Source organism: Roseomonas aerilata DSM 19363 (genome assembly GCF_000711725.1).
Taxonomy (GTDB): domain Bacteria; phylum Pseudomonadota; class Alphaproteobacteria; order Acetobacterales; family Acetobacteraceae; genus Roseomonas; species Roseomonas aerilata.
Window position 1 is genome coordinate 1 of the sequence record NZ_JONP01000005.1, and the last position, 55,462, is coordinate 55,462.

54 protein-coding genes (1 of these 54 cut by a window edge) are annotated in these 55,462 nt (G+C 71.4%); 30 read left to right on the forward strand and 24 right to left on the reverse strand.

What is annotated here, in order from left to right; all coding sequences use genetic code 11:
* The coding region (gene asnB, locus BO39_RS07140) for an asparagine synthase (glutamine-hydrolyzing) (RefSeq protein WP_156963561.1) at positions 1–1,951 on the reverse strand (1,951 nt) is incomplete at its 3' end.
* Positions 1,952–2,462: 511 nt separating this feature from the next.
* Here asnB and BO39_RS07145 point away from each other — a divergent pair.
* The gene (locus BO39_RS07145) at positions 2,463–3,944 is read left to right on the forward strand and encodes a glycosyltransferase family 39 protein (protein WP_169742736.1); all 1,482 of its coding nucleotides are present in this window, start codon (positions 2,463–2,465) and stop codon (positions 3,942–3,944) included.
* A 12-nt stretch (positions 3,945–3,956) separates the two neighbouring features.
* Here the strand turns inward: BO39_RS07145 and BO39_RS07150 are convergent, their stop codons facing one another.
* Both BO39_RS07150 and BO39_RS07155 read right to left on the reverse strand, forming a co-directional pair.
* Entirely contained in the window at positions 3,957–5,153 is a 1,197-nt protein-coding gene (locus tag BO39_RS07150; protein WP_043831538.1) for a glycosyltransferase family 2 protein, read from the reverse strand.
* Between the two features lie 33 nt (positions 5,154–5,186).
* Positions 5,187–6,767, reverse strand: a complete 1,581-nt coding sequence (locus BO39_RS07155) for an oligosaccharide flippase family protein (RefSeq protein WP_084697919.1) — start codon at positions 6,765–6,767, stop codon at positions 5,187–5,189.
* A gap of 411 nt (positions 6,768–7,178) precedes the next feature.
* On the opposite strand from BO39_RS07155, the gene BO39_RS07160 reads away from it, so the two are divergent.
* The 6 genes from BO39_RS07160 (at position 7,179) to BO39_RS07185 (ending at position 13,493) form a co-directional block, all read left to right on the forward strand.
* Positions 7,179–8,915: a hypothetical protein gene (locus BO39_RS07160; protein ID WP_156963563.1), complete on the forward strand. Its 1,737-nt coding sequence runs from the start codon at positions 7,179–7,181 to the stop codon at positions 8,913–8,915.
* A gap of 73 nt (positions 8,916–8,988) precedes the next feature.
* Positions 8,989–9,756, forward strand: coding sequence for an NTP transferase domain-containing protein (locus BO39_RS07165; protein WP_043831541.1), 768 nt, complete (start codon positions 8,989–8,991; stop codon positions 9,754–9,756).
* Between the two features lie 12 nt (positions 9,757–9,768).
* Positions 9,769–11,691, forward strand: a complete 1,923-nt coding sequence (locus tag BO39_RS07170) for a lysylphosphatidylglycerol synthase transmembrane domain-containing protein (RefSeq protein ID WP_043831542.1) — start codon at positions 9,769–9,771, stop codon at positions 11,689–11,691.
* Entirely contained in the window at positions 11,685–12,248 is a 564-nt protein-coding gene (locus BO39_RS29715; protein ID WP_052401729.1) for an HAD family hydrolase, read from the forward strand. Before BO39_RS07170 ends, BO39_RS29715 begins: the two co-directional genes overlap by 7 nt.
* The gene (locus BO39_RS07180; protein WP_043831543.1) at positions 12,245–12,703 is read left to right on the forward strand and encodes a GtrA family protein; all 459 of its coding nucleotides are present in this window, start codon (positions 12,245–12,247) and stop codon (positions 12,701–12,703) included. The genes BO39_RS29715 and BO39_RS07180 overlap by 4 nt, the downstream gene beginning before the upstream one ends.
* Positions 12,696–13,493: a glycosyltransferase family 2 protein gene (locus BO39_RS07185; protein ID WP_043831544.1), complete on the forward strand. Its 798-nt coding sequence runs from the start codon at positions 12,696–12,698 to the stop codon at positions 13,491–13,493. The genes BO39_RS07180 and BO39_RS07185 overlap by 8 nt, the downstream gene beginning before the upstream one ends.
* 12 nt (positions 13,494–13,505) lie before the next feature.
* Here the strand turns inward: BO39_RS07185 and BO39_RS07190 are convergent, their stop codons facing one another.
* Positions 13,506–14,252 (reverse strand): SGNH/GDSL hydrolase family protein, encoded by a 747-nt coding sequence (locus BO39_RS07190; protein WP_156963565.1) that lies wholly within the window; start codon positions 14,250–14,252, stop codon positions 13,506–13,508.
* Positions 14,249–15,442 carry an OpgC family protein gene (locus BO39_RS07195; RefSeq protein ID WP_052401730.1) on the reverse strand — a complete coding sequence of 398 codons (1,194 nt, stop codon included), beginning with the start codon at positions 15,440–15,442 and terminating at the stop codon, positions 14,249–14,251. Before BO39_RS07195 ends, BO39_RS07190 begins: the two co-directional genes overlap by 4 nt.
* Before the next feature lie 126 nt (positions 15,443–15,568).
* Between BO39_RS07195 and BO39_RS07200 the strand changes: the two genes are divergently transcribed.
* From BO39_RS07200 to BO39_RS07215, 4 genes are read left to right on the forward strand one after another with little or no spacing between them, the layout of a single operon-like run.
* Entirely contained in the window at positions 15,569–16,318 is a 750-nt protein-coding gene (locus tag BO39_RS07200; RefSeq protein WP_052401804.1) for an SGNH/GDSL hydrolase family protein, read from the forward strand.
* A gap of 20 nt (positions 16,319–16,338) precedes the next feature.
* Positions 16,339–17,193, forward strand: a complete 855-nt coding sequence (locus BO39_RS07205; RefSeq protein ID WP_420493635.1) for an ABC transporter permease — start codon at positions 16,339–16,341, stop codon at positions 17,191–17,193.
* Positions 17,194–17,237: 44 nt separating this feature from the next.
* A complete protein-coding gene (locus BO39_RS07210) occupies positions 17,238–17,903 on the forward strand; it encodes a histidine phosphatase family protein (RefSeq protein ID WP_043831546.1) in 666 nt (221 codons plus the stop codon).
* Positions 17,904–17,939: 36 nt separating this feature from the next.
* Positions 17,940–18,734, forward strand: coding sequence for a lipid-binding SYLF domain-containing protein (locus tag BO39_RS07215; RefSeq protein ID WP_043831548.1), 795 nt, complete (start codon positions 17,940–17,942; stop codon positions 18,732–18,734).
* Between the two features lie 296 nt (positions 18,735–19,030).
* Here BO39_RS07215 and BO39_RS07220 read toward each other — a convergent pair whose 3' ends face one another.
* Positions 19,031–19,987: a Bug family tripartite tricarboxylate transporter substrate binding protein gene (locus BO39_RS07220; protein ID WP_052401731.1), complete on the reverse strand. Its 957-nt coding sequence runs from the start codon at positions 19,985–19,987 to the stop codon at positions 19,031–19,033.
* A gap of 31 nt (positions 19,988–20,018) precedes the next feature.
* On the opposite strand from BO39_RS07220, the gene BO39_RS07225 reads away from it, so the two are divergent.
* Both BO39_RS07225 and BO39_RS07230 read left to right on the forward strand, forming a co-directional pair.
* Positions 20,019–20,720 carry a class II aldolase/adducin family protein gene (locus tag BO39_RS07225; RefSeq protein ID WP_043831551.1) on the forward strand — a complete coding sequence of 234 codons (702 nt, stop codon included), beginning with the start codon at positions 20,019–20,021 and terminating at the stop codon, positions 20,718–20,720.
* Between the two features lie 97 nt (positions 20,721–20,817).
* Complete coding sequence (locus tag BO39_RS07230) at positions 20,818–21,585, forward strand: SDR family NAD(P)-dependent oxidoreductase (protein WP_420493636.1); 768 nt, start codon at positions 20,818–20,820, stop codon at positions 21,583–21,585.
* 22 nt (positions 21,586–21,607) lie between these two features.
* Here BO39_RS07230 and BO39_RS07235 read toward each other — a convergent pair whose 3' ends face one another.
* Together BO39_RS07235 and BO39_RS07240 are read right to left on the reverse strand one after the other, a co-directional pair.
* Entirely contained in the window at positions 21,608–22,456 is an 849-nt protein-coding gene (locus BO39_RS07235; protein WP_043831553.1) for an SDR family NAD(P)-dependent oxidoreductase, read from the reverse strand.
* 31 nt (positions 22,457–22,487) lie between these two features.
* Positions 22,488–23,333 (reverse strand): NUDIX hydrolase, encoded by an 846-nt coding sequence (locus BO39_RS07240; RefSeq protein WP_043831555.1) that lies wholly within the window; start codon positions 23,331–23,333, stop codon positions 22,488–22,490.
* Between the two features lie 215 nt (positions 23,334–23,548).
* Between BO39_RS07240 and BO39_RS07245 the strand changes: the two genes are divergently transcribed.
* The 5 genes from BO39_RS07245 (at position 23,549) to BO39_RS07265 (ending at position 27,877) form a co-directional block, all read left to right on the forward strand.
* Positions 23,549–25,510, forward strand: coding sequence for an ABCB family ABC transporter ATP-binding protein/permease (locus BO39_RS07245; RefSeq protein ID WP_084697922.1), 1,962 nt, complete (start codon positions 23,549–23,551; stop codon positions 25,508–25,510).
* 43 nt (positions 25,511–25,553) lie between these two features.
* The gene (locus tag BO39_RS07250; protein WP_043831557.1) at positions 25,554–25,820 is read left to right on the forward strand and encodes a hypothetical protein; all 267 of its coding nucleotides are present in this window, start codon (positions 25,554–25,556) and stop codon (positions 25,818–25,820) included.
* Positions 25,821–25,860: 40 nt separating this feature from the next.
* Entirely contained in the window at positions 25,861–26,592 is a 732-nt protein-coding gene (locus BO39_RS07255) for a class I SAM-dependent methyltransferase (RefSeq protein WP_043831559.1), read from the forward strand.
* 99 nt (positions 26,593–26,691) lie between these two features.
* The gene (rpmB, locus tag BO39_RS07260) at positions 26,692–26,988 is read left to right on the forward strand and encodes a 50S ribosomal protein L28 (RefSeq protein ID WP_043831561.1); all 297 of its coding nucleotides are present in this window, start codon (positions 26,692–26,694) and stop codon (positions 26,986–26,988) included.
* A gap of 121 nt (positions 26,989–27,109) precedes the next feature.
* The gene (locus BO39_RS07265; protein ID WP_043831563.1) at positions 27,110–27,877 is read left to right on the forward strand and encodes a sensor histidine kinase; all 768 of its coding nucleotides are present in this window, start codon (positions 27,110–27,112) and stop codon (positions 27,875–27,877) included.
* Here the strand turns inward: BO39_RS07265 and BO39_RS29720 are convergent.
* The 5 genes from BO39_RS29720 to BO39_RS07290 form a co-directional block, all read right to left on the reverse strand.
* Positions 27,874–28,809 (reverse strand): esterase-like activity of phytase family protein, encoded by a 936-nt coding sequence (locus BO39_RS29720; protein WP_052401733.1) that lies wholly within the window; start codon positions 28,807–28,809, stop codon positions 27,874–27,876. The genes BO39_RS07265 and BO39_RS29720 overlap by 4 nt on opposite strands.
* 62 nt (positions 28,810–28,871) lie before the next feature.
* Positions 28,872–30,749, reverse strand: a complete 1,878-nt coding sequence (cobT, locus tag BO39_RS07275; RefSeq protein WP_043831564.1) for a cobaltochelatase subunit CobT — start codon at positions 30,747–30,749, stop codon at positions 28,872–28,874.
* Entirely contained in the window at positions 30,746–31,381 is a 636-nt protein-coding gene (locus BO39_RS07280; RefSeq protein WP_043831566.1) for a glutathione S-transferase family protein, read from the reverse strand. The genes cobT and BO39_RS07280 overlap by 4 nt, the downstream gene beginning before the upstream one ends.
* Positions 31,382–31,389: 8 nt before the next feature.
* The gene (gene cobS / locus BO39_RS07285) at positions 31,390–32,406 is read right to left on the reverse strand and encodes a cobaltochelatase subunit CobS (protein WP_043831568.1); all 1,017 of its coding nucleotides are present in this window, start codon (positions 32,404–32,406) and stop codon (positions 31,390–31,392) included.
* Between the two features lie 49 nt (positions 32,407–32,455).
* Positions 32,456–33,046: a J domain-containing protein gene (locus BO39_RS07290; RefSeq protein ID WP_043831570.1), complete on the reverse strand. Its 591-nt coding sequence runs from the start codon at positions 33,044–33,046 to the stop codon at positions 32,456–32,458.
* 109 nt (positions 33,047–33,155) lie between these two features.
* Here BO39_RS07290 and BO39_RS07295 point away from each other — a divergent pair, with 109 nt between their 5' ends.
* Complete coding sequence (locus BO39_RS07295; RefSeq protein WP_043831572.1) at positions 33,156–33,443, forward strand: BolA family protein; 288 nt, start codon at positions 33,156–33,158, stop codon at positions 33,441–33,443.
* Positions 33,444–33,450: 7 nt separating this feature from the next.
* Here BO39_RS07295 and BO39_RS07300 read toward each other — a convergent pair whose 3' ends face one another.
* Both BO39_RS07300 and aroB read right to left on the reverse strand, forming a co-directional pair.
* A complete protein-coding gene (locus BO39_RS07300) occupies positions 33,451–34,005 on the reverse strand; it encodes a DUF2889 domain-containing protein (protein WP_043831574.1) in 555 nt (184 codons plus the stop codon).
* Between the two features lie 53 nt (positions 34,006–34,058).
* Positions 34,059–35,696, reverse strand: a complete 1,638-nt coding sequence (gene aroB / locus BO39_RS07305) for a 3-dehydroquinate synthase (protein WP_043831576.1) — start codon at positions 35,694–35,696, stop codon at positions 34,059–34,061.
* 227 nt (positions 35,697–35,923) lie between these two features.
* On the opposite strand from aroB, the gene BO39_RS33585 reads away from it, so the two are divergent.
* Both BO39_RS33585 and BO39_RS07310 read left to right on the forward strand, forming a co-directional pair.
* Positions 35,924–36,070 carry a hypothetical protein gene (locus tag BO39_RS33585; protein ID WP_169742737.1) on the forward strand — a complete coding sequence of 49 codons (147 nt, stop codon included), beginning with the start codon at positions 35,924–35,926 and terminating at the stop codon, positions 36,068–36,070.
* 41 nt (positions 36,071–36,111) lie between these two features.
* Positions 36,112–37,002, forward strand: coding sequence for a tyrosine recombinase (locus BO39_RS07310; RefSeq protein WP_043831578.1), 891 nt, complete (start codon positions 36,112–36,114; stop codon positions 37,000–37,002).
* A 12-nt stretch (positions 37,003–37,014) separates the two neighbouring features.
* Here the strand turns inward: BO39_RS07310 and BO39_RS07315 are convergent, their stop codons facing one another.
* A complete protein-coding gene (locus tag BO39_RS07315; protein ID WP_043831580.1) occupies positions 37,015–37,932 on the reverse strand; it encodes a LysR family transcriptional regulator in 918 nt (305 codons plus the stop codon).
* 112 nt (positions 37,933–38,044) lie between these two features.
* Here BO39_RS07315 and BO39_RS07320 point away from each other — a divergent pair, with 112 nt between their 5' ends.
* Positions 38,045–39,070, forward strand: coding sequence for a zinc-binding alcohol dehydrogenase family protein (locus BO39_RS07320; protein ID WP_043831582.1), 1,026 nt, complete (start codon positions 38,045–38,047; stop codon positions 39,068–39,070).
* 22 nt (positions 39,071–39,092) lie between these two features.
* Here BO39_RS07320 and BO39_RS07325 read toward each other — a convergent pair whose 3' ends face one another.
* Entirely contained in the window at positions 39,093–39,839 is a 747-nt protein-coding gene (locus tag BO39_RS07325) for an SDR family oxidoreductase (RefSeq protein ID WP_043831584.1), read from the reverse strand.
* 5 nt (positions 39,840–39,844) lie between these two features.
* Positions 39,845–40,846 carry a Bug family tripartite tricarboxylate transporter substrate binding protein gene (locus tag BO39_RS07330; RefSeq protein WP_043831586.1) on the reverse strand — a complete coding sequence of 334 codons (1,002 nt, stop codon included), beginning with the start codon at positions 40,844–40,846 and terminating at the stop codon, positions 39,845–39,847.
* A gap of 201 nt (positions 40,847–41,047) precedes the next feature.
* Between BO39_RS07330 and BO39_RS07335 the strand changes: the two genes are divergently transcribed.
* Positions 41,048–42,004, forward strand: coding sequence for an acetyl-CoA carboxylase carboxyltransferase subunit alpha (locus tag BO39_RS07335; protein WP_043831588.1), 957 nt, complete (start codon positions 41,048–41,050; stop codon positions 42,002–42,004).
* Between the two features lie 24 nt (positions 42,005–42,028).
* On the opposite strand, the gene BO39_RS07340 is transcribed toward BO39_RS07335, so the two are convergent.
* The 6 genes from BO39_RS07340 to BO39_RS07365 all read right to left on the reverse strand — a co-directional run bounded on the left by BO39_RS07340 (position 42,029) and on the right by BO39_RS07365 (position 48,127).
* Positions 42,029–42,403, reverse strand: a complete 375-nt coding sequence (locus BO39_RS07340) for a hypothetical protein (RefSeq protein ID WP_043831590.1) — start codon at positions 42,401–42,403, stop codon at positions 42,029–42,031.
* A gap of 104 nt (positions 42,404–42,507) precedes the next feature.
* Positions 42,508–44,229: a hypothetical protein gene (locus BO39_RS07345; protein ID WP_043831591.1), complete on the reverse strand. Its 1,722-nt coding sequence runs from the start codon at positions 44,227–44,229 to the stop codon at positions 42,508–42,510.
* A 21-nt stretch (positions 44,230–44,250) separates the two neighbouring features.
* A complete protein-coding gene (locus BO39_RS07350; RefSeq protein ID WP_043831593.1) occupies positions 44,251–45,357 on the reverse strand; it encodes a CgeB family protein in 1,107 nt (368 codons plus the stop codon).
* Entirely contained in the window at positions 45,354–46,451 is a 1,098-nt protein-coding gene (locus tag BO39_RS07355; protein WP_043831595.1) for a CgeB family protein, read from the reverse strand. The genes BO39_RS07350 and BO39_RS07355 overlap by 4 nt, the downstream gene beginning before the upstream one ends.
* Entirely contained in the window at positions 46,448–47,047 is a 600-nt protein-coding gene (locus BO39_RS07360; protein WP_043831597.1) for a histidine phosphatase family protein, read from the reverse strand. The genes BO39_RS07355 and BO39_RS07360 overlap by 4 nt, the downstream gene beginning before the upstream one ends.
* 6 nt (positions 47,048–47,053) lie before the next feature.
* Positions 47,054–48,127: an inositol-3-phosphate synthase gene (locus tag BO39_RS07365; RefSeq protein WP_043831599.1), complete on the reverse strand. Its 1,074-nt coding sequence runs from the start codon at positions 48,125–48,127 to the stop codon at positions 47,054–47,056.
* Between the two features lie 343 nt (positions 48,128–48,470).
* On the opposite strand from BO39_RS07365, the gene BO39_RS07370 reads away from it, so the two are divergent.
* The 7 genes in view from BO39_RS07370 to BO39_RS07400 are tightly spaced (at most 19 nt apart) and all read left to right on the forward strand, a layout consistent with a single transcriptional unit that may run on beyond the window.
* Positions 48,471–49,586 (forward strand): NAD-dependent epimerase/dehydratase family protein, encoded by a 1,116-nt coding sequence (locus BO39_RS07370; protein WP_043831601.1) that lies wholly within the window; start codon positions 48,471–48,473, stop codon positions 49,584–49,586.
* Positions 49,583–50,674, forward strand: coding sequence for an NAD-dependent epimerase/dehydratase family protein (locus BO39_RS07375; protein WP_245615023.1), 1,092 nt, complete (start codon positions 49,583–49,585; stop codon positions 50,672–50,674). Before BO39_RS07370 ends, BO39_RS07375 begins: the two co-directional genes overlap by 4 nt.
* Positions 50,671–51,795 (forward strand): glycosyltransferase family 4 protein, encoded by a 1,125-nt coding sequence (locus tag BO39_RS07380; protein ID WP_043831603.1) that lies wholly within the window; start codon positions 50,671–50,673, stop codon positions 51,793–51,795. Before BO39_RS07375 ends, BO39_RS07380 begins: the two co-directional genes overlap by 4 nt.
* A complete protein-coding gene (locus tag BO39_RS07385; protein WP_043831605.1) occupies positions 51,792–52,931 on the forward strand; it encodes a CgeB family protein in 1,140 nt (379 codons plus the stop codon). Before BO39_RS07380 ends, BO39_RS07385 begins: the two co-directional genes overlap by 4 nt.
* Positions 52,928–53,713: a TIGR04290 family methyltransferase gene (locus tag BO39_RS07390; RefSeq protein WP_043831606.1), complete on the forward strand. Its 786-nt coding sequence runs from the start codon at positions 52,928–52,930 to the stop codon at positions 53,711–53,713. Before BO39_RS07385 ends, BO39_RS07390 begins: the two co-directional genes overlap by 4 nt.
* Entirely contained in the window at positions 53,710–54,618 is a 909-nt protein-coding gene (locus tag BO39_RS07395; RefSeq protein WP_043831608.1) for a glycoside hydrolase 5 family protein, read from the forward strand. Before BO39_RS07390 ends, BO39_RS07395 begins: the two co-directional genes overlap by 4 nt.
* A 19-nt stretch (positions 54,619–54,637) precedes the next feature.
* Positions 54,638–55,462, forward strand: the 5' portion of a protein-coding gene (locus BO39_RS07400) for an MDR/zinc-dependent alcohol dehydrogenase-like family protein (protein WP_043831610.1). 144 nt of this gene lie beyond the right edge of the window; 825 of the gene's 969 nt are visible here — the first part of the coding sequence; it begins with the start codon at positions 54,638–54,640; its stop codon lies off the right edge, out of view.

Genomic DNA, 55,462 nt, shown 5'->3' on the forward strand with positions numbered 1-55,462 from the left:
GCCCGCTGAAGGGCTCCGGCCGCGCGTGGTCGAGCGATGCGTGCCAGGCCTGGAACATGAGCAGGTTCCAGATGACGCGGTTGAAGGAGTGGTTCCGGTAGAGGAAATCCTCCCAGAGCTTGCGGCAGGCGCGCACGTCGAGCAGGCCGTGGCGGGCCAGGGCCGCCGGGCTCATCAGCGCCTCCGCCCAGTCGCGCAACTCGGACCGCAACCAGACCTCCACAGGCGCCCCGAAGCCGCGCTTCGGCCGGTCCACCAACGCGCGCGGCACGTGCCGGTAGAGTAATTGCCGAAGCGGAAGCTTGCCCTCCCCGGCTGCGTATTTCTCGGCCGTCGGGAAGCGCCAGGACATCTCGATCACGCGGTAGTCGAGCAGGGGGCAGCGCACCTCGAGCGAGGTGGACATGCTCGCCCGGTCCACCTTCGCCAGGATATCGTCCGTGAGGTAGGTCGCGAGGTCGGTGAAGCCCATGCGGTCGATCGGGGTCGAGCGGCCGAGGAGGTAGCGCGGATCCTCCAGCGGGTTCGGCAGCCCGGCGGGGCTGGCGAGAAGCGAATCCGCCTCGAGCGTCTGCGAGACGAGCATCCGGTGGACCTCGTCCGGGTCGCCCGAACCCATCAGGCAGTCGAGCAGCCGCAGCCGGCGCGCCATGCGCATCTGCCCCAGCCGCTCGGCCGCCGGCGCCAGCCCTCCCGAGACGAGACCGGCCAGGGCCCGCACGGGCCGCGGCAGGCCACGCCGCCGCTCCAGCCACTCGTTCACCGCGGCGTAGCGGGCATAGCCGCCCAGCAGCTCGTCGCCGCCATCGCCCGAGAGCGCGACGGTCACCTGGCGGCGCGCCAGCCGGCACAGCAGGGTCGTGGGCACGATCGAGTCGTCGGCCAGGGGCTCGTCGCAGACCTCGGCGATGTCGCGGATCATGTCCTGGATGTCGGCGGCGCCGAGATAGGCCTCCTCGTGCTGCGTCCCGAGATGCTCGGCCACGGCGCGCGCGTGCGGCGCCTCGTCCCACTCGCGCACGTTGAAGCCGATGGCGAAGCTGTGGACCGCGCCGGCCGAGCCCTTGGCCATGAGCGCCGTGACAAGGCTCGAGTCGATGCCGCCCGAGAGGAAGGAGCCCACGGGCACGTCGGCGACCATGCGGAGCGCGACCGAGTCCCGCAGCAGCGCCTCGAACTCCTCCTGCCGGGCCAGGCGTCCGGCGGCCTGGGCGTCCAGCCCGGCCTCCGCCACGCCCCGGAGATCCCAGTAGGGGCTGGGCTCAGGGGATTCCCGGCGCCCCGCCGCCCGGGCGTCGAGGCGCAGGATATGGCCACCGGGCAGCTTGGAGAGGCCCGCGAAGATCGTCTGACGCCCGACGACGTAGCCGATCTGGAGGAAGCCCGAGAGCGCCTCGGTCGAGAGGCGGCCGTCGAAGGCGGGATGGGCCCGCAGGGCCTTCAACTCGGAGCCGAAGAGGAAATGGCCGCCCATCCAGCCGTAATACATGGGCTTCTTGCCGATCCGGTCGCGCGCGAGGAGGAGGGAGTTCTCCCGCCGGTCCCAGACGGCGATCGCGAACATGCCGTTGGCGCGCCCCAGCGCGCGCTCGAGTCCCCATTCGTCGATGGCCTCGACCAGCACCTCGGTGTCGGAGTGCCCGCGCCAGGGATGCCCGCCGCGCGCCGCGTCGATCTCGGCGCGAAGTTCGGCGAAGTTGTAGATCTCGCCGTTCATCATAGCGACGAAGCGCCCGTCCGCGGAGGCCATCGGCTGATGGCCGGCGGGAGAGAGGTCGATGATGGAGAGGCGGCGGAAGCCGAAGGCAATGCCGCTCTCCGCATCGATCCAGGTGCCGTGATCGTCGGGCCCGCGATGCGTGAGGCGGTCGCGCATCGCTTCGACGATCCCGCGGGCCACGGCCTCGCTGCCGAAGTGTGCCGGCGACCAGAAGCCGGTCAGTCCGCACATTCAGCCCGTCTCCTCGCGATCGACCGTCCTGCGGCCCGTTGATGGCAGCCTATGGGCAGGCATTCGCCGCGACCATCCCGGTCACGATCAAGCCGTCCGGAACTGGCCTGCGGCAAGCCTTGCACCGTCGTCACCCCGGATGCGCCGCCGGCCGTTGGCGGCGTCGGCAAGGGGGCGAGCCGGGGAGGCATCCCGGCCTGCCGTTTCCAGGCCGCCAGCCTTCCTGCCTCTCGCCAGTTCTTTCGGTCACGTCGCGGCTCAACCTCCCGATGGCAACCTGCGCACTTCTCATAGAAAGGGATTAGCAACCAAACCTTATCGTAAAGACAGTGTGCGTTGTAACTTCTCAGCGATAAACGGCTCGGAGCGGCTTGCCCAACCGCTTCCAATCACGACAGCGTCGATTCATTCCCGCTTCGGTCATCCGGTATAGATGCCCGGGCGCCGGACGACCTACAGCAAGCCTTGCGCGCCGCGCAGAGCGGGAAGCGGCAGAGCAGAGGGATTCTCCTTGGCAATAGCGAGCAGGGCACGCCGGCACGACACCGGCCTCGGAGGGGCGCGCCTTCTTCTCGTCGGCATCGTCCTCGTCGCGCTGGGCGTCCGGTTCTGGCACCTTACATCTTCGTCACTTTGGGTGGACGAGGGCTTCAGCGTTCAGGTCGCGGTGCTCGACCGGGTGCGCGCCATGGAGCTGATCATGGCGGACACCCATCCCCCCCTCTACTATCTGGCGCTGCTCGCCTGGACCTCGGTCTTCGGGGCCGGGGAGTTCGCCCTGCGCTCGCTCAGCGTTCTTTTCGGCGTGCTGACGATCCCCGTGCTGTTCTCGATCGGCCGGATGCTGGTAGGGCTCCGAGTCGGGCTGCTCGCGGCCGCGCTGCTCGCCACCTCCGCCCTGCATGTGCAGTACAGCACGGAGGTGCGGATGTACTCGCTGCTGCCGCTCCTCGCCTCGGTTGCCCTCTGGGGCGCCGTGCGGTTCGCGACGGCGCCCGGGGAGCGAGGGGCGCGGCTCAAGGGCGCCTTCGCCTTCGTGCTCGGCTCCGCCCTCGCGCTCTGGACGCAGATGGCCGGCCTTTTCGTCATCCCCTCGGCGTCGCTGATCATGCTGGTGGGCTGGTGGCTCGGCGGGCGCGGGCGGGCGGCGGGCCTCACCTGGCTCGTCGCCAATATCGTGCTCCTCGGCATCCTCGCGGCCTCGGTCCCCGTCCTCTCGGTGCTGATGGCGAACGCGAAGGGGCTCGTCGCCTGGCTGCCGCCGCCCACCCCGCGCGCCGTCGCGGAGACGATCGGGCCGATGCTGGCGCAGAAGCTGAACGCTATCCTCTCCGTCCGCCTCACCACGGTAGTGGCGGCGGGCTTCGCCCTCGTCGCGGCGCTCGGGCTCTGGGCCGCGCGGCGGAACCCGCGCTTCCTTGCCTTCGCGATCCTCGCGGGCGTGCTGCCCTTCGTGCTGACCATCGCCGTCAGCTTCGCCGTGGCGCCGATCTTCGTGACGAGGATCCACCTCTGGTCGCTGCTGCCGCTCTACCTCCTGATCGCCGCGGCGATGGTGGCCTATGGCGGGCGGATGGCAGGCTTCGCGCTCGTCGGCTTCGTCATGGCCACTCAGGCGGCCGGCCTCTATGCCTATCACGCCGAGTGGAGCCGGCCGGACTGGCGGAGCGCCGTCGCGCTTATCGCGGCCTCGGCCGGGCCGGGAGACGTGATCGTCACGCCACCGCCGCCTGGCGTCGATGCCGTCATCGGCTACTACGCCGCCCCGCTGCGCCGCCTTGTCAGGCCGGTCGGGGAGAGGGAGCAACTGCCGGATCTCGTGGCGGCCGCGGAGGGAAGGCGCGTCTGGGCCGTGTCGAGCCCCTGGCACGACCGGGTCGAGCCCGCGGCGCTGGCGCAGGCCCTCGGGCAGGGGCACCGCGCGGACGCGGCCGTCTCCTTCCCGCTCGTCACCGTCCAGCTCTGGCATCCCCCGCGCGCGGAGCGGCGCTGAGGGGCCGCGCCGTCAGGCCGCGCTGCCGCGCCGGCCCCCTGCCAGGGGCCGAAGCCGGCCACCCGCGCGGCGGAGGCGCTGAAGCCGGGTCTGCAAGGTGATTCCCGCCACGCGGCGAACGGTCCGCACGAAGGCGGCGCGGGGCAGCAGCATCGTCAGCTCCCGCAGGCGGCGGTGGTAGAACATCCGGGTGCCCACCGTGACGAGCTTCTCCTCCATCTCCGCCGCCTCTTCCGGGCTGAGCCGGTGCCAGTTGGCCGTCAGCGTGGTGCGGATGAAGTGGCAGTCGGCGCCCTCCAGCAGGTAGGGTCGGTAGCTCGCGGACTCCAGCAGCTTGGCGGCAACGGCGACCTCGAGATAGGCGCGCTCCTCCGGCGTGAGGTCGGAGGAGGCCATCCGGAGAAGGTCGGTGACGCCTGCCGCCGCCCGGTACTGCGCCAGCCGCTCGCGCGGGAAGTCGAGGTCGGGCCGCCCGGTCCGGCGGCGCACCGCCGAGATGGCGGCGAGCTGCGAGGCGAGCGCGCCGATGCGCCCGTTATGGACGGACCCGCTGGTGATGCTGCCCATGTGGAACCGGTAGTCGCCGAGCAGGTCCGGCGGGTTGTGGAGGCGACCGCGCTCCTGCAGCCGCCAGTAGAGGTCCGTATCCTCGGCATGCATGACGTAGCGATAGCCCCCCACCGCCACCAGCGCGTCGCGCCGAACCATCAGGAAGGGGTGCATGAGATAGGGCTCGCGCGAGGGGAAGCTGCGCGGGTCCGCCAGCTCCGGCGGCGGCGGGCGGGCAAAGCTGCCATGCGCGGCGGTATGGTTGCCCCACTCGTCCACGTGGCGCGCCACCGCGCCGACCGCGATGAGGTCCGGGTCCGCTTCCAGGTAGGCGAGCTGCACCTCGAAGCGGTTGGGGTAGGCGAGGTCGTCGGCGTCGTGCCGCGCGACATAGGGCGCGGTGCAGCGGGCAAGGCCGATGTTCAGCGTGTCCACGATGCCGCTGTTGCCGGGCTTCTGGATGTGCTCGACCCGCGGGTCCGCCGCCGCGATGGCCGCGACGATCTCCGAGGTTCTGTCGCTGGAGCCGTCATCGATGACGAGGATGCGGATCGACCGGACCGTCTGGTTCTGGATGGATCGCACGGAGGATTCGATCGTGCCCTCGCTGTTGTAGGCGGGAATCAGGACGTCGATCAGGGCCTGGCCGTCTGCGGGCATCGTCAATTCCTTCACTTGGCCTTTAACTCGGCCTCAGGCCTGGGGCGCCACGACGGCGGCGCGCGGCCGGCGCAGCAGCTTCGAGAGAAGGCGGGCGCCCTCCTCGAAGAGGGGGTGGCGCAGCGCCCAGAGGAGGGCGACCCAGGCCAGGCCGCCGGCCGCCACGCCCGCGATGACCACCGGCAGTGGCGCCTGGGGCGACCATCCATAGAACTGCATGACAAGGGCGGCCGGCAGCACGGCGGCGGCCACCAGCAGGAGGCTGCGGCCGTAGATCGGCACGTAGTCCGCCCATCGCGTCTCTGTCATGCGCTCGAGATGCGGGCGGTAGACGAGGTACATGATCACCGCCTCCACCACCTTCGTCGCCGCCGCGGCCTCGAGGCTGACGAGGCAGCCGAGGGCAAAAAGCGCGAGCGAGGCGGGGGCGCGGAGCATCTCCAGCCGCGTCTGGCGCGCGGTCTCGTTGGAGATGACGAAGATGTCATAGGCCACCATGATCGGCACGAAGAGGGCGGCCGAGAGCGAGAGGATGCTCAGCGGCATGACCGCGTCGAGCCACTTCTCGCCGAAGAGGGCGAGGACCAGGGGTCCGGAAACCACGCCGATGCCGACGAAGACCGGCCAGAGGAAGCCGGTCAGCACCTGCGTAAGCCGCAGGTAGCTGTGGCGCAGCGAGATCCCCTGTCGCTTCTGCTCCGCGAAGTCCACGAAGAGCACGCGCAGGACGATGATCTGGATGTTCTCCCAAAGCACGCCCGTCAGGCTCGTCGCGCGGGAATAGATGCCGAAGGCGGCGAGGCCGAGGAACTTCGCGAGCACGAGGTCCGCCATCCTGCCCTGCAGCCCGTTGATGGCGGAGATGGCGAGCACCTGCGTTCCGAAGCGGACCACATCCCGCCAGCCCTGCAACCCCAGCGAGAGGACGATGGAATCCCGGGCGAAGAGGTTGTTCAGGACGGCCGCGGCAAGGGCGCTGATCACCTGCCCGTAGGCGAGGCTCATGTAGCCATGACCCGCATAGGCGAAGGCAAGCGTCGCCGCATTCGACAGCGAGTAGCGAAAAACATTGACGATCGCGACGAGCCGGAACTCCCCGCGCCGCTCGATGGAGGCGGAGGGGATGAAGTCGAAGATCCCGATCAGCGGCAGGACCGCCATGACGCGCAGAAGGTCCTCCACGCCCGGTTCCTTCAGCAGCGCGCCGCCGAGGAGGCTGAGGAGGAGGATGGCGAGCGATACCACGACGGCGAGAGCGCCATTAATGGTGAACAGCGTGCGCTTCAGAGGCTGAGTCAGCTCCGCCGCGCGAATAAGATAGGAGCCGAGCCCGAAGGAGCGGACGATCGAGAGCAGGCCCACGATCGAGAGCGCGATGGCGAAGATGCCCATCTCGTAGGGGCCGAGTAGCCGCGCGATGAGGATCGAGACGACGAACTGGAGGACGAACAGGCTGCCCTGCGCCATCGTCATCCACGCAAAGCCTTGTCTTATCGACGCCACGCGCTGGTTCCTTGCGAGCCGATCGCTCTCGTCATGCGGTTGGCCATGCGGCGGCCGTTCTGGCGTCCCTGCTCCGGCATTTCTGGCGGATATGCCGATAACGAACGCCATCGCAACGGTCGCGTCACGGTGACCACCCGGCTTTGCTCGGAAACGTGATCGGCACGCGATCACGAGCCGGCGGTGCGGTCGTTTACCGCAAACCCGCAGGCGCTCAAAGTTTGTGCTGCACACAGGATCATGATCGCCCGGCCTCGTCGGCACGGCCGAAGAAGCCCATGTATCAGGGCGGATACGCGGCAAGGCCTCGCCGGAAATCGTGGCCGTGCAGGAGCGATGACGGTGATGTGAGCGCGACGCCCGTGCGGGGCACGTGCAAAGCCGCTCGCCATCGGCGATGTGACCTGCCGCGGCGTTTGCGGCGCAGCGAACGCTTGCTAATGTAAAACGAAGGGCCGCCTGCCACCCGGTAGTCGAGGTGCATTCTGTCTCGTTCCGCGGCCCAGCAGACAGGATTCGCCGGTGGGTAGATCGTCTACAGCCTTACGCCCGCTCGCCATGGTCGCCAGCCTCGTGGTGCTGGCGTGGTTCATCCTCCCGGTCCTGCACGCCACCTATACGGAAGGCTTCGAGCCGAGCATCGGCATCAACGCCCTCGGCCTCCGCTCGGGGAGGGTGCAGGACATCGATCTTCTCTATCCCTTCAGCGGTCGCTTCTTCCTCGTCACGCGGCTGGGTAGCACGGCGGTGATCGCGGGGCTCGGCGCGCTCGACCATCTCCCCACGCTTGTGAACTTCCGGCTGGTGATGCTCGCGTCGCTGGTGCTGCTCGTCGGCGCCGTCGTCTATCTTCTCGCGCGGGTCTATCGCGTCCCGCCGGCCTTCGGCGCGCTCGCCTGCCTGCTCTTCCCGCCGATCTTCGAATCCGCCTACCTCTTCAACGACAACGTCCTCTCGGCGGGCCTGACCACCCTCGCCGTCGCGGTGTTCTGGACGCGGCTGTCGCTTCCCGCCACGGCGGTGGCGGCCGTGCTGATGGGGCTCGCCGCAGCGACGCGGCCGGACGCGCTCTTCGTCCTTCCGGCCTTCGCGGTGCTCATGTGGTTCGAGCTGCCGAGCTGGCGGGCCCGCTTCGCGCACGCCCTTCTCGCAGCGCCGCTGATCGCCCTCATCCCCCTCGGGGTCTACGCCGCCTTCGGCCTCAACTATCTCGAGATCTTCTCCGTGGCCTCGCGCGCCATCGCGCTCTGGGACCGGCAGGAGGGCTTCGTCTCGCTGCTGCGGCACGCGGTCTATGGCCTGGCCTTGCCCGGGATAATCCTCCTGCCGCTCGGCCTCGCCTCCTTCCTCGCCCAGCGGCGCTGGCGGGAGGTGCTGCTCTGCATCCTCGTCCCGCTCGTCTATCTCGCGGCCTATGGGCGCTCCCTCTACGAGCTGCGCTACCTCCTTCCGCTCGCGCCCTTCATCACCATCGCCATCGTTGAGGGAGGGCGCGCGGTGCTGCGCGCCCGCGGCCTGCCCCGCGTGGTGCTCTCCGGGGCGCTCGTGATCGCCGTCCTCGGCCTCCTCGCGCCACCGGTCCGGGTACCCTCCTGGCAGATCGCGCGGCTGGGCGTGGACAATGACGGGCCGCGGCCACTCATCGGCAGGATCTGGTCGCCGCTCATCTGGACGCGCTGGCTCGACGACCTCAATGGCGGGATCGCCGCCACCGAAGAGGCCATCGAGCGCGACGCGCGGGGGGGGCAGCCCCGGGTCTTCGTCTCCACCTACTGGAACTCCGACCGGCTGCTGGACCTGCTGCTGCTCGAACACGGCTTCACGCCGCGGCACGAGGGATTGCCCGAGGCCTGCCGCAGCGTCGCCGAGGTTTTCGCGCGCGGGGAGACGACGGTGATGCACGTGCGCACACATCTCCCCTTCGTGCCGGGCCAGCGCGAGGCCGTGAACTGGCAGGAAGGCGGGCTGCCCTGCCTGCGCGACGCCGGCCTCGCCGATGCCACGGCGCTTGTGCTCGGTTGGCGCCCAGCCGCCTATTCCCCCGCTGGCACCGGCCGCGAGGAGGGCGTAACGGAGGTCTTCCGGCCGCCCGGCGAGATCGTGCCGGACTGGGCGGACCCCGCGCTGCGGCGCCAGGTCTACCTCATCGCGCAGGCGCCGGTGGCGGCGGTTGCGAAATACCTCAACGCGCCGGTGACACCGGCCGAGAGGAAGGTGGCTGAGGACCTGTTCCTCGCGCGCACCCGGTTGCTGCAGTAGCCGTGCCCCCGTCGATGAAGGGCAGGGCGCGCGGCGGCCGGTGCGTTGGATCGAGTGCGAGGAGCATCGAGAGATGACGCCAGGGACGCGCGTGAACCTGGTCATGCCGATGGCGGGGCGTGGCAGCCGCTTCGGCCGGGCGGGATTCGACCTGCCCAAGCCGCTTCTCCTGCTGGATGGCGAGCCCTTCTTCTGGTGGGCGACGGAGGCGCTGCGGCGCTGCTTCGACCTCCAGTCGATGAGCTTCGTCGTGCTGGCCGAGCACATCGAGGCGCACGCGATCGACCGGCGGATCCTCGAGCGCTACCCGCAGGCCTCGATCATCGCCCTGCCAGAGGTGACCTCCGGCGCGCTGGAAACCGCGATGCTCGGCTGCGAGGGCGTGCCGGAGGATGGCTGGCTGGTGGTGAACGACTGCGACCACACCTTCCGCGCCGATCGCCTGGCCGCGGCCCTGCCCGCCATGCCGCCCGAGACCGCGGGTTTCCTCTGCCACTTCCACGCGACCGCCCCCGCCTATTCCTACGCGGCCTATGACGAGCGGGGCGATCTTCTTCGCACCGTGGAGAAGGAGGCGATCAGCGACCTCGCCATCGCCGGCGCCTATGGCTTCCGGAACCGCGAGACCTTCCTCCACCACGCCAGCGCCTACGCCGCGGACTGCCCTTACCCCGAGCTGTTCGTCAGCGGGATCTACAACACGATGGTGGCGGCGGGGGAGAAGGTGCGCGGCGTGCTGCTCGACGAGCACCTCTCCTTCGGCACGCCCGTGGAGTACGAGGCGGCCCTCGCTCGGATCGGGAGCTTCGGTTCCTGGCGCGGCGCCGAGGTGCGGGGCTAGACGGGGGTGGCGATGAACCCCGAATGGGTCTCGGCCCTGGGTCTCGTGGCGGCGCTCGCGCTGCTCGTGCTCGGCCATCTCGTCCGCGTGCTCCGCTGGTCGCTGCTGCTGCGCCAGATCGGCACGCCGCGCTCCAGCACCGGCTTCCTCGCGCTCTCCCTCGCCTATGTGCTCAACGCCTTCCTGCCGCTGCGGCTCGGTGAGATCGCGCGCGGGGTCTACTATGCCTCCCGCACGCGCAGCGACCTTGCCTACGTGCTCGCCACGATCGTGGTCGAGCGCGCCTTCGACCTGCTGGCCGTCTGGGTGCTCGTCCTCGTCTTCACCGCCGCCGGCGTGTTCTCGGACGTCGATGTTTGGGCCTGGACCGCGGGCGCGGTGCTGGTGGTCGGCGGCGTGTTCCTCTCGGCCGTGCTGGTCGAGCGCTCCGCCCGGTTTCGCTACTTGGTCTGGCTCGCGGCCTCGATCTTCAATCCGCGCATCCGCTTGGTGATCCTCGACGGTGCCTGGTCGCTGCCCGAGGTGCTGTCCGAGGCCAGCGCGCAATGGGTGCGCATCGTCGCGCAGGGCGCGGCCATGTGGGCGCTCTACCTGCTCTCCTACCTCATGCTGTCGCGGGCAGTGGGAGTGGACTTCCAGCGCCTCTTCATCGTCATCCACGGCGCGCCGCTCGAGCCTGCCTTCCTCTCCCTCCTGCAGGAGGGGACGGGGCAGGCTCTGGTGCTGCTTCTCTACACCGTCGCGCCCTTCGCCCTCGTCCTCGGCTACGGCATCTTCAGGGAACGCATCGGCGTCACGCTGCGCGGGGCCATCAGCTGGGTCTCGGACCCGATGCTTTACGTCCACCGCCTGCCACGCTCGCGCAACCGCTTCTCGGAGGCCGAGCAGTATAGTGGCTTCCTGATGCGCCGCTTCAGCGGGGCCTCCGACCTCGTCTCCGACTTCGAGGCGAACGCGATCGGGGACGCGGTGGTGCAGCGCATGTTCCGCGGTGGCTCCGACGCGCTGACCGCCATGGTGCAGGTCGGCAACGAGCTTCGCATTCGCAAATACGCGCTCGGCAGTGCCGCCGGGAAGCTGCACGACCAGTGCCGGTGGCTGGAGACGCACGGCACCGACCTGCCCCTCGTGCGGATTACGGACCAATCCCGCATCGGCTCGCGCTTCCTCTACGACATGGAGTATTCCCCAACCTCGCGCGACCTGTTCGACATCATCCATTCCTCGGACATCGAATCCTCCTGGCGCATCCTCGAGGACGTGCTGAACGCGATGCGGGCACTGCACGAGCGTACCCGCGGCGCGCCCGCCGGTCCGGAGGTCATCGAGCGCTACGCCAAGGAGAAGGTCGCGGGCAACCTGCGGAACATCCAGGACGCCTTCCCGCTGTTCTTCGACGGGGACACGGTGCTGGTGAACGGAGTGAGGGTGGATATCGGGCTGCTGGAGCGCTTTGCCGCCCCGGATTTCGTCACCAGCCGCATCCACCGGCGGGAGACGGCCACGATCCACGGTGACCTCACCATCGAGAACATCCTGGCCGATCCGGTGCGCGCCTCGCACTGGTTCCTGATCGACCCCAACGTCGGCAACATCTTCGAGTCCCCGCTGCTCGACTACGCGAAGCTGCTGCAGTCGCTGCATCTCGGCTACGAATCCCTCAACCGCGATATTTCCTGCTCCTACGGGGATGGCGTGCTCACCTTCCCCATCGCGCGCACGGCCCAGTACGCCGTGCTGCACGAGCGGGCGACGGCCTGGATGCGCGAGAACCTCGGAGAGGACGGGCTGCGCGAGGTGCGGCTGCACGAGGTCGTGCACTATTTCCGCCTGACACCCTACAAGTTCCGCAAGGGTGCCTATGCGGGGCTGGTTTTCCTCGGATGCCTCTGCCTGCTGGTGCAGCGCTACTTCGACGAGTACGAAGATTGCTGAGGGCCGTTCTCGTCGATTTCGACGGCACCCTCGTCGAGAGTGAGCACGCGAACGCCGCCGCCTATGCCGCGGCGCTCGGCGAGCACGGCGTGATGGTGGAGGCGGACGCGATCCTTCCGCGCATCACCGGCCGCGCCTGGGGCGATTTCCTGCCGGAACTTCTGGCCGATGCCCCCGGCACGGAGCCGGCGGCGGTCGCCCGGCGCAAGCGGGCGATCTACCCCGATTTCTTCGGCCTGATCCGCCCGAACGAGGCGCTGGCCGACCTGTTGCGGGCAACGCGCCTCGGCTCGCTCGCGACCGGGCTCGTCACCACCGCGGCCGCCGGCAGCACGGAGGCGATCCTTGATCGCTTCGCGCTGCGCGGCCTCTTCGACATCCTCGTCTGCGGCGATCATGTTTCCCGCGCCAAGCCGGACCCGGAGGGTTATCACCTGGCCGCGCGGCAGCTCGGGATACGCCCGGACGAGTGCATGGTTATCGAGGATTCCGAGACCGGCCTCGCCGCCGCCCGCGCCTTCGGCGGCCATGTGCTGCGCTGGACAGGTGGCGCATGAGGAACCTGCCGCCCTGGCTGATCAACTTCCTCAAATTCGGCGGGCTCTCCGGCCTCGGCTGGATCGCCGATACCTGCATCCTTCTCCTGCTCGTCCGGCTGGCCGGCATGGCGCCCTTCGCGGCCAACATCATCAGCTCCAGCATCGCGGCGCTCTCGGTCTTCCTCCTGTCGCGCGAGAAGGTCTTCAACAAGGCCGCCGGGGGGATGGGGCTGCGCGTCGCCGGCTATCTCGTTTACACGCTGATGGTCATCCTCATCGCCTCCGCCGGCGTCGGGGCGATCACCGCCTGGCTGGGCGGGCTGGCCAGGGCGGAGGGCGTCGCGCTCTCGGCCACGGCCCTGGCGGCGGTCGCCAAGGTGCTCGTCACGCCGCCGCAGCTGATCCTCAACTTCCTTGTATCCCGTTTCATCATCGAACGTGACCTGAAGGGTGGCGGATCCGTCCATGGCTGACCGAATTCTCGTCTTCGTCCCCGCCTACAACTGCGCCCCGCAGATCGGCCGCGTGCTCGCGCAGCTTGCTGCGGTGCCGTCCGGCACCTTCACTGAGGTCCTCGTGCTGGACAACGGCAGCCGCGACGGCACGGCGGAGGCGGCGATAGAGGCCGCGCGCTCCGTCACGACATGCCCGGTCACGGTGGCGCGCAACCGCGACAACTACAGCCTCGGCGGCTCGCACAAGTCGGCCTTCGCGCATGCCGTCCGGCAGGGCTACACCCATGTCGTCGTGCTGCACGGCGATGACCAGGGCTCGATCGCCGACCTCCTGCCGGTGATCGAGCGCGGCGACCACCGCCGCTACGACGCCTGCCTCGGCGCCCGGTTTGCCAGGGGATCGCGGCTGGAGGGCTATTCGCGCTTCCGGATCTTCGGGAACCACGTGTTCAACGCGCTCTTCACCGGCGTGTCCTTCCGCCGCGTGCTGGACCTTGGCTCGGGGCTGAACATCTTCGCGCGCTCGGTCTTCGCCGACCCCGGCATTGCCCGCTACGCCGACGACCTGCGCTTCAATGTCTATCTCCTCCTCGGCCTCATCGACGGAGGACGGAAGTTCATGTTCTTCCCGATCAGCTGGCGGGAGTCGGACCAGGTTTCCAACGTGAAGATGGTGTCGCAGTCGCTGCGGACCCTGAAGATCCTGCGGGAATACGCCCTCGGCCGCCGCGCCTTCCGCGAGGGCGAGCACCGCGACATCCCGCGGGAATCCTATGAATTCGAGGTGCTCGGCACCAATGCGGCCTGAGGCCGCCGGCCCTCAGCGCGACTTCGCCGCCTCGGCCGCGCCGCGCAGCACGAAGGCCGAGACCGTCTGGCCGAGGCATTCCCCCAGCTGGTCCACCATGGCCGATCGCCTCGCACGAGGCGCGCGCTCGAGGTCGATGCGGTCGGTATCCGCCCAGAAGCGCATCAGCTCGTAGCGCGGGAAGACCGCGGCCCCCTGGCCTGCGGCCGCGATGCGGATCGTGTCCTGATAGGCGGTGACATCGGCGTTCGCCCGCAGGAAGCGCGAGAACTGCTGGTCCATCAGCACGGTGTCGATGTCGCGGTCCTTCAGCCATCCGAGGCCGCTGGCCAGGCGGTCGGCCAGCCAGTCCGGCTCCAGGCCGCGCGCCGCCTCCACGGTGCCGACCTGCCAGATCACGAGCTGCGGGGCCGGGTCCATCGCGGCCTCGATCATCATCAGCATGTCGGCCGCCGTTAGCCCGCGCCCGCCGAGGACCTTCACCTCCAACCGCAAGTCGGGACGGCTCTCCCGCAGGCTCGCCTCCAGCCGCGCGGGCCAGGCATGGCCGGGGGTGCTGCTGCCAGGCCCGAAGACGGAGGCGGAGCCGACGACGAGGACGCGAAGGGCGCCCTCTGCCAGCGCGCGCTCGGTGGCGGGCAGGGGCAGGGCGGCCTCCAGCAGCTCGGGCGGCGCGTCGCAGGTCGAGGCCGCGGCGGGCAGCGCCGGCAGGAGCAGTGCCAGCACCAGGAACGCGACGCGCGGGCTGCAACACCTCATGCCGGCCTCCCCGAGGGGATCGCGGGGCTCGCGCGCCGCGCCCGTTCCTTCCCTTTGTACCAGCCCGACAGCCAGGCGACGGCGACGAGGCTGGCCAATCCGGCGGCGTTCACCGCCAGCTGCATCATAACGCGGTCGTCATATTCCAGTGCAAGCCGCCCCATGAAGGAGAAGAGGATGCCGCTGCAGAAGACGGGCAGCCCCTGCTGGCCCATGGCCAGGAAGGGCCAGGCCGCCCCACTCCGCAGCCAGGCCGCCGAGGCCGGCACCCAGTGGGCGACGAGGTAGGTGAGGGCGAGGATGGAGACGAGGCGGAAGGGGTGCATCGCCGTCTTGTCCACGTCCGTCAGCAGCCCGGTGAACCAGCGCGGCGCCAGTTGGCCGAGATCCGGTCGGTGCCAGGCGAGGAAGAGCAAGGCGAAGGCAAAGACAAGCCAGGCCAATGCCAGCCCGCCTGCCCAGCGCCGCCAGGGGAAGGAGAGCGGCCCCGGCGCGCCGTCGGGCGCTCGATGCCCGATCAGCACCCCGATGACGAAGAGAAGCTGCCAGCCGCCGGGGTTGAAGAACCATCCCCCGCCCGTCCAGGTCGGCAGTTCGAGCCCGAGCAGCCGCGTCGCGGCGTAGAGGATCAGGGAGAGCCCCAGCAGCAGCCGCGGCCGGCGGATCAGCGGCAGGATGAGCGCGAATTGCAGCAGAAGCAGGATGTAGAGCGGCAGAATGTTCAGGAAGGCCGGCTGGAAGCGCAGCAGCAAGGCTTCCAGCAGCGCGCGGTAGGGCTGCTCCCCGAAAGCGTCGAGGTGCAACTCGTCGATGTAAATGGAGGCGTCCATCGCCGCCGCCGAGTAGCCGACCTGGGCTGTGAACATCACGAAGAGCACGATATGCGCGACGTAGAGCGTGCCCACCCGCCGCAGCACCTGCGCCGCCGCGAAGAGCCATCCCTCCCGTTCCAGCGCCGCGCCGTAGGCGATGCCCCCCGCATAGCCCGCGAGCAGCACGAAGGCCTCCGTCGCGTCGCAGAGGGTGATGTTGCGCAGGGTCAGGTTGCCCAGCCGGTTATCGGGGATGTGGTCGATGAAGATGAACCACAGGGCGATGCCGCGGAAGAAATCGGCCCGCAGGTCGCGAGGGCGCCGCCCGCCCGCGACGGGGGCCGTGGCACCCGGCGAGGCCTGAGCTGATCCCTCCATGACATCCTCCAGGCGTGCGGAACGGCACCGCCACCGGGCGGCCGCAGCGGTAACGCCCCGGGCCGCCATCAGCCGGTCAAGCTTGGCGGAATCCGCGACCGCGTGACACACTGGCGAATGCTCCGCATGCTGATCATCTGCGGCTTGGCCCTTCTCGCGCTGCCGGCGGCGGCCGCGGAATGTCCGGCGGCGCCGGTCCAGCCCCTCTCCTTGCCGGCCACGGCGGCGGCGATGGCGGCGGGGCGGCCGGTGAGCATTCTCGCCTTCGGCTCCTCCTCCACGGAGGGTTTCGCGGCCAGCAGCCCGGAGGTCAGCTATCCCGCGCGCCTGCAGGCCCGGCTGCGCGAGGCCCTGCCGGGCCATCTCGTCACCGTGCTGAACCGTGGCCGGGGCGGGGAGGAGGTGGCGGAGATGATGCGCCGCCTGAAGCGCGACGTGCTGGAGGCCTCCCCCACCCTCGTGATCTGGCAGGTCGGCAGCAATGCCGTGCTGCGCGGCATGCCGCCCGCCCTTTATCGGGAAAGGGTGGAGGCCGGGCTAGAACGCCTCCGTGCCGCAGGCATCGAGGTGGTGCTGATGGACAACCAGGAGGCGCCGAAGCTCCAAGCCCTGCCCGAGGGGAATGAGAGGATCCTGGCGCAGACGGCGGGCATCGCCCGTGACAGAGGCGTGCCCCTCTTCTCCCGCTCCGCCCTGATGCGGCACTGGCAGACGGAGGGCGTGCCGACTGCCGCGGTGATCGGGCCGGACGGGCTGCACCATACCGACCTCGGCTACGACTGCGTTGCGGCTGCCCTGGCGGACAGCATCCTCGCCGCCCTGCGCCCCGCCCTCCCTCCGGCAGCCGGGGTGGCGCATGCCGGCGGGCCGCGCTGACCAGACCGCGGGTGCATGACGTGACCAGGGACGCCGCCGCGCCCGTGCGCCCTCAGCCGCGGCCCCGCTCGCCCGCGCTCGCCTCCGCGCGGCGGGTCTGGGGCATGGTCTATCGCCACCTCGCCCTCTTCCGCCGCTCCTGGCCGCGGGTGGTGGAACTGATGTACTGGCCCGTCCTGCAGATGACGGTCTGGGGCTTCGTCACGGCCTATGTCGCGGGCGTCGGGCAGAACACGGCGACCCTCGCCGCAGGCGTGCTGCTCGGCGGCGTGCTGCTCTGGGAGGTGACGCTGCGAAGCCAGATGGGCTTCTCCATCTCCTTCCTCGAGGAGATCTGGTCGCGCAACCTCGGCCACGTCTTCGTCTCCCCGCTCCGCCCCTGGGAACTCGTCGCGGCGCTGATCCTCATGAGCGCGATCCGTATGCTCGTCGGCGTGCTGCCGGCGGTGCTGCTCGCCTGGCTGCTCTACGGCTTCGGGCTCTTCTCGCTCGGGCCCGTCGTGGTGCTCTTCTTCGCGGCGCTGATGATGATGGGCTGGGCGGTGGCACTCGGCGTCACCGCCCTCATCCTGCGGCACGGGGCGGGGGCGGAGTCGCTGGCCTGGTCGGTCCTCTTCGGCCTCGCGCCCATCTCGGCGGTCTACTACCCCGTCTCGATCCTGCCCGGCTGGCTCCAACCCGTCGCGCTGGCCACTCCCTCCGCCCATGTCTTCGAGGGGATGCGGGCCGCGCTGATCGAGGGGCGCGTGGCCTGGGGTCATCTCGGCTGGGCCTTCGCGCTCGACCTCCTCTGGATCGGCGCGATGGGCTGGGTCTTCATGCGCCAGTTCCACCAGGCGCGCGACAGCGGGGCGTTGCTAACCATCGGGGAATAGGAAGGGGCCTCGTCCCGCGCGGCCTTGTGTCGTAGGACCGCGCCATGACGGACAGCCCCCGCATCTTCCTCATCCGCCACGCGCTCGTCGTGCCCGCCGCCCGGCTGATCGCCTATGGCTCGATGGACGTGGCCCTCTGCGAGGAGACGCTGGCGGCCGATCGTCCCGCCTATGACTGGCTTGCCTCCCGCCTGCCACGCGGGGCGAACTGGTACTGCACGCCGCTGGCCCGCACGCGAGCGACCGCCATGGCCGTCTTCGCCGCCGGCTATCCGGAAGCGGAGCTGACCGAGCTGCCCGCCTTCGTCGAGCAGCATCTCGGGGAGTGGCAGGGGCTGTCGCACGAGGAATTCACCTCCATGCTGCGCGACCCGCCGCACCCGTTCTGGATGCATGGCGCCGACGAGCGGCCGCCGGGCGGGGAGACCCTGTCCGACGTGGTCGCCCGCGTCGGCCCGGCCCTGGAAGCAGTGGCGGACAAGGCTGGCGATCGCGGCGTCGTGATCGTGGCCCATGGCGGGTCGATCCGCGCGGCGCTGGCCCATGCCGGCGCCTTCACGCCCCATCAGGCGTTTCAGTTCAGCGTGAAGAACCTCTCCATTACTTCCCTGGAGCGGGAGAGGGGCCATTGGCGCATCCGGACGGTTAATGAGCAGCCGCCATCAGGACTGCCCGTGGCCGCTCTGGCTTCGCGGGAAGGGAGCGGCTAGTCTCCCGCCCTGCCAAGGGGTTGGGGAGAGAACTTCATGCGGCGCACGATGATGCTCCTCGGGGTGGTGGCGGGCTTCGCCCTCGCCTCGCTGCCAGGCGCCGCCCGGGCCCAGTCCGAGACGCAGGCGCTGGTGGACCGCGCCACCCTGACCGTCCAGGAGATGCTGACGGAGGGTGACCCGAACGCGACCCGCGACGTCACTCGCCTGCTTGGCCAGGCGCGGGCCGTGGTCATCTGCCCCCGCCTGTTCCGCGCCGGCTTCATCTTCGGCGGCCAGGGCGGCGACTGCGTGCTGACGGCGCGCGACGGCGCCGGCTCCTGGTCCTCGCCCGCCTTCTACACCATCGGCTCCGCCAGCTTCGGCTTCCAGATCGGCATCCAGGATGCCCAGGTCATGATGCTGATCCTGACCAACAAGGGCCTCAACGCCGTGATGGACAGCCAGGTGAAGCTCGGCGCCGATGCCTCCGTGGCGCTGGCCACCATCGGCGGCGGCATCGCCGGGGCCACCACCACCGCCGTCGGCGCCGACATCGTCAGCTACGCCCGCACCCGCGGCCTCTACGCCGGCATCTCCCTCGAGGGATCGCTCCTCTCCAGCCGGAGCGACTTCAACAACGGCTACTACGGCCGCGCCGTCGCGACCCGCCAGATCGTGGTGGACATGCAGGCCCATAACCCGGCCGCCGACCCCCTCCGGGCGGCCCTGATGCGCTTCGGCGCTGGTGGGTCCTCGGCCATGGCCCCCATGGCGCAGGCACCGGGCGCCCTCCCGCCCATGCAGGCCGCGCCCAGCGGCGGGGCGATCACGCGCGAAACCCTGCGCTAACGGGCTGCGCGGCCAGAGTGGGCTCTGCCCTCTCCGGCACCTCTCCCGCCAGAAGCCTGGTTGGACCTACAGGTCCAACCCTGGACCTGCATCGGGCTGTCGCAGATGCGATGACTGCGGGCTGGTTCTCTCTTGCCGCCCCTGCTGCGCGCCTAGCCGCCGCGGGGCCATGACCCGGGGCGCACCGTTCGCGAAGCATTCTGGACTCGAAGAAAAAGATGATGGTGAGGGGGCTGGGGAGAGGAAGAACTCCTTCTTCCTCTCTCCGGAGTCACCGGCGCCAACCCCCAAATGGCTTATTCCGGCTCCACCCCCGCGCGCCGGAGAATGGAGAGCCCGCGTTCCGCCGCCTCGGTGATGAAGGCCGCGAAGGCTTCGGGGCTTTCGCCCAGGATCGGCTCCCCGCCCAGTTCGGCCAGTTTGCGGCGCACCTCGGGCTGGGCTGCCGCGGCCTGGACGGCCGCGTGCACGCGCGAGACCTGGGCGGCCGGTAGTCCTTTCGGCCCCCAGAGGGCGAACCAGGGGGCGATCGGCGCCAGGGCCGGCATGCCGGCCTCGGCCGCGTTGGGGATGTCAGGCGCGACGGCGGCTCGGCCGGGCCCGGTGACGCAGTAGGCGCGCAGCCGCCCCGCCTGGATCAGCGGCAGGGCGGAGAGGAGGGGCGCCATCATGAGGCTCGTCTGCCCGCCCACCACGTCCTGCAGGGCGGGGCCGGTGCCGCGGTAGGAGACGACGAGCACGGGCACCCCCGCTTCAAGCCGGAACACCTCGGTCGCGAGGTGGCCGGAGGTGCCAAGGGAGGTGTTGGCAAAGGCGTGCCGGTCCGGCCGGGCGCGCACCTCAGCGAGCAGCGCCGGCAGGTCCGTGGGCACGAGGTTCGGTGCGCCGACGAGCACGAGGGGCGAGATGGCCAGCCGCGCGATCGGCGTGAAATCCGCGATGGGATCGTAGGGCACCTGGCGCATGACGCCGCGCGCCAGCAGGTGGCTGTCGGAGTTGCAGAGCAGGGTTCGCCCGTCCGGCTCCGCCCGCGCCGCGGCGGCGCTGCCCACGGCGCCGTTCGCGCCCGAGCGGTTCTCGATCACCCAGGATTCACCGAGCATCGGCCCCACGGCTTCGGCGAAGATGCGGCCGGAGATGTCGATGCCCCCGCCCGGCGGATAGGGCACCACGACCCGCACGGCGCGCGACTGGGCCCGCGCAGCGGCGGCAGGCAGGAGGCCGGCGATTGCCAGCAGGTTGCGGCGGTGCATCCGTTGAGCCATCCCTGGGGACCGATTCGACATGACCGAGGCTATCCTGCGCGACCTCGCCCTGGCGAACCGCCTGCTGGTGCGGGACGGGATCGTCGATGATTTTGGCCATGTCGCGCACCGGGACGTGGAGAACCCGGAGCGCTTCTGGCTCTCCCGCGCGCTGCCGCCGAACCGGGTGACGCCGGGCGATCTTCGCCTGCACGGCCCGGATGGGGTTTGCGAGGACAGCTCGGTCGGCACCTATTCCGAGGCGGTGCTGCACGCCCGCGTCTTCGCAGCGCATCCCAATGTGCAGGTCTCGATCCACCACCACGCGCGCCCGCTGCTGCCCTTCACCATGCCCGGCGCGCCCCCGCTGCGCCCCGTCTTTCACACCGGCGCCGTGGCGGGATGGGACATCCCGGTCTGGGACAGCGCACCCTTTGGCGCCGGCGGGATGCTGGTGGACACGGTGGAAAAGGCGGATTCCCTGGCGGCGTGCCTCGGCCAGTCGCGTGCGGTGCTACTGCGAGGGCACGGCGCGGTCGTGGTCGGGCCGGATATCGCCACCGCCGTCATGGTCGCGATCTACATGGTGGAGAACGCCGCCGTCGCGCTGGCGGCGGGCGCCACGGCCCGCCCCGTGCCGGGCCTCTCCCGCGAGGAGGTGGCGGAGACCGCGCGGCGGCTGCTGACGCCGAACACCGTCGCCCGCGTCTGGGCAGGGCGCATTGCCGGGCTGGAGGACTGAGCGCGCCGGTCTCTTCACGCGACTCGCGCCGGGTGAGCGCTTGCCCCGGCCGGCCCGGCGGCGTCATCTGCTGCGGCGCAGCGGAAAGACCAGGGCTTTGCCGAATCAGCTTCCCACCATCCCCGCGCCGGCGGGCACCCGCTTCATGCTGCTCACCGGGGCCAGCCGCGGCATCGGCCACGCGACGGTCAAGCGCTTCCAGTCAGAGGGCTGGCGCATCCTCACCGTCTCCCGCCAGCCCTTCTCGGAGGAGTGCCGCTGGCCGAACGCGCGCTGGAGCCACATCCAGGCAGATCTCTCGAACCCTGGGGAGGTGAGGCGCCTTGTGGACATCGTGCGCCACCGCCTGCCGGAGGGGCGGCTCCACGCCCTCGTCAACAACGCCGGCATCTCCCCGAAAGGGGAGGGCGGTGCGCGGCTCGGCACGCTTGGCTCCGACCACGAGGTCTGGAACTCGGTCTTCAACGTGAATCTCTTCTCCACCGCAGCCCTCGCGCGCGGGCTGTTCCCGGAACTCTCCGCGGGCAAGGGGAGCATCGTGAACGTCACCTCTATCGCCGGATCGCGCGTGCACCCCTTCGCCGGCACCGCCTATGCGTGCTCCAAGGCCGCGTTGGCGGCGCTGACGCGGGAGATGGCGCACGAGTTCGGCGCCCATGGCATCCGCGTGAACGCCATCGCGCCCGGGGAGATCGACACGGCCATCCTCTCCCCCGGCACCTCCGAGATCGTGGAGCGGGACATCCCCATGCGGCGCCTCGGCACGGCGGAGGAGGTGGCGGAGACGATCCTCTTCCTCTGCTCCGGGGCCTCCTCCTACGTGAATGGGGCGGAAATCCACATCAACGGCGGGCAGCACGTGTGAGGTGCGTGCGGGAGCGTCGCTCTCACCCCTCCACGAAGCGCTTGAAGGCCTCCGCGTAGCCCGGGTGCCAACGCGAGAGCGGCGGCCGGTTCTCCACGATGTCCCCCGCGCCCCAGAGGATGCGTCGTTCGTCCAACGCCCGCGTCACGTCGTTGTCGGGGCAGAGGATGTAGAAATCCCCCGCCGCGAGGCGCTCCATCATGAAGTCCACTGTCTGCTCGGGTGTCCAGGCGGCCTCCGGCTTCTCGCTGCGGCCATTGGCAGTCAGCGGCGTGAAGACGAAGCCGGGGATGAGCAGGTGCGCGCCGATCCGGCAGCCCGGCGTGTTCCTTAGCTCGTGCTGCAGCGCTTCGGTGAAGGCCCGGACCCCGGCCTTGGAGACGTTGTAGGCTGGGTCTCCGGGCGGCGTGGTGATCCCCTGCTTCGACCCCGTGTTGATCACCAGCCCCGGCCGTCCGCGCTCGATCATTCCGGGCACGAAGGCGCGGGTGCCGTGGATGACACCCCAGAGGTTCACCCCGATCACCCGCTCCCAGTTCTCGGCGGGGCCAAAAAGGGCGCTGCCGGGCTGGACGCCGGCATTGTTCATCAGCAGGTCCGTGCCGCCGAAGCGCTCCCGCACCGCCGCCTCCAGCTGCCGGAGGTCCTCCGGGCGGCTCACATCCGTGGCCATCGCCATGACCCCCGCCTCGCCGCCCGGCGCCACGGCCGAGAGGGCGCGGGCCGCCTCCGCCAGCCTCTCCTCCCCCAGGTCGGCGATGCAGACGCGCATCCCCTCCCGCGCGAAGCGCATCGCGGCGGCCAGGCCAATCCCGGAGGCGCCGCCAGTGACCACTGCCACGGAGTCGGGCGAAAGCGCGGGCTGCATCATGGGATTGTCCTTTTCTGCGGGGCGGCCGCGGTCAGGCCAACTGGTCCAGCCCGGCCCGCAGCGCCCCATCGGGGTCCGGCAACAGCCCCTCGCGCAGGAACAGATCGATCAGCACAAGGTTCACGTTGAACTTCACGCTTTCCGTGTCGCGCACCGCTTCCAGCACCCGCCCGATCGGCCAGAGCTCGAAGCGCTCCACCTCGTCGTCGTTCGGGCGCGGTTCGATGCCCTCGGGGATTTCGAGGTCGTAGAGGTGGAGGAGGTCGCGCCGCATCCCCTCCTCCGTCCGCATGATGTAGGAGACGCGTCCGACTGGCCGGGCCTTCGCCGCGAGTTCGGCGGGCAGGGAGGCCTCCTCCTCCGCCTCTTTCACGAGGCAGCGCTCCGGCGTCAGCCCGGCGGGGATGCCGCCGGCGACGATGTTGTCCATCTGGCCCGGCGCCACCGCCTTGTCCTTCGCGCGCCAGCCGACCCAGAGGTGCAGCCCATCGGCCCGGCGGACGAGGCCGTTCACGTGCACGCCCTGGCTGATGATTCCGAGCGCCGGCAGCACGCCGCGGTCCACCGTGCCCAGGACCGGCCCCTCTGGTGTCGCCCTGACGTCGAACTCCTCCCCCCGGATGCGGCCGAAGCCGGCGCGGGCGAGGGTGCGGGCGATCTCCGCCAGCGCGCCGGTCCGAGCTGCGCTGCCGCGGATGCCGGCGGCGAGGGAGACGCCTTCTGGCCCGAAATGCACACGGTTCGGCAGGAAGGTCAGGGCTTTGGCGGCGTCCGGCTCGAGCCAGCCCACCTGATCCTCCCCGATGCGGAAGGGCAGGTAGCCGGCCGGGGAGGGCAGGTTGTTGCAGGCGGCGATGTGGTGGGCAAAAGGATCCATGCGCCCATCCTGCCCCGCCTTGCCCCGGCCGGCATCCCCGCCATGCGGCCGCCCCGGCTGGCGCTGCGGGCCGGAACACCCCATTTGTAAGATCTCGCCGTTCCCATCCTCGTGAGGGGTGCCGGCACCCCCCACTCGGACCCGCCCGGTGCGGCGCCGGCCCCCACCCTGGGGCCGCCCATGCCCGGGGCCGCGGCCCGTACCGGAGTTCGCGCGTGTCCGCCGCCACTGCCCAGCCGACCACCCCGCCGAAAAGTCCGGCAGCCGACAAGCCCGCCCCACGCGGCACCTTCGCCACCCTCCGCAGCCTCGCGCCTTATCTCTGGCCGAAGGGCGAGCCGGCACTGCGGGCGCGCGTCGTCATCGCGCTGCTGCTGCTGGCGGCGGCGAAGGTCGCCAACGTGCTCGTTCCGATCGCCTATTCCCGCGCGGTGAACGCGCTGACGCCGCATCTGGGGGAGGGGGCCGCGGCCGGCACCGCCGCCGTGCTGACGGTGCCGGTAGCGCTGGTGGTCGGCTACGGGCTGCTCCGTGTCGCCTCCTCGGCCTTCGGGGAGCTGCGGGACGCGGTCTTCACGAAGGTGCAGGGGCGGGCCGGACGGCGCATCGCGCTGCAGGTCTTCACCCACATGCACGCGCTCTCGCTCCGCTTCCACCTCGACCGTCAGACGGGCGGGCTGTCGCGCGTGATCGAGCGCGGGACGCGGGGGATCAACTTCGTCCTCGACTTCATGATCTTCAACATCATCCCGACGATCCTCGAGATCCTCATGGTCTCGGTGATCCTCTGGAAGCTGTTCGACTTCTCCTTCGCCGCGGTCACCCTCGGCACCATCGGGCTCTACGTCACCTTCACGCTCATGTTCACCAACTGGCGCCTGCGCTTCCGCCGCCAGATGAACGAGACCGACCAGGAGGCGAATACGCGGGCCATCGACAGCCTGCTGAACTACGAGACGGTGAAGTACTTCGGCAACGAACGGCACGAGGAGCGGCGCTACGATGCCTCGCTCGCCCGCTACGAGCGCGCCTATAACCAGTCCGAGGTCTCGCTCAACTTCCTCAACATGGGCCAGGCCGCGATCATCGCGGTGGGGCTCACGGTCGTCATGCTGATGGCCGCGCGCGGCGTGGCGGCGGGGCGGATGACGGTCGGTGACTTCGTGCTCGTGAACACCTACCTCATCCAGCTCTACCTGCCGCTCAACTTCCTCGGCTTTGTTTATCGCGAGATGAAGCAGGGGCTGGTCGACATGGAGGCCATGTTCACCCTCATGCGGGAGAGCCAGGAGATCGCCGACAAGCCTGGCGCGCCCCAGCTGCCGCCCGGCCGGGGCGAGGTGCGGTTCGAGAGCGTCCGCTTCGGCTACAACCCCAACCGCGAGATCCTTCACGGCGTGGACTTCAGGGTGCCGCCCGGCCGGATGCTCGCCATCGTCGGCCCCACGGGCGCGGGCAAGTCCACCATCTCCCGCCTTATGTTCCGCTTCTACGACGTCTCCGCCGGCCGCATTACCATCGACGGCGCGGACCTGCGCGACGTGACGCAGGAGAGCGTGCGCGCGGCCATCGGCGTGGTGCCGCAGGACACGGTGCTGTTCAACGACACCATTTTCTACAACATCGCCTACGGCCGCCCCAACGCGACCGAGGAGGAGGTGGTCGAGGCCGCGAAGCTCGCCCAGGTGCACGACTTCGTCCTGCGCCTGCCGGAGGGCTACAAGACGCGCGTGGGCGAGCGCGGCCTGAAGCTCTCGGGCGGCGAGAAGCAGCGCGTGGCCATCGCGCGCACCATCCTCAAGAACCCGCGCATCCTCATCCTCGACGAGGCGACCAGTGCGCTCGACACCCGCACGGAGCAGGAGATCCAGTCGGCGCTGCGTGGCGTCTCCCGCGGCCGGACGACGCTCGTGATCGCGCATCGGCTCTCGACGGTCGTGGAGGCCGACGAGATCATCGTTCTCTCCGAGGGGAGGATCGCCGAGCGCGGCACCCATGCCGAGCTCGTCGCCGCCGAGGGGATCTACGCCGCCATGTGGCGCCGCCAGGCCCAGGCCGTGGCGCTCGCCGAGGCCGCCGCCGCCGCGCGCGACGTCCTGCCCGAGCCCGCCGGTCCGGCAGGCGGGCAAACGCCCTCGCCGGTGGCCGTCGGGTCTTCCGCTCCCGCCCCGGCCTGACCATCTGGCCCCAACACTTAGCAGACAGCAGGAGGCCCTGGGCATGACCCTGGACCCGCAAGGCAACGCCCCCGAGGACCTGAGCCATGCCGGCTCGGTAACGGACAAGGCGATCGAGTACATGATCGAGCAGGGAATCGCGCCGATCTCCGTCGCCTCCGCCCTGCTGGGCGGCGCGCTGGGCCTGATGGCCCGCACCATGGAGGACCCCGCCATCGCCCGCGTCCTCCGCAGCGCCCTCGCCTCGGTGGAGAGCGGGGAATTGCACGAGATGCGGCGCGCCGATCCCGGCAGCGCCGGGCCCTCCTAGCCGCCCTTGCGCCGCCGGGCGGGACCTCCACCTCCCGGCCATGCCGAATCGCCGCCTTCCGGGCCCCGTGCTCGCGCTGCTCCTGCTCTCCTCCTGCGGGGAGGCGCAGGAGACCGCGTCTTATCTCGGCCCGCCCGGCATCGCCGCCGCCCGGTTCCCCGCGCCTGTCCGCCCGGTGGCGCCGGTGGTGTCCGACCGCTGGCAGGGCGAGGACGCGCGGGAGCGGGTGGGCGAGGCCGAGCGCGTGCTGGCTTGGCTCGATATCCGGCCGGGGCAGGCGGTGGCCGATATCGGCGCCGGCTCGGGCTATTACACGGTGCGGCTGGCGGCGCGCGTCGGCCCGGAAGGTCGGGTCCTCGCCCAGGACGTGGTGCCCGGATACCTCGCGCGGCTGCGCGAGCGGGTCGCGCCCCTGCCGAACGTCTCGGTCGGCCTCGGCGAGCCTGGTGACCCGCGGCTGCCGCCCGGCTCCACCGATGTCGCGCTCCTTGTTCATATGTATCACGAGATCGAGCAGCCCTTCGCGCTGCTGGCCAACCTCGTGCCCGCGCTGCGGCCGGGCGCGCGGGTGGGGATCCTCGACGTGGACGATGCGACGCCCCGCCACGGCACGCCCCGTGCGCTGCTGGCCTGCGAGCTGGCGGCGGTCGGCTACCGGCAGGTCGGCTTCCACTGGCTGCTGGAGGCGCCGCCGCGGTCCGAATACCTGGCGATCTTCGAGCCGCCCGCGAGCCCGCCCGCGCCGGAGAGCATCCGCCCCTGCACGCCCTGATGCCTTGACTCCCGGAGGGCGCGCGGGCAATACGCGCCCCTCATCCTTTTCCACGCCTGCCCGCGCGTCCTGCGCGCGCGTCATTCTGGGGTTTCCACCATGTCCCGCCGCTGCGGCATCACCGGCAAGGGCGTCCAGGCCGGCAACAATGTCAGCCACGCCAACAACAAGTCCCGCCGGCGCTTCCTGCCCAACCTGCAGGAGGCCTCCTTCTTCTCCGACGTGTTGGGCACCTCGATTCAGATGCGCCTCTCCACCCGCGGCATCCGCACCGTGGAGCACAATGGCGGCCTCGACGCCTTCCTGCTGGGCACCCCGGACCGTTCCCTCCCGCCCGAGGCGATGGTGCTGAAGCGCCGTATCGAGCGCGCCCAGGCGAAGAAGGCCGCGGCCTGAGGCGATCCACCCGGATCCGCTGAGTTAAACGACGGCGCGAGGAAGTCTCCTCGCGCCGTTGTTATTTCTGGTGCCTGGCCGTTCACGATTCGGCAGGTCTCCCGCTGGCAGTCTGCGCCGCATGGAGACAAAGCTTCTCGTCGCAGCGGCGGCCTTCGCCGTGCTGGTTCTCGCCGGTGCCGCCTTCGCCCTGAACCGCCTTCGCGCCGCCGAGCGCCGCGCGGACCGCGCCGCGCGCCAGGCGGAGGCGCTGGGGCGGTGCCTCGGCATGATCGCGCGGGAACTCGAGGCGCCCGGCCTCTCTTTGCTCGGCCTCGCCGCCCGCCTACCGCCCGCGGTGGCCCCGGACGTGGAGACCGAGGCACGGCGCCTGCTCAACCTCGCGGAGGAGGTGGCCGACCACTTCCTCTCCCAGCCTGGCTCGCGCGGCCTGGCCGAGAACCGCATCCCGCTTGGCCCCCTGCTGCATGAAACCGTGAGCACCGTGTCCCAACTGATGGGGGATGGGGCGCGCCACTGGCACGTCACGCCCGAGGCCGAGGCGCTGGTGCTGCTCGCCGACCGGCGCGCGCTGCGCCGCGCGCTCTCCCAGTCTCTCGCGCGCGCGGCACGGGAAACGCGCAGCGGCGACCGGATCGCGCTCCGTGTCGTGCGCGCCGCCGAGACCGTGGCCCTCGTCATCGAGGACGAGGGCGCGGGCCTGCCGCGCGACGACCTCTCCGGCCTCGGCGAGGGCACGCGCGGCCTCTCCCTCGGCCTCGCCGCCGCGCGGGAGCTGATGCGGGCCCATGGGGGGGAGCTGACCCTGGAAGCGGCACCCGGAATCGGCGCGCGCACTTGGCTGACCCTGCCGCGAGGGAGGGTGCTGGAGGATCCGGTCGCGGCCTAGGAGGCGGCAGCCCCGTCCGACCAGCCGAGGATCATCAGCAGGGTGCGCTGGAAGAACAGCTGGTTGTCGTCCGAAATGACCGCCACCAGATCGCGCCCACCATGGCGGAAGGCGCTGACGCCCTCCCAGTTGTCGCTCGGCAGCGGTGGGGCAAGGTGGGCGACGAGCCGTCCCTCCACTGTTCCGGGCCGTTCGGCGAGGGGCGGCAGGCGGGTGAGGCGGGCCGAAAAGCCCTCGGGGAACTCGGCGTGGCGCTCCAGCACGAGGGCGCCGCCGTCAGGCAGGGGGCAGAGGTCACTCGGGTCGTGGCCGGCGGCAGGACGATAAGAGAAGCGGTGCCAGGTACCGGGGCCGCCGATCCAGGCGACCCGGGCGGTGCCATCCTCCGGCGCGCGCTCGCTCTCGGCGATGGCAAGCCAGCGGCCGTCCGGCAGCACGCCCAGGGATTCGAGGCCACCATTGCCGGGCCAGCCGATGATCCCAGGCGGGGTCTCCATCGGCTCGGCATGGCCGCCCAGGTGGCGATAGCGCCAAATACGGTGCAAGCGCTCGAAGCCAACGAGCCAGGAGCCATCGGGCAGGGCGGCCAGGCATTCGGCATCGCCCAGGAAGCCCTGTAGGGGATGGCCGGCGATGTCGCGCAACGGCCCGGCGCGTGGCGCTTCCAACCCGAGTGGCGCCCCGTTGGGGGCCAGAACGAGCCGGGCCTGGCACCAGCGGCCGCGGTCGCTGATGGAGGTGAGGGTAAGGTCGGGCCCCAGGTGCAGGGCCGAGAGACCGTCCGCCCCCAGCACCTCCGTGTCGATCCGAAGCACGCCGAGCGGGCGTAGCGCCATGCCGGCCAGGGGGTCGGGGAAACCCTCCGGCAGCGGCTCCGGCCGGGTCAGCGGCCCCGGCAGCCCGCAGGAGGAGGCGCCGAGCAGCGCGGCCATGGCCGCCCGTCGCCCAAAGGCACGCCGCCGCAGGCCCCGTCGCGGGGACCCGCCCGGCGCACTCACACCATGACCGGCGCGCGCTCCGCGGCCGCGCGGTGCCAGGCCGCCGCCGCGTCCTCGTCGAAGAGCTCGGTCAGCTTCTTCATCATCGTGCCGCCCAGCTCCTCGGCATCCACGATGGTGACGGCACGGCGGTAGTAGCGCGTCACGTCGTGGCCGATGCCGATGGCGATCAGCTCCACCGCCTCGCGCCCCTCGATGTCGCCGATCACCTTGCGCAGGTGGCGTTCAAGGTAGTTGCCGGGGTTCACCGACAGCGTGCTGTCGTCCACCGGCGCGCCGTCCGAAATCACCATCAGGATGCGCCGGCGCTCTGGACGCTGGAGGAGGCGGCGATAGGCCCAGTCGAGCGCCTCGCCGTCGATGTTCTCCTTCAGCAGGCCCTCGCGGAGCATAAGGCCAAGGTTCTTGCGCGCGCGGCGCCAGGGAGCGTCGGCCGCCTTGTAGATGACGTGCCGCAGGTCATTCAACCGGCCGGGGTTGCGGGGCTTGCCGTCCTGCACCCAGCGCTCGCGCGATTGGCCGCCCTTCCAGGCGCGTGTGGTGAAGCCGAGGATCTCCACCTTCACCGCGCAGCGCTCCAGCGTGCGGGCGAGGATGTCGCAGCACATGGCCGCCACCGTGATCGGCCGCCCGCGCATAGAGCCCGAGTTGTCGATCAGCAGCGTGACCACCGTGTCGCGGAAATCCGCCTCCCGCTCCTGCTTGTAGGAGAGGGAGAGCATCGGGTTGACCACGATCCGCGCGAGGCGGGCGGCGTCGAGCATCCCCTCCTCCAGGTCGAACTCCCAGGCGCGCTGCTGCTGCGCGAGGAGACGGCGCTGGAGCCGGTTGGCGAGCTTCGAGACCACGCCTTGCAGATGAGAGAGCTGCTGGTCGAGCTGCTGGCGAAGCCGGGACAGCTCCTCGGGGTCGCAGAGATCGTCGGCTGAGACTTCCTCGTCGAACTGGCGGATAAAGGCGCGGTAGGTGGAGGCGTCGTCGGTGACGGGCACCTCCTTCCGCTGCTGCGGGCCGCCCGGACGGTCCTCGCCCTCGGCGGCGGCGCCGTCATCCTCCTCCTGCTCGCCCGATTCCTCCTCGCCCGCCTGGCCCTCGGTCTGCTCGGGCTGGGCGCCCAGCGGGTTCTCGGATTCCTGCGGCTTGCTCTCGCCCTCGCCGCTCTGGTCCTGGGCGCCGGAGGTCTCGCTGCCCTCGTCCTCCTGGTCCTGGGATTCCTCGCTCTCGGCCTCGACCTCGGCCTCCGCGAGGTCGAGCGCAGCCAGGAGCTTGCGGGCGGCGCGGCCAAAGGCCTCCTGGTCCTCGGCGGCGCCCGCCATCTCGGCCAGGGCCTGGTCGGCGCGCTCGCCGAGCGTGTCGCGCCAGAGATCCACCACACGCTTGGCGGCCTCGGGCACCGGCTCGCCGGTCAGCTGCTCGCGCGCCAGCAGGGAGAGCGCCGCGGTCAGCGGCAGCTGGTCCTTGCGGGTCATGCGGTCGTAGCCCTCGGCCTCCGCCTGCTCGTTCAGCCGGGCGCGGAGGTTGGCGGCGACGCCGGACATGTGGCGGCCGCCCACGGCCTCGACGCGGGCCTGCTCCAACGCATCGAAGACCTCCCGCGCCTCGCGGCGGCCGGGGGTGCGGGCGGCATGGGTGGCCTCGTCGTGGTGGCGGAGCTTCAGCGCCACGGAATCGGCCGCGCCGCGCAGCCGGGCCATCTCGGCCGGCGGCAGGGCGCGGGTGGGCAGGGGCAGGCGGGCGCGCTTGCCGGCCAGGCCCGAGGGGCCGGGTTGGAAGGCGACCTGTACGTCGTTGGAGCGCGCGATGGCGCGCAGCGTGCCGGCAGTGGCGCGCTTGAACTCCTCCTGCCGGGTGGTGTCCTTGTTGCTGCCGCTCATGGCTTCGCGGCTCCCTTGCGGATGGCGGCCTGCCGGGCAGGGCGGGCCTCGATGGCGGTGAGATAACGGGTGATGCCGGGGCCAGGGCGGAACATGCCCCATTGCGTGATCCAGGCGAGCAACCCGCCGATGAGGATATCGGCCGCGGTGAAGTGTTCCCCCAGCAGCCAGGGACCGGTTTCGAGGCCCGCCTCGATCCGGGCCGCTACCTCCGGCAGGGGCGGCCAGCCAAGGGCACGGGCGGGCGCCGCCTGGGCGCGGGGGAAGGCCAGATCGGCGATGGCGGGTTCCAGCACGCCGGAGGCGGTCGCCATCCAGGTCGCGTAGGCCGCGCGCGCGGGCGTATCGACGAGGGGTGCGAGCCCCGTGCCGGGAAGGGTGTCCGCAACATAGGCGGCGATGGCCGCGGCCTCCGTCACCACCACCCCGTGCCAGTCGCCGGAGGGGCCGCGGTCAACGAGCGCGGGCAGCTTCCCGGCCGGGTTGATCCGGAGGTAGTCGGCGGCCTTGTGGGTCGCCGCCTCCATGTCGTGCCACTCGAGCTCGTAGTCCGCCCCTGCCTCCTCCAGCAGCCAGAGGCTGCCGGCGGAGCGGGTCTTCGGGGCGTGGTGCAGCAGGAAGCGCGCCGCCACGGTGCGGATTACCGCTTCACGTAGAGACCCGTCGGGATCTCCTCGTTGAAGCAGCGCTGGTAGTACTCGGCCACGGTGGAGCGCTCGGCCTCGTCGCACTTGTTGAGGAAGGTGAGGCGGAAGGCGAAGCCGACATCGCCGAAGATCTTCGCGTTCTCGGCCCAGGTGATGACGGTACGCGGGGACATGACGGTGGAGATATCGCCCGCGATGAAGCCGGCGCGGGTGAGGTCCGCCAGCGCCACCATCGCCTCGATCTGCTTGCGGCCCTTGGTGTCGTTCTCCGCCACGCCGAGCTTGGCCATGACGATCCCCGTCTCCTGCGCGTGCGGCAGGTAGTTCAGGGTGGCCACGATGTTCCAGCGGTCCATCTGGCCCTGATTGATCTGCTGGGTGCCGTGATACAGGCCGGTCGTGTCGCCCAGCCCCACCGTATTGGCGGTGGCGAAGAGGCGGAAGGCCGGGTTCGGCCGGATCACGCGGTTCTGGTCGAGCAGCGTCAGCTTGCCCTCGACCTCCAGCACGCGCTGGATGACGAACATCACGTCCGGGCGGCCGGCGTCGTACTCGTCGAAGACCATGGCGCAGGGGTGCTGCAGGGCCCAAGGGAGGATGCCTTCCTTGAACTCCGTCACCTGCTTGCCGTCCTTCAGCACGATCGCGTCCTTGCCGACGAGGTCGATGCGGGAGATGTGGCTGTCGAGGTTCACGCGCAGGCAGGGCCAGTTCAGCCGCGCCGCCACCTGCTCGATATGCGTGGACTTGCCGGTGCCATGGTAGCCCTGGACCATCACGCGGCGGTTGAACGCGAAGCCTGCGAGGATCGCGAGAGTGGTGTCGCGGTCGAAGCGGTAGGTCTCGTCCAGCTCCGGCACGTGGTCCATCCGGACGGAGAAGCCCGGCACCATCATGTCGCTCTCGATACCGAAGGCGTCGCGGACCGACACCTGCACGTCCGGCTGGTCGATGGTTCCGGTGGGCGAGACGGCGGCGCGGTTCTCGGCGATGCTGGCGACCTTGTTCATGGGCGGGTTCGATTCCGTGAGAAGGTGGTGGCCGGCATGCCCTTCGGGGTCAGGCCGCCTGGCTCGGCTGCTGTGCAAGCGTTGCGAGGCGCTTGCGGATGAGGCTGTAGGCGCGGTTGATGTCCTTCAACCGCTCCTCTGAAGATTTATCGCCGCCATTCGCGTCCGGGTGATAACGCTTGGCGAGTTCCTTATAACGCGCCCGCAGCCCGGTCTCGTCCACCGGCCATCCGAGGCCGAGCACGTCGAGCGCGGCGCGAAGCTCCGGCGGGGCCTCCCGCGCGGTCTTCTTCGGCGTCGGCTTCGTGTCGGCGAAGAGGCCGAGCGGGTCGCGCATCGCTTCAGGCCCGAGATGGGCCTGCGCGCCCAATCGTCCAAGGGGCCAGGTGGGGCGCTGCCAGCCTGAGTCGTCGCGAAGGTTCTGCTCGATCTCCTCGGGCGTCATCCCGCGGTAGAAATCCCAGGCCTGGTTGTAGGCGCGGACATGTTCGAGGCAGAAATGATAGTAGTCGCGCAGGCGTGACCTGTCTCGCGGAGCGCGGAACTCGCCTACGGCCTCACAGCCGGGCGCGTCGCAGTTGCGCGCCGTGGTGCCGGGAGGAACGGTGGATCGGGGGGGTGCTGCGCCGCGTCGGGCCATGATGGGGAGCCTTATGATCGCAGCCGCCCCTGCCGGCAAGGCTGGAAACGCGCCGTCTGCCGCGCCGCCAAGATATGGAAATCCTTCCTCTTATGAGCAATACCGCCGCATGACCTCCGCCGAACCCGCCTCCCGCGCCGACCGTCTCCGCGCCACGCTGCTGCACGCTTTCCCGGGCGCGGAGGTACTGGTGCGCGACGACAGCGCTCTCCATGCCGGCCATGCCGGGGCCGCGCCGGGCGGGGAGACGCATTTCGCCGTGCGCGTGGTGGCGCCGGGATTCACGGGGATGACGCGGCTCGCCCGGTCACGCGCCGTGCACGCGGCGCTGGAGGCGGAGTTCGGCGGTGGGATGCACGCGCTGGCGCTGGAGCTGCGCGCGCCGGGGGAGGCGTAGCGGGCGCTCAGCCCGGCTCGGCGCTGCCCCAGCGCTTCGTCACGATCGGGCTGTCCGGCGCGTAGGCGAGGCAGGTGCCGATCATCCGGTCCCGCGCCGCCTTCGCCGCCTCGGGGTCGTCCCGCTCGCGCTTGCGGCGCACAGGGTAGACGGTCTGGAAGGCGACGGTCGCCATCTGCGCGAGCATTTCCCGCAGATGGGTGCAGCCGTGGGAACCGCCGACGCGCTCCTTCACCGCGCGGGTGAAGCCCGGCCCGATCCGCACTCCCGCGAGGGCCGCGAAGTTCGGCGCGGCCATGGGGCAGATGTCGTAGGGGGAGAAGTCGGTGGCCGCCTCGCAGGCGGTGATCATGAGGTCGTCGTCCACCGTCAGACGCAGCCACATGCCGTGCAGCGCCTCCCCCGGCTGGATCGTGCCGCGGTCGAGGTTCTCGAAGGGGTAGGTCTTCGTGTCGACCAGGTGCCCCTCAATGTCGAAGAGACCATCGGCACGGCGGTAGCCGTGCATGGTGATCTCGCGCCGGTGAAGGGGTTCACGCTCGGCGGGGGCGGAAAGTGGCATGGTGCGGTGCAAGGTAAGGCCGCCCGGGGCTCAGGACCAGGGGCGGCGGCACTTCAGGTCGCTCCCTCGTCCCGCAGCAGTGCCTCTACCGTGTCGGGCGGCACGTCCGCGGTGGTGAAGGCGGCGCCGGCGCCGCGCATGAGCACGAAGCGCATCGCGCCATCCCGCACCTTCTTGTCCTTCCTCATGCGCCCGAGCAGCGCCTCGGCTGAGAAGCCGCGGGGCAGGTCGCAGAGGCGCGCGGGCAGGCCGACCGTCGCCAGGTGCTCGATCACCCGCCCCGGCCATTCCTGCGAGCAGTGGCCGAGCCGGGCCGAGAGGCTGGCCGCGAGGCCAAGGCCGACCGCGACCGCCTCCCCGTGCAGCAGCGTGCCGTCGTAGCCGCACTCGGCCTCCAGCGCGTGGGCAAAGGTGTGGCCGAGGTTGAGCAGGGCCCGGCCGCCCTCCGGCGCCTCCTCCCGCTCGTCGGCCACGACCACCCCGGCCTTCAGGCGGCAGGACTCGAGCACGGCGTGGCGCAGCGCCTCCGGGTCGCCGGCCATGGCGGCCGGGCCCTGGGCCTCGCACCATTCCCAGAGCGGGCCCTGGAGCAGCCCGTGCTTCGCAACCTCCCCCCAGCCCGCGCGCAGCTCGCGCCGCGGCAGGGTTGCGAGGGTATCCGTATCGGCCAGCACGATACGTGGCTGGTGGAAGGCACCCGCGAGGTTCTTGCCCGCGCGCAGGTTCACCCCGGTCTTGCCGCCGACGGAGCTGTCCACCTGGGAGAGCAGCGTGGTCGGCACCTGCACGAAGGGCAGGCCGCGCAGCGCGACGGCGGCCGCGAAGCCCGCCAGGTCCCCCACCACCCCGCCGCCGAGGGCGATCACGGTCGTCTTCCGGTCCGTGCCGCCAGCGAGAAGGCCTTCCAGCACCTCCTCCAGCATGGTCATGCGCTTGGAGCCCTCGCCCGGCGGGACCAGGATCTCGGCGCAGAGGTCAATGCCGCTCTCGGCCAGGCCGGCGCGGAGCGTCGGCAGGTGAAGCGCCGCGACCGAGGCGTCGGAGACCACCGCCACCCGGCGGGAGGGCAGGTGCGGGGACAGCAGCCCGCCCGCGCGGGCCAGGAGGCCAGAGCCCACCACCACCTCGTAGGCGCCGGTCGAGAGGGCGACGGGCAGCCGCGCCGGCCGCTGCCAGCCGAGGATGGCGCGCTCCACCCGCAGCGTCGTCACCTCCGGCGCGTCGTCGCCGCAGTCGAGGGCGAGATCGGCCTCGGCGTAGAAAGGGTAGCGGGCGGCCATCAGGCCCCGCAGCACCTCCTCCGGGTCGCGCCCGATGAAGAGAGGGCGGTTGCTGCGCCCGACGATCCGCCGCTTGAGCACGGGGATGTCGGCGCGGAGCCAGACGGTGACCGCCCCGGCCTCGCGCAAGGCGCGGCGGGTGCGGGCATCCGCATAGGCGCCGCCGCCGGTGGCCAGCACGACCGGCGGGCCGGCCGCGATCCGGCTGATCACCCGGCGCTCGCCGTCGCGGAAATGGGCCTCGCCGTAGCGGGCGAAGATCTCGGCGACCGTCATGCCGGCCGCGTTCTCGATCTCGGTGTCGGCGTCGAGGAAGGGCAGGCCGAGGCGCGCGGCCAGGCGCTTGCCGATCGCGGACTTTCCCGCCCCCGGCATGCCCACGAGGACAATGCTGTGCATGGGGCTGTGCATGGGGCTGTGCGACGGCCGCGCCGCGGCGGCCTGAGGGGCGGCCTGAGGGGCGGCCTGGGGGGCGGGGGGTGGCCCTTCGGTCGCTTCGGCGTCCGTCGTGGCGGGGAGGGGATCGGCGAGGTTGCGTGACACGGCGCGCGACGCTAGCACAAGCCGCACGCCGCGTCGTCCGCGCGGCCCGCAGAGAGTCGCGCCGCGCGGCGCGCCCCGGGGAAGCCGATTACCTGATGTTCCGACGCCCCATCCTCGTGGTGATCCTCCTGCTGGTGGGCCTTCTCGTCGCGGGTCTGCTCGCCGTCGGCGCCTTCCCGCCAGGTGTGAAGCAGCAGCCGGTCGAGCGCGTGCTGCCGAACGACCGCTTCGGCCCCCGCTGAGACAGGTCGGCCGACCCTCGCCGGCCGACCGGCGCGAGGGCTTGAACCGTCACGTCGAGGCCTTCATGGAGGTGCTGCAGGCCGAGCGCGGCGCGGCGCGCAACACGGTGGAGGCCTACCGCGCGGACCTCACGGACGCGATCGGCTACGCCGCGCGCCGCGCGGGGGAGACGGCCGAGGCGATGAGCGCCGCCACCCTCTCGGCCTATATCGCGGGGCTGACGGATTCCGGCCTCTCGCCCCGCACCGCCGCCCGCCGCCTCTCGGCGCTCCGCCAGTTCCACCGTTACCTCGCCTTGCAGGGCCTGCGCGCCGACGACCCGACGGAAGCGTTGGACAGCCCGGCCAAGCCTGCCCTGCTGCCCCACCCGCTGCGCGAGGAGGAGGTGGAGCGACTGATCGCCGCCGCCGTCCGCTTGCCGGTCCGGCGGGCGCCCCTCGCGGTTGCGGTCTGCGAGCTGCTCTACTGCTCCGGCCTCCGGGCGAGCGAGCTGGTGGAGCTGCCGGCGACGGCGCTGCGGGAGGATTCCCCCCTCGTCGTTGTCCGCGGCAAGGGCGGCAAGGAGCGGCTGGTGCCGATCAGCGCCCGCGCGCGGGAGGCGGTGCGGGCCGCGCGGGCGGGCGTGAAGGGGGCGGAGACCTCCCGGTGGCTCTTTCCCTCCCGCGGAGCCTCGGGGCACCTGACGCGGCAGACCCTCAACAACCTGCTGGAGGAGGCGGCGCTAGCGGCCGGGATCGAGCCGGCGCGTGTCTCGCCGCACGTGCTTCGCCACTCCTTCGCCTCCCACCTGCTGGGGCGCGGGGCGGACCTGCGGACGCTGCAGGTGCTGCTCGGCCATGCCGACATCGCCACCACCCAGATCTACACGCAGGTGCTGGAGGAACGGCTGCGCGCCCTGGTGGAGGAGCACCACCCGCTGGCGCGGGCCTGAGCCAGGGGCGCCTCAACGCTCCCAGGGCGGGACGGGGAGGAGGCGCTGCACGAGAAGGTCCGTCAGCGCGCGGACACGGGCCGGCGCGGCGGTGTTGCCGGGAAGGACGAGCCAGATCCCGAGCTGTTCCGGCACGCCGAGGCCCGGAGGCAGCGCAACCAGCTCGCCGCGCCGCAGATGCTCGCCGATGTCCCAGGTGGAGTGCAGGCCGATGCCCAGGCCGGCGAGGCAGGCCTCGCGCAACGCCTCGTTGCTGCTGCTGACCATGCGGGGAAGGAGCCGGGCGCGCGCGGCGGGGCCGCCCCCCTCGGGCAGCAGCATCCAGGCCTCCACCCCGTGCAGCACCAGGGCATCGTGGACGGCCAGCTCCTCCGCGCTGCCGGGCAGGCCGCGGCGGGCAATGTAGGAAGGAGCCGCGCAGAGCACGCGGCGGTTATGGGCCAGGCGCCGCGCCACCAGCGTCTGCCCCGAGAGCGGCGCGATCCGCACGGCCGCGTCGCAGCCAGTGGCCACGAGGTCGAGCTGGCTGTCGGTGAGCAGGAGGTCCAGCCGCAGGCCGGGATGGATCGACAGCAGTTCCGCCAATAGCGGCGAGAGGATCTTGCGGCCGAAGGTGGCGGGCGCGGTGAGCCGGAGCGTGCCGGAGGGAGCGTCCGAGCCGCCGGGCAGCGCCGCCTCCGCCTCGGCCGCCGCGGCGAGGACGCGCTCGGCATGGGGCAGGAAGGCCTCCCCCTCCGGCGTCGGGCGGAGGCGGCGCGTGGTGCGCGCGAAGAGCCGCAGGCCGAGCCGGCCCTCGAGCACCGCCAGCCGCCGGCTCGCCGCCGCCGGGGTCAGCCCCAGCGCCCGCGCCGCCACCGTGAGGCTTCCCGCCTGCGCCACCCGCTGCACAAGGCGCAGATCGAGGAGATCGAAGGGAGGATTGTTGACCATGCATTGAAAGTGTTTCTTGTCGCGGACGTATTTTCAATCCGGATAAAAGAAGCCATCTCGCCGGCACCACGGGCCGTGTCCCGTCGCGCCGTACCGATCAGGAAGAGAGCCCATGCGAGCCGTCGCCTATACCCGCAGCCTGCCCGTCACCGAGCCGGAGGCGCTGCAGGACCTGGAGCTGCCCGAGCCCGCGGCGCCGCGCGGGCGCGACCTGCTGGTGGAGGTGCGCGCCGTCTCGGTGAACCCCGTGGACGCGAAGGTGCGCGCCCGCACCGATCCCGGCGGCACGCCGAAGGTGCTCGGCTACGACGCCGCCGGCGTGGTTCGCGCGGTCGGGCCGGAGGTGCGGCTGTTCCGACCCGGGGATGCTGTCTTCTACGCGGGCGATATCACCCGGCCCGGCACGGATGCCGAGCTGCACCTCGTGGACGAGCGCATCGTCGGGCCCAAGCCGGCGCGCCTGTCCTTCGCCGAGGCCGCGGCCGTGCCGCTCACGGCGATCACGGCCTGGGAGGCCCTGTTCGACCGCCTGGGCATCGAGCGCGATCCCGCGCCGCGGGAGGAGGCGGTGCTCATCATCGGCGGCGCCGGCGGTGTCGGCTCCATCGCGGTGCAGCTAGCGCGGCAGCTGACGGGGCTGCGCGTGGTCGCCACGGCTAGCCGGCCGGAGACGAGGGAATGGGTGCGCGGGATGGGCGCGCACGACGTACTGGACCATGGCGGCGACCTCGTGGCCCAGGCCCGCGCGCTCGGCGTGCCGGTCCGCGCCGTCTTCGCCACCACGCACAGCGAGGCGCACTGGGCCGCGATCTGCGAGATCGTCGCGCCGCAGGGGGCGGTCTGCCTCATCGACGATCCGAAGAACCCGCCAGACGTGCGGATGCTGAAGGGCAAGTCGGCCTCACTGCACTGGGAGTTTATGTTCGCGCGCGCCATGCACCACACCCCCGACATGCAGGAGCAGCACCGGCTGCTGGCCGAGGTGAGCCGCATGCTGGACGCGGGCACGCTGCGGACGACGCTGGCCGAGCATTTCGGCCCGATCGACGCGGCCAACCTCCGCCGCGCGCATGCCGCTATCGAGAGCGGAACGGCGCGCGGCAAGATCGTGTTGGAGGGCTTCGGCGCGGGCGGCTGACGCAGCCCGGTCCGGGTGGGCCTCAGCGCCCGCCCGAGACGGGGATCAGCGCGCCCGTGAGGTAAGGCGCCTCGCCGGAGAGAAGCCAGAGGATGGCCTCCGCGCATTCCTCTGCCGTGCCGATCCGGCCCGCGGGCACGCTGGGGGCCAGCTGCGCCAGCCGGTCGCCCACCCCCGCGGCCGCGTGGATCTCGGTGTCGATCAGGCCGGGCATCAGGGCGTTCACCCGGATGCCCTCCGGCGCCAGCTCCCGCGCTAGGCCGACCGTGAGGCTGTTCACCGCACCCTTGGCCGCGGCATAGGCCGTCCACTGCCCCGCGCCGCCGATCGTCGCCGCGACGGAGGAGAGGTTGACGACCGAACCCCCCGCGCCGCCGCGCTTCGTGGACATGCGCCGCGCCGCCGCCTGGGTGCAGAGCATGGTGCCGACCACGCTGACATCCAGCACGCGACGGATGGTGGCGGCGTCGTAGCCATCGAGCCGCGTGGCGGGGCCGGTGATCCCGGCATTGTTCACCAGCCCCGTCACCGGTCCTAACTCGTGGTCGATGGCGGCGAACATCGCCTCCACCTCCTCCTCCCGCGCCACGTCGGCGCGGCCCATGGCGGCGCGGCCGCCACCAGCGCGGATCTCCTCCACCACGGCGCGGGCGCGGTCCTCGCGCTCCGCGTAGTTCACGAAGACCGCGTGGCCGCGCCGTGCGGCCAGCCGGGCCGTGGCGGCACCGATGCCACGGCCCGAGCCCGTCACCAGGATGACGCCGGCCATGCGCCCTATTCCACCTGCAGCCGCAACTCGGCCACCAGGGGCCGGATCTGGGCCACCTGCTCGGCCACCGCCTGGCGCAGCTCGGCCGGGGAGGAGCCGACGGGCTCGGCGCCCACCTCCTCCATGCGGCGGCGAACCTCCGGATGGGCGGCGGCGGCCGCGATGTCGCGGTTCAGGCGGGCAATCACCGCCTCCGGCGTGCGGGCGGGCGCAAAGAAGCCGTTCCAGCCGCGCAGCTCCATGTTCGGGAAGCCCTGTTCCCGCACCGTCGGCACCTCCGGAAGGGCGGCGGAGCGCTGGGCCGCCAGCGTCGCCATCGGCTTGAGCGTGCCCGAGCGGACATGGCCGAGGGCGGTGGAGAGCTGGTCCCCGCCGAACTGGATGCGCCCGGCCACCATCTCCTGCACCAGCGGTGCCGCGCCGCGGAAGGGAACGTGCTCCATGCCAATCCCGGCGTCGCGCTTCAGCACCTCGCCGGCCAGGTTCATGATGCTGCCCGGGCCGGTCGAGCCGTAGAAGACGCCGGTCTGCCCCGTCGCCTTGGCGAAGGCCACGAACTCCCGCAGGTCCTTCGCCGGCACGGTGGCGGAGGCGACCAGCAGCATCGGCACGTTGGCCGCGAGGGAGACGGGGGCGAAGTCCCGCTCGATGTCGTGCGGCGCCCGCCCGGCGAGTTGCAGGGCCACCGTGGTCGAGCTGAAGGTGAGATTGTGGAAGAGCAGCGTGTGCCCGTCCGGCGCCGCCTTGGCCACCACGTCGGCACCCAACGATCCGCCCGCGCCGCCGCGGTTCTCCACCACCACGGGCTGGCCCATGGATTCCGTCATCCGCTGCGCGAAGAGCCGCGCGAGCATGTCGGTGGTGCCACCGGCGGGGAAGGGAACGACGACGCGAACCGGGCGGTCAGGATAGGCGGACTGGGCGCGAACGATCGCGGGCGCCGCAAGGGCCGCGGTGGAGAGGGTGGCGCCCAGCAGCAGGCTGCGGCGGCCGGTGGTCCTGGCCATGACGTTCCTCCGTGCCTCCCCCGTGTTCTCCGGGGGATGGAGGGCCAGCCTAGAGCGCGGCGGGCGACGGGATGAACCCCCCTTTCACCCCATGCTGGACGATTCCGGGCCCTCCCGGGCAAAGGGGGCGAGTCTGGCGTCCGCGCGCCCCCTGCGGTAAGCCCCCGGCGCCCCACAAGGCCACTTCTTTCCGGACCCCCGATGCGTCACTTCCTCGACTTCGAGAAACCGATCGCCGAGCTGGAAGGCCAGATCGAGGAGCTGCGCCGCACGACGGACGCGGGCGGCATCGACGTGGCCGACGAGATCGGCAAGCTGCGCGACAAGGCGGAGAAGCTGCTCGCCGCCACCTACGCGAAGCTCACGCCCTGGCAGAAGGCCCAGGTCGCGCGCCATCCCGACCGGCCGAAATGCCTCGCCTATATCGCGGGGCTGATCGAGGACTTCACGCCGCTCGCCGGCGACCGCGCCTTTGCGGACGACCAGGCGGTGGTGGGCGGGCTCGGCCGCTTCCGGGGCCAGTCCGTCATGGTGCTGGGAATCGAGAAGGGCACGGATACCGACAGCCGCATCCGCCATAATTTCGGCAGCCCGCGGCCGGAGGGCTACCGCAAGGCCCGCCGCCTCATCGAGCTGGCCGGGCGGTTCAACCTGCCCCTCCTCTCCTTCGTGGACACGGCCGGCGCCTTCCCGGGCGTGGAGGCCGAGGCGCGCGGCCAGGCGGAGGCCATCGCCCGCTCCATCGAGGCCTGCCTGGACGCCCCCGTGCCCTTCGTCGCCACCATCATCGGCGAGGGCGGGTCGGGCGGGGCCATTGCCATCGCGACGGCCGACCGCGTGCTGATGCTGGAGCACTCGATCTACAGCGTGATCTCGCCGGAGGGTGGGGCGAGCATCCTCTGGCGCGATGCGGCCCAGGCTCCCGCCGCCGCCGAGGCGTTCCGCCTGACCGCCGAGGACCTCAAGCGCCTTAACCTGGTGGACGGGGTAATCCCCGAGCCCATGGGCGGTGCCCATCGTGAGGCCGCGGCGACCGTTCTCGCCGTGGGGAACCGGATCGAGGCCTGCCTGACCCCGCTGCTGGCCCTGGACGGCGCGACGCTGCGCGCCCGCCGGCGCGAGAAGTTCCTCGAGATGGGGCGTACCGGGGTCGTCTGACCCGGGCATTCCCCCCCCCCCGCATCAGTAGTGGCGGTAATGCCCGTGGCGCGGCCCGTAATAGCCGCGGCGCGGCTCGTAGTAGCCCCGGCCGCGGTAATGGGGCCGGCGCGCGCTGCTCGCGATCGCGGCCCCCGCGACGGCACCGACCAGGCCCGCCGCGACGGCGGTGCCGACCTGGGCGTTCTGCTGCTCCTGGTAGACCTCGGCATTCGCGGCGGGGGCGATCGCCTGATAGTCGTAGCAGGCCTGGGTGATGCCCTGCTGGCAGGCATAGGCCGCGCTGCTCGCCTGCTGCTGGTAGGGCCCGGGCCCTACCGGCGCGCAGGCCACCGCGCTGCTGAGCGCGGCCAGCGCCGCGACAAGGCGGAAGAGGGGGCGGGAACGGGTTTCGGACATGTGCGGGGGCCTCCCGGGCGTTACCGGGCGTAACGCGACGCCTGAACGGAGGTTCCGCGCTTGAGGTCCTGGACGAAACGGTTTCGCAAAGGTGCCGAGGACGCTCAGCTCCGCGCCAAGCAGCGGGCAAGGCCGGCGGCGTAGCGATCCGCCGCTGCGCGTGCCCGGGCTGCCTCCTCACCGCCGCCGCCCCAGGCCTCGGCGGCCATGGTGTAGTAGCCGAGTTGGAAGGCGAGATAGCAGGGGGTGTGGAAGTCGAGCAGGGCGGCATCGGCCCCCACCGCCGCACGGAGCCCTTCGCGCTCCTCCGCCGTGAGGCCGAGCTCCACCGCGGCCCCGGCGATGTCCCACGCGATGTCCTGGCATCCCACGAGGTCGTGCGCCGCCGCATGGTCTACGGCATCCGCCTTCAGCAGCCGCCCGCCGGGCAGGACGAGCCATTCCCAGGCGTGCATCCGGTTATCCGTGCTGACGCGCCGCACCCGCGCGCGGAGGGACACGAGATGGGGTTCCCAGGCATCGAGCCGTGCCGCCGGACCCGCGCCCAGTGCCTCCGCGGCGTTGTGCCGGGCCATTTCCAGGAGCGCCCGGGGCGAGGCGCCCTCTTCCTCGTGCGCCGGGAGGTTCCGGGCGCGGAAGGCGAGGTAGCGGGCGAGATGCGCGAGGAGGGCGGGGCGGTCGCAGGCCTCGGGGGAGAGCGGCCGCGCCTCGTCCACCCAGCGCTCGGCGAGGAAGCCGTGCAGGAGGCCCGCCACCTCCGGCGTGAAGCCGGCCGCGTGCAAGCGGCGGGCGCGCGCCTCGGCCTCGAGCCCCTGCCGGCCGAGCCCCGCGAATTTCAGCATCCAGGTCCTGCCGCCGCTGCGGTGGAGGAACTTTCGCCGCTCCATATACGGGTGGACAGGCGGCCAGGACGCCCGATCGAGGAAGCGCCGCCCGCGCCAGCCGCCGCCCGTGATCTCCTCCAGTGGCGCGTCCGGGAGGCCGAGGCGGTCCGCCGCCCAGCGCGGCAGGCCGGTGGCGGGGTCGAGCAAAAGGGCATCGACCGGGGCCGGGTGCCGCGCGAGGCGCGCCCAGCGAGCGCGCGCCTCATCCTCCGCTTGGGGGCCCGGCTCGCCGCCATGGCCGGGGAGAAGGTGGATCCGACCCTCCGGGACGCCGCGCTGCCCCAGGAAGTCGAGCACCGCGCCGAAGCTGCTGCCGGAAAGGCCAGGTCCCTCGTCCACCACGACGAAGCGCGCGGCGGGGTCGGCGAGGAGGGAGGCCGCGAGTTCCGCGGAGGGGCGCACCTCCCGGTGGAAGGGATGGCCGGTGGGCCGCAGCGTGACCGCGGGTGATGCGCCGCGCGCGGCTGCGACGACCGCGCCGAGGGTGGTTCCGATGGAGCGCAGGCCAATCACGCGCAGCGCGCCCTCCGGCAGCGCCGCCGCGGCCGCGCCATAGGCTTCGGGGAAAAGGGCGTAATGCGCGAAGCCCTCCGCCCGCTTGCAGAGGATGGTGTCGGGCATGACCGCCGCGATTTCCGCGGCCGGGAGGGGCCCGGTGCGGGCGAAGCCGGATTGCCAGGATTCCAGCATGGCCGCCGCGATCCCCCCGAGCAGCGCCATGGCGGCTGTTTCGGTGGGGCCGGGGGCGTCCTCATGCCGCTCGGCGAAGCCAGCATCGGCCAGGCCCTGGGCGAGTTCCCCCGCCTCGATCAGCGCGGTGACGAGGGTGGCGTGGCGCGCGAGGCCCTGCGGCGCGGCGGCGACCTCCCGCAGGGCCGCGCCGATGGCGTCCAGCAGGCTGCGCGGGTCCTCCCGGCGGGGTGCGTCGCCGTAGACGAGCATCCTAGCGAGGGGCGGCGCCGCTCACGGGGCGGCCGCGGCGTCCAGCGGGCGGGCAGCGCGCGCCATGGCCTCGTGCAGGTGCCCTTCCAGCTCTGCTGCGCGGTGGGCGGCGGTGTGCTCGCCTAGGACGCGCGCCCGGAGTGCCCGGCTCATCGCGCCGCGCTCCGCCTTCCCCATGCCTTGCAGGGCGGCGAGGACGTCGGTTGCGCCATCGGCGAGGATGATCTCCTCCCCTGGGCGCAGCAGCGTCTCGATGCCGTTCCAGCGGTCGGAGATGATGGGCACGCCGCAGGCGCCGGCCTCGAAGAGCCGCACGCTCGGGCTGTAGCCCGCGCGGATCATGTCGGCGCGGGTGACGTTCAGGGTGAAGCGGCTGGCGGCGTAGAAGCCGGGATGGTCGGCGGGCGGGACGTGGTCGATCCGCTCCACATTCGCGGGCCAGTCGATGTCGGCGGGATATTGGGGGCCGGCGACGGCGAAGCGCAGGTCCGGGGCGCGGCGCGCGGGTTCCAGCAACAGGCGTTCCAGCACCGGCTGGCGGTCGGAGCTGTAGGTGCCGAGATAGCTGAGGTCCCAGCGCGGGGGCACCTCCATCGGGCGGTAGGTGTCGGGATCGACCGAGCAGTAGAGTTGGCGGGCGGCGGGCGAGCCGTATTGCCGTTCCAGCCGGTCGAGCGTCGGGCCGCCGGTGAAGGAGAGATAGACGCCGTAGCCGGGGATGAGCGCGGGGGAGAGGTATTCCTCGTCGCCGCGCTCGAGCTTGGCGAGCGTCACGGGCGTGTCGATGTCGTAGAAAGCCGTGGCGCCGCGCGCGACTGCCTGCACCATGCGCCCGACCGTGACACCCTCCGGCACGTAGGAGCCGACGATCACGGCATCCGCCCCCTCGATCGCGCCGCGCCAGCGGTCGAGGTCCCCGAGATCCTGGTAAAGCGAGAGCTCGCAGAAATCGGGGGAGGGAAGGTCGCGGTGCGAGGCGTACCAGGGCACGTCGCGCTCCAGGAAGAGCACGTCGTGCCCGCGCGCGGCGAAGGCGCGGAGCAGCGCGCGGAAGGTCGTCGCGTGGCCGTTCCCCCAGGAGGAGGAGAGGCTGAGGCCGAGGACGACGACGCGGAGCGGCGCGCTCATGCGCGCACGCCCTGCGCGGCGATCAGCGCGGCCTCCCGCCGCAGCAGCGCGTCCACCTCGGCGCCGCGGCGCTCATAGGTGTGGCCCTCCAGCACGCGCAGGCGCGCGGCCTCGCCGATCGCCCGCGCGCGCTCCGGCGTGAGGGAGCGGACATGCTCCGCCACGTCAGCGCCGTCGCGCGCCACCAGCACCTCCTCCCCCTCCTTGAGGAAGAGGTCGAGGCCCACCCAGGCGTCGGTGATGAGGCAAGCGCCCGCGCCGGCCGCCTCGAAGACCCGCGTGGCCGGCGAGTAGCCGACCGAGGCCATGCTGTCCCGCGCCACGTTCAGCACCGCGAGGGGGGAGGTGTTGAAGGCGTTGTGGTCGCGCGTGCCGACATGGCCGATGCGCCTGATATTGGGCGACATCGGCTTGTCGTCCCAGCCATTGCCGCCGAGGAGGAAGCTCCGCCCCGGCAGCCGCTTGGCCGCATCGAGGAAGAAGGCCTCCACCCGCGCCTCGCGGTCGGGCAGGCGGTTGGCGAGGAAGGAGAGGTCCGCCGCGAAGCGCGGGTCCGGCGGCACCGGGTGGTGCGTCTCGGGGTCGAGCGCGTTGTAGATGGGGATGCAGCGGCGCGCGCCGAGGCCTTCGTAGGCCGCGATGACCGGCGGGCCGCCGCCATAGGTGAGCACGAAGTCCAGCGAGGGCAGGGCGCGGCGCAGCGCGTGGTCCGGCACCGGCGTGATCTCGGCGAGCGTCGCCGGCGCGTCCACGTCCCAGAAGATGCGGATCGCCTCGGGCCGGGCGGCCGCCATCACGCCCTCGATCAGCTCGTCGTCGAAGACGCCGACGCCGCTTGCCTTCACCACGACATCGGCGCGCGCGGCCTCCTCCATCACCGCCCGCAGCGCGCTCTCCGTCGCATCGTAGACGCGCACCTCGGCCCAGGAGGGCGGCTCGATATCGCGGTGCTGCTGCCGGTCGAAGGCGTCCGGTTCGTAGAAGGTGATCTCGTGCCCGCGCGCGGCGAGGTCGCGCAGCATGCCCCGGTAATAGGTCGCCGCTCCGTTCCAGTAGGAGGAGAGAAGGCTCGATCCGTAGAAGGCAATCTTCATGCGCGAAGCGTCTCGTTCATGCTCAACACCTTTCCGCCGCCGGGCCAGAGGGCCAGGGCGCTGATGGAGGCCGGCTGGATCTCGAAGCGCCCGATCCCGTCCAGCGCGATGCCGAGGGTGGCCGCGAGCACCGATTTGATGACGTCGGCATGGCTGACCACCGCGATCCGCCCTTCCGGGTGCCGCGCGCGCAGTCGCTCGATGGTGCCGAGCGCGCGCGCCTGCGCCTCGGCCATGCTCTCGCCCTGTGGCGGGCGGGCGGTGCCGCGCTCGGCGTTCCAGCGTATCCAGTCGGGATCGCCATCGAGCGAGGCGAAGTCGCGCCCCGTCCAGTGGCCGAAATCGATCTCCGTCACGCCGTCTTCGACGTGCGGGTCCAGGCCCAGCCGCGCGGCGACCGGCGCCGCCGTCTCCCGCGCGCGCTCCAGGGGGCTGGAATAGACCGCCTCGATTGCCTCATCGGCCAGCCGCCCGGCCAGTGCGCGGGCCTGGCGGTGCCCTTCCTCCCCCAGCGTCACCCCCGGCATCCGGCCGCAGAGCGTGCTGCCGACGCGCGAATGCGCCGCGTGGCGCAGCAGGAAGAGCGTGGACGCCACCCCGACTCAGCCCTCGCCGGCGACGAAGCGCAGCGTGCGCTCCCGGGCCTCGCCGTCGTCGAACTGCTGGGGCGGGGACTTCATGAAGTAGCTGGACGGCCCGGTGAGCGCGCCGCCGATGCCGCGGTCGAGCGCGAGCTTGGCGCAGCGGACGGCATCGATCACCACGCCGGCCGAGTTGGGGGAATCCCAGACCTCCAGCTTCAGCTCCACATTTAGAGGCATGCCGCCGAAGCCCGTGCCCTCCAGCCGGATCTGCGCCCATTTGCGGTCGGTCAGCCAGGGCACATGGTCGCTCGGGCCGACATGGACGCTTTCGGCCGGCAGTGGCACGTCGAACTGGCTCGTCACGGCGCGGGTCTTGGAAAGCTTCTTCGATTCCAAGCGCTCGCGCTCGAGCATGTTCAGGAAATCGGCATTGCCGCCGAAATTGAGCTGGTAGGTGCGGTCCAGCCGCACGCCGCGCTCGCGGAAGAGGTTCGCCAGCACGCGGTGCACGATGGTGGCGCCGACCTGGCTCTTGATGTCGTCGCCGATGATCGGCACGCCCCGTTGCTCGAAGCGCCGGCTCCATTCGGGGTTGGAGGCGATGAAAACGGGGATGCAGTTCACGAAGGCGCAGCCCGCACGCAGCGCCTGCTCCGCATACCACTCCGTCGCCTGTTGCGATCCCACCGGCAGGTAGGAGACGACGACGTCGGTGCGGGACTCCTCCAGGATGCCCGCCACATCGGCCACCGACGCCTCCGACTCCTCGATCTCGGCGGTGAGGTAGCGGCCGATGCCGTCGAGAGTCGGACCGCGGTTGACCACGACGCCCGATCGAGGCACTTCGGCAAAGACCTGCGTGTTGTTGGGCGGCGCGAAGATGGCCTCCGCCACGTCGTGCCCGACCTTGGCCGCGCTCACGTCGAAAGCGGCAGAGACGGCGATGTCGCGCACGTGGTATCCGCCCAGCTCCACGTTCATCAGGCCGGGCACGGGCTCGTTGGCCTGTGCCATGCGGTAGTAGGACAGGCCCTGCACGAAGGAGGACGCGCAGTTTCCAACGCCCACGATCGCGACGCGCAGCGCGCTCACGCCCTCGGTCCGTTCGCGCGCGGCGAAGCAATCGTCAAAGGATCGCGTTCCTCTCGGTGGCGCTGCGGCCGGGACGGCCGCGTGCATCAACTTAGCTATCGCCCCAACTAGCGATCAACGCCATGCCAGGATGCGTATGGTTGACCATCGTTTGCTACAAGAAAATGTGATGTTGCCGGTGCCCTTCTTCAAAGTGTCCGCTCCGGTTAAAGACTTGGGTGCTCCACCTCGGAACGCGATTCGAGACGGGCAATGGCGCTTTACGCCCTGCCGGGACCGATCATCGAGCCGGGCCCTTCCGGTCCGACGGGCGGCAGCAGCTTGAGACGGGAGGGCGAGAGCTTTGGCGGAATCAGTTCTGATCACCGGGGGCGCGGGTTTTATCGGCCGATACGTATCGCGCGCACTGCTCGACCGCGGCGACCACGTGCGTGTGCTCGACAGCTTCATTGAGCAGGTCCATGCCGACCGCGGTGCCGACGGCCTCGACTCCGAGGTTGAGGTGGTGACCGGCGACGTCCGCGACCCCGATGCGGTGAAGCGCGCGCTGCGCGGCGTGGACAAGGTCGTCCACCTTGCGGCCGAGGTCGGCGTCGGGCAGAGCATGTACGCCATCGAGCGCTACGTCTCGGTGAACGACTGCGGCACCGCGGTGCTCTTCCAGCAGCTGATTGACCAGCCGGTGAAGCGTGTCGTCGTCGCCTCCTCCATGAGCGTCTATGGCGAGGGGCTTTACCGCGACGCCGATGGCAACCTCGTGGAGGATGCGGTGCGCCAGCCGCGCCTCACGCCCGACGCGCCCTGGGACCCGCTGGACGCCAAGGGCCGCCCGCTGGTGCCGGTGCCGACGCCGGAGTGGAAGCGGACGAACCTCGCCTCGGTCTACGCCATCACGAAGTTCGTGCAGGAGCGGCTGACGCTCACCCTCGCCCCGGCTTATGGGATGGAGGGCGTCGCGCTGCGGCTCTGGAACGTCTATGGCGCCGGGCAGGCGCTCTCGAACCCCTATACCGGCGTTCTCGCGATCTTCGCCGCGCGCCTGCAGAACAACCAGCCGCCGATGATCTTCGAGGACGGGCTGCAGCGCCGCGACTTCGTGCATGTGGAGGACGTGGCGCGCGCCTTCCTCCTCGCGCTCGATCATCCGCGGGCGCCGGGCGGCGTGTATAACATCGCAAGCGGCGTGGACCGCACGGTGCAGGACGTGGCGGCCGACCTCGCCCGCGCCATGGGCCACACGGGCCTCGCCCCGGAGATCGCGGGCAAGACGCGGGCCGGCGACATCCGCCACAATATCCCCGACATCACCAAGGCCCGGGACGAGCTGGGCTATCGCACGCAGCGCCTCGACTTCACCGCGGACCTCGCGGAGCTGGCCGAGTGGGTGGCCCGCCAGCAGGCGCTGGACCGGGTGAGCCAGGCGAGGAACGAGCTGGAGCTGCGGGGGCTCGTCGCGTGACGGACGCGATGCCGAAGGCGCCGGCCCTTCCCGGCACCCGGCCAGTCCTCATCACGGGCGGTGCGGGCTTCATCGGCTCCAACCTCGCCGACCGATTGGCGGGGGAGGGGCACGACGTCCTGATCTACGACGCGCTCTCGCGCCCCGGGGTCTCGACCAACCTCGACTGGCTCAAGCAGCGGCATCCGCGCCGGATCTCCGCCACCATCGCCGATGTGCGCGACACGGCGAGCCTGGAGGCCGCGGCGGGCGAAGCCTCGGCGGTGTTCCATCTCGCGGCACAGGTGGCCGTCACCACCAGCCTCGTGGACCCGCGCGAGGACTTCGATATCAATCTCGGCGCCAGCTTCGCCCTGCTGGACGCGCTGCGCCGCCGCGGCGAACGGGTGCCACTCGTCTTCGCCAGCACGAACAAGGTCTATGGCGACCTCGGCGACGTGACGCTGGACCTGCTGGGCGATGCCTACGTGCCGCGCGACCCCACCGTGCGCGCGCGCGGCGTGAGCGAGGACCGGCCGCTCGACTTCCACACGCCCTATGGCTGCTCCAAGGGCGCGGCGGACCAGTACGTGCTCGATTTCGGCCGCTCCTTCGGCGTTCCGACGGCGGTGCTGCGGATGAGCTGCATCTACGGCCAGCGCCAGATGGGCACCGAGGACCAGGGCTGGGTCGCCCACTTCATCCTCCGCGCGCTGCGGGGGGAGCCGATCAGCATCTACGGCGACGGCTGCCAGGTGCGGGACGTGCTGGACGTGCGCGACGCGGTGGATGCCTATGTCTCCGCCTGGCGGCGCATCGACGAGGTCTCGGGCCGCCCCTTCAATCTCGGCGGCGGGCCGGTCAACGCGATCAGCCTGCGCCAGCTCCTGGCGCATATCGGCGACATTACGGGACGGCCGGTCGAGACGCACTACGCCGACTGGCGCGCGGGCGATCAGCGCTACTACGTCTCCGACACGGGGCGCGCGGTGCGGGAACTCGGCCTCCGCCCGGCCCGTCCGTGGCGCGAGGGCGTGGCGGCCCTGGCCGGCTGGCTGCGCGAGGAGCGCGCGGCGCCCGAGCACGCCGCCGAGCACGCCAGCGCGTGACCGATGGCTCGCGAGGCCGCGGCGCGAGGCTGCTGATCACGGCGGATGCGGCCGGTGGTGTCTGGACCTACGCGCTCGACCTCGCGGCCGGGCTCTCCTCGGCGGGCGTGACGCCGGTCATCGCCGTGCTCGGCCCCGCGCCGCGGGGGGATCAACTCGTCCGCGCGGCCGCGATACCCGGCCTGGAGCTGCTGCCGACCGGCCTGCCGCTGGACTGGCTGGCTGAGGGGCCGGAGGAACTGCGCGCTTCCGGCGAGGCCCTGGCCGCCCTGGCCGAGGCCGCGCGGGTGGATGCCGTCCACCTGAACAGCCCGGCGCACGCTGCCGGCACGGCCTTTCCCGTGCCCATCGTCGCCGTATCGCATTCCTGCGTCGTCACTTGGTGGGATGCCGTTTATGGCGGCGCGCTGCCGCCGGATTTCGCCTGGCACGCCGAGCTGATGCGCCGGGGGTGCCTCGCCGCCTCCACGCTCGTCACGCCCAGCCGCGCCTTCGGGGAGGCCACCGCGCGGCGCTACGCCCTGCCGCGGCGGCCGGTGGTGGTGCATAACGGCCGCCGCCCCATGGCGCCGCCGGGCGAGGTTCCGGCGGGCACGCCGCCGCTCTTCGTGCTCACGGCCGGGCGGCTCTGGGACAAGGGGAAGAACCTCCGCACGCTCGACCTCGCGGCCGCGCGCCTCGACGTGCCGGTGCTCGCGGCTGGGCCGGTAGCGGGGCCGAACGGCGACCGGGCGGAGCCGCGGCATGTCCGCGCCCTCGGGCATCTCGGCGAGCCGGCCCTGGCCGCGCTGCTCGCGCAACGCCCGATCTACGCCTCCCTCGCGCTCTACGAGCCCTTCGGGCTGGCGGTGCTGGAGGCCGCGAGTGCAGGCTGCCCGCTGGTGCTGTCGGATATCCCGACGTTCCGCGAACTCTGGGGCGCCGCCGCCCTCTACGTGCCACCGCGCGACGAAGCCGCCGCCGCCGCGGCCATCGCGCGCCTTGCGTCGGACCCGTTGGAGCGCGCGCGCCTCGGCGCCGCCGCCCGTCGCCGCGCGGCCCGCTACACGGTGGACGCGATGGCGGGCGCGATGCTCGACGTGTACCGCCCACTGATCGTGTCCGGGAGCGTGGCGGCGTGAGGTTCGTCTATCTTACCCACTCCCTCGCCTCCTGCTGGAACCACGGCAACGCGCATTTCCTGCGCGGCGTACTGCGCGAGCTGATCCATCGCGGCCATGACGTGCGGGCGATGGAGCCGGAGGATGCCTGGAGCCTTGAGAATCTCCTGCGCGACCACGGCGAGGCCGGGCTCGACGCGTATCGCGCGAACTATCCCGAACTTCGCTCCACCGCCTTTACGGGGACGGAGGGGTTGGAGGCCGCGCTCTCGGATGCCGACGTCGTCATCGTGCATGAATGGAACGAGCCCTCCCTCGTCGCTGCGGTCGGGCGCCTTCGCCGGCTGGGTGCGCCGTTCACGCTGATCTTCCACGACACGCACCACCGCGCGGTCAGCGATCCCGAGGCTATCCGCACCTTCGATCTCGACGGCTACGACGCCGTGCTGGCCTTCGGCGCCACGCTCTCCGAGGTCTACCGGCGCTGGGGCTGGGGCGATCGCGTCTTCACCTGGCACGAGGCGGCGGACACGCGCCTCTTTCACCCGCCCGAGGCGGAGGGGCCGCGCGAGGGGCTCGTCTGGATCGGCAACTGGGGCGACGGCGAGCGGACGGCGGAGCTGGAGGGCTTCCTTCTCCGCCCCGCGCGGGAGGCCGGGTTGCCGCTCGACATCTTCGGCGTGCGCTACCCGGAGGAGGCGCGGGCCATGCTCGAGCGCCACGGCGCGCGCTACCGCGGTTGGTTGCCCAATGCCCGGGCGCCGGAGGTCTTCGCGCGCCATCTCGCGACCGTCCATGTGCCGCGCCGCTTCTACGTGGACATGCTGCCGGGTATCCCGACCATCCGCGTCTTCGAGGCGCTGGCCTGCGGCATCCCGCTCGTCTCCGCCCCTTGGCGGGACGAGGAGGGGCTGTTCCGCCCCGGCCAGGACTATCTCACGGCCCGCGACGGCGCCGAGATGACACGGCACCTCCTGGCCCTCCGCGACGATCCCGCCCTGCGCCGCACGCTCGTTGAGAGCGGCCTCGAGACCATTCGCGCCCGCCATAGCTGCGCGCATCGCGTTGACGAGCTGATGAGCATTCTCTTCCGCCTGGGCGCGGCGCCCGTGCGGAAGCTGGGCCCCACCCGCACTGAAGAGGCGCCCGCGCCATGAGCAGCACCGCGACGCTTTCCACGGAGGAGATCCGCGCCCGCGTGGAGGCGCTGGGCGACTGGTTCCACAACCTCGACCTCGGGGGTGTGCGGACCGCGCCGAACCACTTCCTCTACGACTACCCCGCGAACAAGTTCCGCCGCTTCGCCCACGCCATCCCCGCTGATCTCACGGGCAAGAGCGTGCTCGATATCGGCTGCAACGCCGGCTTCTACTCGATGGAGATGAAGCGGCGCGGGGCCGCCCGCGTGCTCGGCATCGACAGCGACGAGCGCTACCTCGCCCAGGCGCGCCTGGCCGCGGAGGTGACAGGGCTGGAGGCGGAGTTCCGCAACCTATCCGTCTACGACGTGGGCGCGCTGGGCGAGCGCTTCGACCTCGTGATCTTCATGGGCGTCCTCTACCACCTCCGCCACCCGCTGCTGGCGCTGGACCTCATCCACGAGCATGTGGCGGACGACCTGCTGCTGTTCCAGTCGATGCAGCGCGGTGCGAAGACGGTGATGACGCCCGAGGCCGACTACCCCTTCTCCGAGACGGCGATCTTCGACGATCCCGCCTGGCCGAAGCTGCACTTCATCGAGCGGGACTACTCGAAGGACCCCTCCAACTGGTGGGTGCCGAATGCCGCCGCGGCGGAGGCCATGCTCCGCTCCTCCGGCTTCGCGATCCTCGATCACCCCGAGCAGGAGGTCTATCTTTGCCGGCGCGCGGAGGCCCCCTGGGGCGCCGGCGCCGTCTATCCCGCGACTGGACGCGACGAGAGAGGAAGCCGCGCGTGATCGAAGCCGCGATGATCTGGAACGAGCCGAACAACAAGTCCCACTGGGACCCCGAGCTCGATCCCGGCTGGGCGATCTTCGCCGAGACCGCCCGCGGCGCCGCCCGCGCCATCCGCGAGGCGAACCCGAACCTGCCGCGCGTCCTCGGCGGCATCTCGCCGATCGACCCCTCCTTCATCGTCAACATGACGGAGCGCGGGTTGATGGAGGAGATCGACGTCGTCGCCGTGCACGGCTTCCCGCTCGACTGGAACCTCTGGAAGATCGACGAGTGGCCCGCCAAGATCGACGAGATCCGCGCGGTGACCGACAAGCCGATCTGGGTGAGCGAGGTGGGCATCTCCACCTTCGGGGCGGAGGAGGTGCAGGTCTGGGGCCTCAACCGCACCGCCGAGCTGCTGGTCGGCAAGGCGCCGCGCATCCACTGGTACTCGCTTTACGACCTGCCGCAGGCCTGGGGCGCCACCACGCGCCATCGGGAAGCCGAGGGTTCCTCCTACTACCGCCACTTCTACATGGGCCTGCTGCGCGAGGACGGGTCGCCCAAGCCGGCGATCGAGCATTTCGGCAAGCACGCGCCGGAGATGGGCCTCTGCCAGTGGTTCCACTACGAGGACCATCGCCTGCATGACGCGGTGGCCTGGATGAAGCGGCTCGGCGTGCGGCATCTCCGCACCGGCCTCTCCTGGGCCGACAGCTTCCGCCCCAACGCGCTCGACTGGTTCGACCGGCAGATGGAGGCGCTGGCGGATTTCGACGTGACCGTGACCTTCTGCTTCACGCCGGAGCACCGGGGCATCGCGCCCCACCACACCAGCCCGCCCCAGGTGCCCGAGGAATTCGCCGAGTTCTGCGCTTCCATGGTGCGCCGCTACGCGCCGGCGCGAGCGTCGGTAGCGGCCTGAAGAGAAGCCTTCCCCGCTCATGACTGACCAGATGCGCGCCGCCGTCCTGACCGGACCCGGCCAGTTCTCCGTGCGCGAGGTGCCGCGCCCCGAGCCCGGCCCCGGGCAAGTGCGGCTGCGGCTGGAAGGCTGCGGGGTCTGCGCCTCCAACCTCACGCCCTGGTCGGGACCCGACTGGATGCGCTTCCCGACCGAGCCCGGCGACCTCGGCCACGAGGCCTGGGGCGTGGTGGACGCGCTGGGCGAGGGGGTGGGGGGGCTGCACATCGGCAACCGCGTGGCCGCGCTCACCTATCGCGGCTACGCGGAATACGACATCGCGGAGGCCGGCAACATCGTGCCCCTGCCGGCCTCGCTCGCGGGCCAACCTTTCCCGGGCGAGCCGCTGGGCTGCGCGATGAACATCTTCCGCCGCAGCGGGATCGTGGCGGGGCAGGCGGTGGCCATCGTCGGGATCGGCTTCCTCGGCGCCATCCTGACGCGGCTGGCGACGGATGCGGGCGCGCGCGTCATCGCCATCTCCCGCCGTCCCTACTCGCTCGACCTCGCGCGCCGCATGGGCGCGGCCGAGACGATCCCGATGGAGGATCACCACGCCATCATCGAGCAGGTGAAGGCCCTGACCGATGGGCGCTTCTGCGAGGTGGTGATCGAGGCCGTTGGCAAGCAGTGGCCGCTCGACCTCGCGGGCGAGCTGACGGCGGAGCGCGGCCGGCTGGTTGTCGCGGGCTATCACCAGGACGGGCCGCGACAGGTGAACATGTGGCTCTGGAACTGGCGCGGGATCGACGTGATCAACGCGCATGAGCGCGACCCGAAGGTCTATGTCGAGGGCATCCGCGAG

Bases quoted from the DNA above. Each gene is read 5' to 3' on its own strand.
- BO39_RS07225 (WP_043831551.1), top strand. From the start codon at position 20,019: ATGACCGAGGCTATCCTGCGCGACCTCGCCCTGGCGAACCGCCTGCTG.
- BO39_RS07345 (WP_043831591.1), bottom strand. From the start codon at position 44,229: ATGCTCGTCTACGGCGACGCACCCCGCCGGGAGGACCCGCGCAGCCTG.
- BO39_RS07335 (WP_043831588.1), top strand. From the start codon at position 41,048: ATGCGTCACTTCCTCGACTTCGAGAAACCGATCGCCGAGCTGGAAGGC.
- BO39_RS07330 (WP_043831586.1), bottom strand. From the start codon at position 40,846: ATGGCCAGGACCACCGGCCGCCGCAGCCTGCTGCTGGGCGCCACCCTC.
- BO39_RS07325 (WP_043831584.1), bottom strand. From the start codon at position 39,839: ATGGCCGGCGTCATCCTGGTGACGGGCTCGGGCCGTGGCATCGGTGCC.
- BO39_RS33585 (WP_169742737.1), top strand. From the start codon at position 35,924: ATGTTCCGACGCCCCATCCTCGTGGTGATCCTCCTGCTGGTGGGCCTT.
- BO39_RS07155 (WP_084697919.1), bottom strand. From the start codon at position 6,767: ATGGCGTTCGTTATCGGCATATCCGCCAGAAATGCCGGAGCAGGGACG.
- rpmB (WP_043831561.1), top strand. From the start codon at position 26,692: ATGTCCCGCCGCTGCGGCATCACCGGCAAGGGCGTCCAGGCCGGCAAC.
- BO39_RS07265 (WP_043831563.1), top strand. From the start codon at position 27,110: ATGGAGACAAAGCTTCTCGTCGCAGCGGCGGCCTTCGCCGTGCTGGTT.
- BO39_RS07340 (WP_043831590.1), bottom strand. From the start codon at position 42,403: ATGTCCGAAACCCGTTCCCGCCCCCTCTTCCGCCTTGTCGCGGCGCTG.
- BO39_RS07290 (WP_043831570.1), bottom strand. From the start codon at position 33,046: ATGGCCCGACGCGGCGCAGCACCCCCCCGATCCACCGTTCCTCCCGGC.
- BO39_RS07300 (WP_043831574.1), bottom strand. From the start codon at position 34,005: ATGCCACTTTCCGCCCCCGCCGAGCGTGAACCCCTTCACCGGCGCGAG.
- BO39_RS07210 (WP_043831546.1), top strand. From the start codon at position 17,238: ATGACGGACAGCCCCCGCATCTTCCTCATCCGCCACGCGCTCGTCGTG.
- BO39_RS07185 (WP_043831544.1), top strand. From the start codon at position 12,696: ATGGCTGACCGAATTCTCGTCTTCGTCCCCGCCTACAACTGCGCCCCG.
- BO39_RS07350 (WP_043831593.1), bottom strand. From the start codon at position 45,357: ATGAGCGCGCCGCTCCGCGTCGTCGTCCTCGGCCTCAGCCTCTCCTCC.
- BO39_RS07195 (WP_052401730.1), bottom strand. From the start codon at position 15,442: ATGGAGGGATCAGCTCAGGCCTCGCCGGGTGCCACGGCCCCCGTCGCG.
- aroB (WP_043831576.1), bottom strand. From the start codon at position 35,696: ATGCACAGCCCCATGCACAGCATTGTCCTCGTGGGCATGCCGGGGGCG.
- BO39_RS07355 (WP_043831595.1), bottom strand. From the start codon at position 46,451: ATGAAGATTGCCTTCTACGGATCGAGCCTTCTCTCCTCCTACTGGAAC.
- cobS (WP_043831568.1), bottom strand. From the start codon at position 32,406: ATGAACAAGGTCGCCAGCATCGCCGAGAACCGCGCCGCCGTCTCGCCC.
- BO39_RS29720 (WP_052401733.1), bottom strand. From the start codon at position 28,809: ATGGCCGCGCTGCTCGGCGCCTCCTCCTGCGGGCTGCCGGGGCCGCTG.
- BO39_RS07320 (WP_043831582.1), top strand. From the start codon at position 38,045: ATGCGAGCCGTCGCCTATACCCGCAGCCTGCCCGTCACCGAGCCGGAG.
- BO39_RS07295 (WP_043831572.1), top strand. From the start codon at position 33,156: ATGACCTCCGCCGAACCCGCCTCCCGCGCCGACCGTCTCCGCGCCACG.
- BO39_RS07215 (WP_043831548.1), top strand. From the start codon at position 17,940: ATGCGGCGCACGATGATGCTCCTCGGGGTGGTGGCGGGCTTCGCCCTC.
- BO39_RS07255 (WP_043831559.1), top strand. From the start codon at position 25,861: ATGCCGAATCGCCGCCTTCCGGGCCCCGTGCTCGCGCTGCTCCTGCTC.
- BO39_RS07150 (WP_043831538.1), bottom strand. From the start codon at position 5,153: ATGCCCGCAGACGGCCAGGCCCTGATCGACGTCCTGATTCCCGCCTAC.
- BO39_RS07315 (WP_043831580.1), bottom strand. From the start codon at position 37,932: ATGGTCAACAATCCTCCCTTCGATCTCCTCGATCTGCGCCTTGTGCAG.
- BO39_RS07180 (WP_043831543.1), top strand. From the start codon at position 12,245: ATGAGGAACCTGCCGCCCTGGCTGATCAACTTCCTCAAATTCGGCGGG.
- BO39_RS07220 (WP_052401731.1), bottom strand. From the start codon at position 19,987: ATGCACCGCCGCAACCTGCTGGCAATCGCCGGCCTCCTGCCTGCCGCC.
- BO39_RS07170 (WP_043831542.1), top strand. From the start codon at position 9,769: ATGAACCCCGAATGGGTCTCGGCCCTGGGTCTCGTGGCGGCGCTCGCG.
- BO39_RS07235 (WP_043831553.1), bottom strand. From the start codon at position 22,456: ATGATGCAGCCCGCGCTTTCGCCCGACTCCGTGGCAGTGGTCACTGGC.
- BO39_RS07250 (WP_043831557.1), top strand. From the start codon at position 25,554: ATGACCCTGGACCCGCAAGGCAACGCCCCCGAGGACCTGAGCCATGCC.
- BO39_RS07200 (WP_052401804.1), top strand. From the start codon at position 15,569: ATGCTGATCATCTGCGGCTTGGCCCTTCTCGCGCTGCCGGCGGCGGCC.
- BO39_RS07190 (WP_156963565.1), bottom strand. From the start codon at position 14,252: ATGAGGTGTTGCAGCCCGCGCGTCGCGTTCCTGGTGCTGGCACTGCTC.
- cobT (WP_043831564.1), bottom strand. From the start codon at position 30,749: ATGAGCGGCAGCAACAAGGACACCACCCGGCAGGAGGAGTTCAAGCGC.
- BO39_RS07240 (WP_043831555.1), bottom strand. From the start codon at position 23,333: ATGGATCCTTTTGCCCACCACATCGCCGCCTGCAACAACCTGCCCTCC.
- BO39_RS07390 (WP_043831606.1), top strand. From the start codon at position 52,928: ATGAGCAGCACCGCGACGCTTTCCACGGAGGAGATCCGCGCCCGCGTG.
- BO39_RS07165 (WP_043831541.1), top strand. From the start codon at position 8,989: ATGACGCCAGGGACGCGCGTGAACCTGGTCATGCCGATGGCGGGGCGT.